This window comes from Undibacterium sp. Ji49W (assembly GCF_049340205.1).
In the GTDB taxonomy this organism is placed as follows: Bacteria; Pseudomonadota; Gammaproteobacteria; order Burkholderiales; family Burkholderiaceae_D; genus Undibacterium.
Genome location: NZ_JBMPOW010000005.1, coordinates 173,015 through 230,685 on the forward strand (window position 1 = coordinate 173,015; position 57,671 = coordinate 230,685).

Sequence of the window (57,671 nt, forward strand, 5' to 3'; positions counted from 1 at the left end):
GACGGAAATATTTACATTTGTAACTTCAAAATCAGGGCGGAATGAGGGCTGTATTTTTTACCCGGATTATTGTATTTGTAGAAATTTTTTAAAAAGATATTTCTATTATGTTTCGACCATTATTGGCATTGAACATGTGTTTCCAAGTACCGGACAGAGCAAAAAATGCCGCCGGATGACTGGAAAAATAAAAAGAAGTTAATCCAATGATGGCAGCAATAAAGAGGGAGTTGTGCGAAATTGGTGAGTTGAAGGATATTTCGTACCGCGTTTCGTCGATACAAAATACTTGGGAAAAACATATGTCTAAAAATAGTCTGGTATTTAAAAAGACACTGGTTGCCCGCGCGCTGATCCTGGCGTTTGGTGCTGGTGTAATGACAGTCGGTATCAACCCGGCTGTCATGGCGCAATCAAATACAACTGGTACGATCTCTGGTACGGTCGCTGTCAAGGCAAACACCAGCATTTCCATCGTCGGTGTCGATAATGGTGTGAAACGTAGCATTACGCCGGATGCATCTGGTACTTTTCGGGCGACTTCTGTCCCGGTCGGTAACTACAAGGTATCTTTGCTGGAGGGCACATCCGTCGTTGCTGTACAAGACCTTGAAGTTCGTATCGGCCAGGACAGTGAAGCAACTTTCGGTACGCAAGTGGTGCAGATTACCCAGCGAGCCAGGGCGATCGACGTCAAGACTTCCAATTCAGGCACCTCCTTTACCGCCAAAGAACTTGCCGTACTGCCTATCGCTCCCGCTGTGAGCAATATCGTGCAACTGGCTGGTGGTACGACACGTGGCGACAGCCGCTACGGTAATAACGCGGCCAGCTTCGGCGGTTCCAGCTCTTCCGAAAATGCCGCTTATATCAACGGTTTTCCAGTCACCAGCAGCCTGTATCAGATTGGTTATTCTTCCCTGCCTTTCGGTTCCATTGCTGAAGCCCAGGTAATTACCGGTGGTTACGGTGCTGAATTCGGTCGCTCTACCGGTGGTGTCATTAATATCACGACCAAGAGCGGTACCAATAACTGGGAAGCCGGTGCGGGCTTTACCTATGCGCCAAATTCCCTGCGCGCTACGGCCAAAAACATCATGTACCCGAACACTGGCGCTGCTGCCAACAAAGGCACTGACGGCACGATCTGGAACTACAAGGCTGGCGATGTCTTCACTGAAAAAATCTATAACGCCTATATCAGCGGTCCTATCATCAAGGACAAGCTGTTCATGTACATCGGTGCTGAACTGAACCAGACCGAGCGTCAGACAGCCCGTCTGGCCTCCAGCAACACCACCAACAATAAACTGGGCTGGCTGGATGAAAAATCCGAATTGCCACGTTTTATCGCCAAATTTGACTGGAATATTACTGACGATCACCGTCTGGAATATACCCACATCGGTGATGAATCCAAGGTCGATGACAAATACTTCGGATTTGACTACGCGACCAAGCAACGTGGCTATACCCAATATGGCGGCGCTGTATTCAAAAACTATGCGTCGGGCGTACTTGGCCTGAATGCGAATGGAGCAGCCTTGGCGGCAGCGCAGGGTTCGGATGTGGATATCCTGAAATACACGGGCTATCTCACCAATGACCTGACAGTGACTGCCTTGGTTGGTCAGGCAAAAACCGAACGTAAACAAGATCCGTTTGGCTATGTCCCTGGCCTGCGCCCGATCACGGCAGCGGAAGCCAACCGTGTACCTGGCATTAACTACACACCAACTGATCCACAGGGTTTCACTTCGGCCTTATTGCGTGACGGTGCCAACGATACCAACAAGGGCTATCGCCTGGATATTGAGTACAAGCTGAACAAGGAACACACGCTTCGCGCCGGTCTGGATTACAACAAGATTACTGCGGTAGCTGGTACGGTTGCTGCCGGTGGTGGTCAATGGATCTATCTGCGTGCGACCAATCCGAACGCGGTCTTGTCTGGTCATAACATCTCCCCGGCAGCGGGTGGCGGCTATGGTAAAGACGGTTACTACGTGCAGGAAAACATTGTTTCCGGCGGTTCCACACCTTCCGTCAAACAATCTGCACAGTACATTGAAGATCGCTATCAGGTGACCAAAGACGTATTGCTGACTTTCGGTCTGCGCAACGAATCCTTTTCCAACATGAATGGTAAAGGCGATGTTTTCGTTGAACAGAAGAGCATGATTGCACCACGTTTTTCTGCTGCATGGGACGTGAACGGTGATGGTTCCCTGAAAGTCTTCGGTACTGCCGGTCGTTATCACCTGCAATTACCTGCCAATCTGGCTGTGCGTTTTGCCGGTGTGTCCATCAACACTGACAAGTTCTACACCTACACCGGCGTGGATCCAAAAACTGGCGCACCTACCGGTTTGAATGCAATCAGTAACACCGTCTCTGCCAATAATGAATTTGGTAAAGAACTGACTCCCAATGAGCTGGCAGCCGTTGATCTGAAGTCGCATTATCAGGATGAAATCAATATCGGTTTTGAAAAGGCGCTAACACCAGAATTCAATGGCGGTATCAAATTTACTTATCGCAAATTGAAAAACACGATTGATGATTATTCCGATATTCGTCCTATCCTGAAAAAGCTGTCTGGTGCTGAACGCGCTTATCTGGAAGATGCAGGCTGGCATGGTGCCCTGTTCAATCCGGGTCAGGACAATACCTTCATCGTGCCTATCAATGCCACTGGTGGCCAGCGTGCTGTAACCATCACAGCGGCAGAAGCAGGTTTCCCGGAAGCTGCGAAACGTACTTACACGGCATTGGAATTCATGCTGGAACATCCGCTGCGTAACAGCTGGTACGGTAAGTTCAACTACACCTGGTCACGCAGTGAAGGTAATCAGGAAGGTCAGACCAAATCGGATAACGGTCAATCTGACGTAGGTTTCAGCTCCTTGTGGGATTTCCCTGAAACCATGATTAACGGCAGTGGTTTATTGCCAAATGATCGTACTCACCAGTTCAAGGCCTATGGTCTGTATGAGTTCACACCTGAATTTGCTGTCGGTGGGAATGTCCTGGTTGCTTCCGGCCGTCCGAAATCGCTGACTTGCAACATTCCTTCCTCCATGGATCAGGAAGGTCTGGGTCTGTTCCAGTACGGTTCCATCTTTTATCTGTGCCCAGCCAGTACCGGTATCGCAAATGGTCGTGGTGCCATGGGCAAACTGCCATGGGACAAACGTCTGGATTTGAACTTCATGTACAAACCACGTCAGGTCAAAGGCCTGTTGCTCAAGGTTGATGTCCTGAATGTATTCAATGCCCAGGTAGCGGATCGTATCGACGAAGGCTACAACACCAGCCGTGCCGGTGATGCCATCAGCCCTACCGCAGGTCAGGAAACCTCGTACACGGCGCCACGTTCTGTCCGTCTGTCTGTTCAGTACAATCACAAGTTCTGAGCATAGTTTGAGCACGCTTTAAAAACGAAATCCCCTGTCATTAAAAGCTGGCAGGGGATTTTGCATTTTTCATTGTGAAAAGCAGCGATTGGCGAGGGGGTGGCGAGCCATTTTCAGACATGACTTTGTTGTGCATTTACGACAAAAAATTGGTTTCAGAATCCCTGCTCTAGTGTGCTCTACAGCAATTGATTTGGTCCATTTTTTTGCTGCAAAGACGCTGCCGGACGATTTGAAAATGAATGCCAATGAGCGCAGGGAAGAGTATTTTCTTTCTTTTCGAAAACGCACTTATTAATAACATTTTTTATCAAGAAGATTGCGTTTTGGTTATGTGAAAATTCTGTCACAAATGAAATGCACTAAATTAAATAGATATATGTGCAAACGATGCTAAATCACCACAGATTTGATTGCGAAAAATCCCCGCTTTTGATCAAAGAAAATTCATCTGTGTGTTCCATTACAAATGGACACAATCAAAGCTTACCCGGCTCAAGGTCAGTCTTGACAGCAAACACCCCAAATGGTTCCATGAAAAAAGATGTTTTTTGATGAAAAAATTTACATAAGCAAAAATAAAAAAACAAATGTTTTACATATCCATGTGAAACATCAGGTTTTTACAATGCGGTCATTCAAAAAACATCAAAGATAGAAATGTAGCTGCGTTATGCAAATAGGGGGTCTCACTTACGAGGTGGGGCCTTGCAGGCGCAGCCTGACTTGTTAGATATACTTTTGGGGGATTAGTCATGGTAGAAAAAATGTTGGCCCGATCGGTACGCCTGATGTTCGTAGGCAGTGTCGCGGTCGGTGCAGGCCTGCTGGCACAACCGGCAATGTCACAAGACGCTGTACAAAAAGTAGAGATCACCGGTTCATCGATTAAACGGATTGCGCAAGAAGGTGCTTTGCCGGTACAGACACTGACGCGCAAAGACATAGAACAAAGTGGCTTGAACAATGTGGCCGATCTGGTTGCCGCTTTGCCAGCCATGCAAGGTTTCATTACCGCATCTGCCTCCGTCAACGGTGGTGGTGCAGGCCGTCAATCCGCCTCTATCCACGCAATTGGTACGGATTACACTCTGGTGCTGTTGAATGGTCGCCGCATGGCGCCTTATGGCACAGGTAGCGCAGTGAACCTGGGCAGTATCCCTCTGTCCGCCGTAGACCGCGTAGAAATTCTGACGGATGGTGCATCCACTCTGTACGGCTCTGATGCGATTGCCGGTGTGGTCAACTTCATCCTGAAAAAGAACCAGACTGACCTGAATGTGGAAGCAACGCTGACCAGCCCGCAACAAAGCGGCGGTCGTAGCAGTAATTTCTCGATTTCCAAAGGTTTTGGTGACCCGGCCAAGGATGGTTTTAACGTCTTGTTTGCATATAGCCATGATGAACAAAAGGCACTGGAAGCAACGCAGCGTGACTTTGCCAAATCCGGCGTTCATAAATTCGTCAAAGATGGCAAGATGTACGCTACCTGGCAGACCAGTATCAATTCCATTCCTGCGAATGCCGATATCTATGATTCCCTGGGCAATAACGCGACCTTCTCACCTGATCTGGTGAATAACAATAAATGTAATGGTCCAAACACATTCGCCCGTGGAGGTGTTTGCCGTTTTGATTATGCGTCCACTGTACAATTGATGCCAGAACTGAAGCGTGACAGCTTCTTTGCATCCGGCAACCTGAAAGTGGGCAAAGACACCACCTTGTTTGGTGAAGTGGTCTTGTCCAACTTCTCCAACACAGCGCGCTATGCAGCCCCGGCGCAACCTTTGACGACTTTCAGTACTGATCCGGTCACTGGCGTGAAAGTCATCAATCCGAACTACATCGGTGCTTACAACAAATCAGTCGTGCCCCTGCTGGCGGGACAGGGTATCAATCCTAACAATGTGACCGATGCCTTCTTCTATTACCGCGCCCTTGATGCAGGTGGCCGTGCGGATGAATATAAAACTGAGGCCCGTCATGTGGTACTCGGTCTGGAAAGCAGTTTTGAAGGCTGGGATTACAGCGCTAACTATACCCATTCCGAAAATACGGAAAAGGATAATGCTGTTTCCGGTTACATGAGCGCGAACCGCTTTGACGCATTGGTCAAATCTGGTGCTTACAATCCCTATATCATCAATGCGAATGCTAGTTCTATTCTGGCTCCCGCAGTATTGCAGGAAAATCTGAGCGTCACCAAATCCAAGATTGACGTGTTGAGCGCGCGCGCTTCCAAAGAATTGTTCGATATGGGCGGCGGCAAGGCACAGCTGGGCCTGGGCGCTGACACGACCAAGCAATCTTTTAACGACGCGCCTAGCGAACTCTCGCAAGGCCCTGGTCCTCAGCATCCTGCCTGGACGGACGTTATTATCGGTGGCGGTACAGGCTCGCAAGGTCTGGTCGCTTCACGCAAGAGCTGGGGTACCTTTGGTGAATTGCTGTTACCTGTGATCAAAAATCTGGATGTCACCGCAGCGTTGCGTTATGACAGCTATGACGCAGTGAAGAAAGACAATGTCAGCTATGACGTCAGCGGTAATGCATCGCAACCAGGTACGCAGGGCATTTCTGTTTCCAAGGCGACGTATAAATTGTCGGCCCGTTATCAGCCAGTGCAAAGCCTGATGCTGCGCGGTTCTTATGGCACCGGCTTCAAGGCCCCGACACTGAACGATATTTCCGACCCATTGAAAAATGATGGTTCATCGAACTTCTTCCCTTGCCCTATCACCAAGGCATCGGACCCGCGCTTTGCCTATTGCCGCGGTACGGCTGAATATGGTCTGTTGAAAAAAGGTAACCCAAGCACAGGTGCAGATGCACTGAAAGCCGAAGAATCCAAACAGGCAGCATTCGGTTTCCGCTTTGAACCAACCAGCAGCCTGTCTCTGGGCCTGGACTGGTGGGATGTAAAGTTGAAAAACCAGATCCAGAAATTGTCTCAGGATCTGATTTTCACGACACCTACACTGGCTGATCAGTACATCTCCCTGTACTACGATCCTATCCAGAAATCCAAAGTGCTGGTGGCAACACGCAGTCCTGTGAATCTGGCCAGCTCACGTTATTCCGGTCTGGACTGGGATGCCACCTTCAAGACAGCCCTGCCTATCGGCAAGCTGTCCATGAACTGGTCCGGTACATACATGCTGACGGCAGAAAAAGATGTACCTGGTGCCGCCAAGGAAAGCAGTATCGGTCGTTTCGATTCCTATGATGATGTGACCTTCCGCATCATTTCCAGACTCGTGACTTCCCTGAAAGTGTCTGATCAATACACCCACAGCATCACCATGAACTACCGTTCCGGCTACCACGACAAAGTGGCAACTGCTGATGACGGCTATGTGCGTGCTGTGAATTCAGACGGCAGTATCGGTGGTTATGTGGACATGACGCGTGATGTCAGCAACTACATGACTTTTGATTATCAACTGCAAGCCAAAGTAATCAAAAATCTGACTATTACAGGTGGTATCCGTAATCTGTTCAATGTCGATCCACCGTTCACTATCCGTAACACAGGTGGTGGTAATCAGGTTGGTTACGATGGTCGTTACACCGATCCACTTGGTCGTACTTTCTATGTCACGGCTGCATACAAGTATTAATAATTGATATGCCCCATAAAAACCCCGGTCAAAAAACCGGGGTTTTTTTTCGATTTTGCGTTCCCGAATTTTAGTGCGCCAACTCTATGATCTACATAAAAATAAGCCGGCAGATGCCATCTGCACCAAGGTCTATTTGCCAACAAAGCGTTGTTGCCATCGGGAAAACGTTTAAAGCGTGAACAAAATTTAGTCATAACACGCGCTGGACAGGAATAAGTTAGTCTGCATAAAAAATAAGCAATTTCTAATGCCTGCACAAATGAAAATACTTTCTTTCCATAACTATCAAAATCTTGCATTTTGGTGGAGCTCATCAGAGTAAATACCCCTTGCCAGTGGGCAAAATTCGAGTATATTTCTAACTTTAATCCCCGTATTCCCATAATTTAAAAGCTGATAACTCCAAAAACACCAGTTTCCATCGGTTTTTTGGGTTTCAAGCCGATCAAAGCTATTTTTCTTTTGATCTGGAAAATAAAGAGACAGAAATTGTTTGGAGAATGGGGACTAATAGAGCTTTATCGGGATTCTTCACTTCTTAAACCTTTTTAAAACCAGTCAAGCAAATGAATTTATCAAAAATGACAGTAAGTAAACGTCTGGGGCTGGGCTTTGCTCTGGTTTTAGCACTATTAATTGCGGTGACTGTCGTCGGCATTTCGAGGATGTCGCAGATTCAGGGCCGCCTTGAAAAGATCGTGAATGTCAGCAATGCCGAGACCCGTCTGGCGCTGGACATGCGTGCGATTGTGTATGACCGCATGGTATCGCTGCGTAACCTGACTTTGCTTAACGATGCAGCAGATATGGAACCGGAACTGGCCAAGATTGCCGACCAGACCAAGAAATATGCTGCTGCCGATGAAAAGCTGAGCAAGATGGCGCTGGATGAAGGCAATGTCACGGCAGAAAAGAAAACCCTGCTGACCAAACTCAAGGAAGCAGAAACCGCTGCCGCATCCCTGCCAGCCAAGGCCCAGGAACTGGGTATGGCCAACGATGCTGAAGTAGCGACCATTACCCTGATCAAGAAACTCCGCCCAGTTCAGAAAAAGTGGCTGGATACACTGGATGAACTGGTCACGCTGGAAGACAAGCTGAACGGACAAACGGCAGAAGAAGCCAAGTCCGCCTTCAAGGCTGCAACTACCTTGATGCTGGTACTGGGTGCATTGGCGCTGGCCGCCGGTATCGTGGCCGCCTGGGCGATCAGCCGCAGCCTGTTGAAACAACTTGGTGGTGAGCCTGATTATGCGGCAACCATCGCTGGCCAGATTGCTGCCGGTGACCTGAGCGGACAGATAGAACTGAAGTCTGGTGACCAGGACAGCCTGCTGTATGAAATGAAAAACATGCGCGACAGCCTGGTGAATATCGTGGCCCAGGTACGTACTGGCACTGACACCATCGCCACCGCATCCAGCGAAATCGCGACTGGTAACCTGGATCTGTCTTCACGCACTGAACAGCAGGCTGGCTCTCTGGAAAAAACCACGTCGTCCATGAAAGAACTGACGACGACAGTGAAACAGAATGCCGACAATGCGCGTGAAGCCAATCAACTGGCCGCATCGGCATCCGAAGTTGCGCGTCAGGGTGGTGTCGTGGTGGCACAGGTGGTTGACACCATGGGTTCCATCAACGAATCGTCCAAGAAAATCGTCGACATTATCAGCGTGATTGATGGTATCGCCTTCCAGACCAATATTCTGGCGCTGAACGCTGCGGTGGAAGCTGCACGTGCCGGTGAGCAGGGCCGTGGTTTCGCCGTGGTTGCAGCTGAAGTGCGTAATCTGGCACAACGCAGTGCCGCTGCTGCCAAAGAGATCAAGACCCTGATCGGCACATCGGTAGAAAAAGTGGAAATCGGTACCAAGCTGGTTGGGCAGGCTGGTGTGACGATAGACCAGGTTGTCTCCAGCGTGAAACATGTGACTGATATCATTGCCGAAATCAGTGCTGCCAGCCAGGAGCAAAGTGTCGGTATTGAACATGTGAACCATGCCATTATCGAAATGGATGGCGTCACTCAGCAAAATGCTGCTCTGGTTGAGCAAGCTGCTGCTGCCGCTCAAAGTTTGCAGGATCAGGCCTCTGAGTTGGCCAAAGTGGTCAGCGTGTTTAAATTGCAGGCAGGTGAACGCGTACAGCAACTGAGTGCAGCGCCTGCACCAACACCTGCACCTGTGCGTCGTGTTGAACCTGTCGCCATCAAACCCAAGGCCAGAAGCAGCCAGGTAAAATCTTTGCCTGCCGCCAAGGCACAGCCTAAAAAAGCAGCATCGGCAAGCAGAAGCGATGAGTGGGAAGAGTTCTGATCATTCTGTGATGCGTCCGGCCCGGCTGTGTTGACAGCCGGTTTGCCGACATCAGGTTTCAGGCCCTATGAATGACAGTTAACAATCCTTGACTTGTAATCTGCCAGAAATTTTTTATACTGACCAAAAGTGAATAAAAATATTTTTATGAAACCGCAAATATCCATCCTCGTTTCATCCCTGCTGCTGGCAATGAGCGCTTCCGTACTGGCGGCCGAAACTTCACCAGTCATGGATAGCAAATCCTGTGAACCACCAAAATACCCCAAAGCCGCTCTGATGAATGAAGAGACCGGCACAGTCACCATGGGTTTTCTGATCAGTACTGACGGTAAAGTCGTCGAATCAAAAGTGGACAAATCCAGCGGCTCCAAAAGTTTGGACAAAGCAGCATTGGGTGCGTTGAGCCAATGTAAATTCAAACCAGGTACCAAAGATGGCAAACCAGATCAATTGTGGGCCAAAGTTGATTTCGTCTGGAAGCTCGAGTAAACGTCGGGCGGTGACTACAGAAGCCGGGTCACCTGAGCAATAAATCAGAATATAAAACAGGAAGGGGACACAATTATGTGTCCCCTTCCTGTTTTTGGCTGAGCTATGAGCGTTTATTTCTGCCCTGATTGCAGACCACGGCGTATCAGCAAGGGTTCAATTTTTGGATCACGTCCACGGAAATTACGGAAAGATAACAGCGGATCAATGCTACCACCCTTGGACAGCAATTGTTGCCGGAACCAGTCGCCATTCTTGCGGCTAAGACCACCGTTTTCCTTGAACCATTCTACCGATTCGGCATCCAGCACCTCACTCCACAAATAGGCGTAATAGCCGGCTGAATAGCCACCACCAAAAATATGCGAGAAATACGTAGTGCGATAGCGTGGCGGTACCGGGGCAAAGTCCACACCAGCCTGTTTCAGCGCCTGCGCTTCAAAGGCCAGTGCATCGTTCGGAATTTGTGCTGGCGTCAATTGATGCCAGCGCTGGTCCAGCAGCGATGCCGCAATGTATTCAGTCGTGGTGAAGCCCTGGTTGAACTGATTGGCGGCACCGATCTTGTCAACCAGTGATTGCGGTATGACTTCGCCGTTCTGATAGTGTTTTGCATAGTTCTTCAAGACTTCCGGCCAGGTGGCCCACATTTCGTTGACCTGGGAGGGATACTCGACAAAATCACGCGGGACATTGGTGCCGGAAAAGCGCGGGTACTTCACTTTGGAAAACATGCCGTGCAGTGCATGACCAAATTCATGGAATGCAGTACGCACTTCATCAAAGGTCAGCAGGGTAGGTTGCCCCGCCGGTGGTTGTGGAATATTGAGATGATTGGCTATCACCGGGTGGGTGCCAAACAGACCGGATTGTTCTGTATAGGCATTCATCCATGCGCCACCGCGTTTGGTATCACGCGCATACATGTCGGCAATGAACAGCGCCAGGCTGCTGCCATCGGCATCCAGCACTTCATATACCTTGATGCTGGGGTGATACACCGGCAAGTCCTTGCGTTCCCTGAAGCTGATGCCATACAGTTTCGATGCTGCGTAGAACACGCCATTTTCCAGTACATTGTTCAACTCAAAATAGGGACGTAACTGGCTGTCGTCAAAACTGTATTTTGCCTTGCGCAACTGTTCGGTGTAGTAAGCCCAGTCCCATGCTTCCAGCTTGAAGCCGCCTTGCTGGGCATCGATCAGTTTTTGCAGTTCTGCTGCTTCCAGCCTGGCGTTGTTGACCGCTGCCGGAGCCAGTTCGCCCAGCATCTTGTTGACCGCGGTCGTCGTTTTTGCGGTTTCATCTTCCAGGCCATAGGCAGCATGGTTGGGGTAACCGAGCAGCGTGGCCCGTTCTGCCCGCAGACGGACGATCTTGAGAATGACATCGCGATTATCAAATTCGCCGCCATGGCTGCCGCGTGCGACCGATGCTTCATGCAGGCGCTGGCGCAGTGCACGGTTCGCCAGTACGGCTTCAAATGGCTGGCCGGTGGTGTTCATCAGCGGTATCACGTATTTGCCATTCAAACCGCGTGCCTTGGCGGCTTCGGCAGCGCTGGACAATTCACCGTCTGACAGGCCCTGCAAGTCAGCCTTGTTATCGACAATGATGGCACCGGCATTGCTTTCTTTCAGCGCGTTCTGGCTGAACTGTGTAGCCAGTGTCGCCAGTTGCGCATTCATGGCTTTCAATTTGGTCTTGTCTGCTTCTGCCAGTTTGGCACCGGCACGTACAAAGTCGGTGTAATACCTTTCCAGCAGGCGCAAGGATTCGGCATCCAGGTTCAGGCTGCTGCGTGCTTCATAGAGTTTGCTGACGCGTTTGAATAATTGCGTATTCAGAAAAATCTGGTCCTGATGGGCCGCCAGTTTGGGGGCCAGCTCGCGTGACAGGGTTTCCAGTACCGGATTGGTATTGGTGGAAGTCTGGTTGGTGAACACCGTGGATACGCGGTTCAGCATCTGCCCGGCGCGTTCCATCGCCACCACGGTATTGTCGAAAGTCGGTGCTGCACGGTTATTCGCGATACGAGTAATTTCGGCATTGTGCTGGCGCATACCTTCGGCAAAGGCCGGGGCATAATGTTCATTGCGGATTTTGTCGAAAGGCGGGTACTCATACATCAGGCTGCTGGCCGTGGCGAAAGGGTTATTCGCCAGGGTGCCGAGGGGCTTTTTGCTGCTGGTAGTGCTGGTCGTGCTGGCATTGGCCGCTGTTTCAGCTGTAGCAGAGTTCGCCGGACTGGATTGAATTGCCAGTGCAGAACTCAGCATGATGAGCATGAGGTGTTTGTTCATAAGGTTTCCGGTATGAGTGGATATGAAGTGACTGAGATGGATAATGACAGAGGAAAACAGTGTATCAGACCATCATGCCGGGAAATAATTCCACATCGCCCTAGAGATCTGGGTTGTCATTACAGGCGTTGCCAAGCTGCGTGGCCAGGTGTATGGCCAACGCAGAGTTCAGGCAGGGGAAGGAGTTTCAGCAAAGAACGAAGCGATTCGCCAGTTCAAGGATGAAAGCCGGCCGCAGATAGGCCATGAAAGTCAATGCCAGTACCATGGCCATCAAGGCAAGCCATAGTAGTTGCGGTATTTTTTTGCGGGGTATCATGATCTGGGCAGGGTGGAGATTTTCATCATGCAACTGCTGCCTGTTCACGCACGATAGGTTTTTCGCTGATAGGGAAATTCACCAGGGCGGCAAAAATACCCAGCGCCAGCACGATGCCCCAGACCATATCGTAGTTGCCGGTCTTTGTATAAATATAGCCACCCAGCCAGACACCCATGAAGCTGCCCACCTGGTGTGAGAAAAACACAAAGCCGGACAGCATGGACAGGTACTTCACCCCGAAAATACCGGCGATGATGCCATTCGTGAGTGGCACGGTCGACAGCCACAGCAAGCCCAGCGCGGCAGAAAAAGCGTAAATGGAATACGACGATAAAGGTGCCAGCAGGAACAGGCCGATCACCACCGTGCGCGACAGGTAAATCGTGGACAGCAGGTAAGGTTTGGAAAACATACCGCCCAGCTTGCCAGCGTAATACGAACCAAAGATATTGAACAGACCGATCAGGGCCAGCGCAAAGACCGCGACATTCGGGTCAAGTATGCCCTTGTCTTTCAGGTAAGCCGGCATGTGCACGCCGATAAACACTACCTGGAAGCCGCACACAAAATACCCTGCCAGCAGCAACAGGAAAGGTTTGTAGGCAAAGGCCTCGCGTATTGCCTGTGTGATGCTTTGCTGTGGCCCGCTGGCTTGTTCGAGAGCAGGTTCACGTAGTTTCCATGCCATAGGCAACATGATGATGACAACCAGCGCCGCCAGCATGTAAAACGCATTTTGCCAGCCGGTGTGTCCTATCAGTTGCTGTTCCACCGGCATCATGACAAATTGTCCGAAAGAACTGGCAGCAGATGAAATACCAAATGCCCATGAACGTTTTTCCAGCGGTGCGGTGCGACCTATGATGCCGCTGACGGCACCAAATGAAGTACAGGCCAGAGCCCCACCAATCAGCACGCCGGTACCCAGAATAAACACGGTAGGCTGATCTATCATGGCCATCCACAACAAGCCACCTGCATACAGGAAGGCACCGAGTATCACCATCTTCATGGTGCCGAAACGGTCGATGGCCATCCCTGCAAACGGGCCAAATACACCCCACATCAGATTCTGCATGGCCATTGCCATCGAATAGGTTTCCCTGGTCCAGCCATGCGCCTGCGATATAGGCTGCATCCACAGTCCAAAGCCATGTCTTACGCCCATGGCAAGCGTTAGTACGAAACCGCTGGCAATCAGCACGGTCTTGAGATCAGGGGCGCGTTGGGTCGTCATGGGGTAGAAGGTTTACGAATAAGTAAATACGTTCCAGTGTAGTCGAAACCCGGACATCATGTGGACTGCCGCAAAGACCATGACAGGGCTGTCATTCTGGCAATCAGTATAAGCCAGCAGGTGGCAGGATTTGTTTGTCCGAAAACGGCTAGAACAGTGCCGCACACTCGCGTATAAATACACCTGAACACAACAAGGCAATTTAACCGCATGGACGGGGATGGCGTGGCAGCGATGAAACCAGTAAAAAGCGCGATGGAGAAAATGGAGAAAGCGGCAACGGCTGCCATCCTGTTTCCGGAAGCAGGCGATAGCCCGACGCAGCAGCAATGCTATTACCGCGCCCTGGCTGCCAGGGATAGCCGCTTTGACGGCGTGTTTTTTACCGGCGTCAAAACCACCGGCATTTATTGCCGCCCAGTGTGCGGTGTCAAAACGCCGCGTGAATCCTCGTGCGAATTTTTTGGCAGCGCCGCTGCGGCAGAGGCCGCCGGTTTTCGCCCTTGCCTGCGTTGCCGGCCAGAACTGGCACCGTATGCCCTGCAACAGAATCTGGCGCATGCAGTGTGGCAAAGAATCGCTGACGGCGCATTGAATGAAAACGACCTGGAAAGTTTTTCGCAACAAGTCGGCTTGTCTTCACGGCAATTACGGCGCGTCATGTTGCAGGAATTTGGCGTTACACCAGTAGAACTGGCACAGACCCAGCGCCTGTTGTTTGCCAAAAAGCTGCTACAGGAAACCCGCCTGGGCATGGCCGAGATTGCCTTCGCTGCCGGTTTTGGCAGCGTCAGGCGGTTTAACGCCCTGTTTTCCGAACGCTATCATATGGCACCGGGTTCGATACGACGGGCGTCCGATCTCGGTGGCGAAGGTGTCAGCCTGCGTCTGGCTTATCGTCCACCCTATGCCTGGGACGCAGTGATTGCTTACCTTGCCGGTCGTGCCATGCCGGGGCTGGAAGCGGTAATAGTAGAAAAAGGGGGCAGGGCCTATGTCCGCAGCGTGCAGATAGATGGTATTAGCGGCTGGCTGAAGGTCGCCCATTTGCCCGACAAACAGCAACTGAGTCTGCAGGTAGCACCGGCGCTGGCGCCAGTGTTGATGCCCCTGATGGCCCGTGTCAGGCAACAGTTTGACCTGGAAGCCAATCCCGCCATCATACAAAGCCACCTGGAACACGATGCCATGCTGACAGCGCAGATACAGCGGACACCCGGTATGCGGGTGCCGGGCGCTTTTGACAGTTTTGAGCTGGCGATCCGTGCCGTACTGGGCCAGCAAGTCAGCGTGGCTGGCGCGACCACGGTAGCTGGGCGGCTGGTGACGCGTTTTGGTCAGGCGACAACAACGCCATTTGCGGCGATTACCCATCATTTCCCTTCGCCGCAGACCATTGTTGCGCTATCGATAGATCAATTGGCCGGCATAGGCATACCCGGCGCGCGCGCTGCGACGCTACAGCACATCGCCCAGTTCACGCTGGATGGTGGCCTGCAAAGACAATTGGCAGCCAGTTCGGATGACATGGTTGCCAGATTAAAGACCGTGCGCGGCATAGGTGAATGGACGGCGCAATACATTGCCATGCGGGCTTTGCGCTTTTCTGATGCCTTCCCCGCCGGTGATCTGGGTTTGCAAAAAGCAGCGGCGCAACTCAGCCAGCCACCGCAGACCCGGCTGACAGAAAAGCAATTGCTTGGCCGGTCTGAAGCCTGGGCACCCTGGCGGGCTTATGCTGCATTATTGCTTTGGCAATCTTTGGCGGCATCTTAAATATAACTGAGCAAAAAGGAGTGATGATGAAAACCGTACACTATATGAACGTGGACAGCCCGCTTGGCCCACTGTTGCTGGCTGCCAGCGAAAACGGTATCTGTGGCGTGTATTTTGAACACCACAAGCATTTCAAGGGAATCGCTGGCTGGCAATTAAACCCGCAACACCCTTTCTTATTACAGGCCAGCCAGCAGTTGCGGGATTATTTTGCAGGGCAGCGCCAGGATTTTGACTTGCCGCTGGATTTGTCGGCGGGCACTGCGTTTCAGCAAGCCGTGTGGGCAGGGCTGCGGCAAATCCCGTTTGGTATGACCACCAGCTATGGGCAACTGGCGCAACATATCCGGCAACCGGCGGCAGTGCGGGCAGTAGGGGCGGCGAATGGGCGTAACCCCATTTCCATCATTATCCCTTGTCATCGTGTTATCGCTGGTTCAGGTGCCCTGACGGGTTATGCCGGTGGGCTGGAAAACAAGAAAGCCTTGCTGATACTGGAAAAAAGCCAGGCCATGCAGGGCCAACCGGACGCTCAGCGTGGCCCAGCCCAGTCGGCGCTTGGTTTTGCATAGTACCTGCCGAGCGGATAGGTGAATGACAGCGTAAAGTGCAATTTAACTAATTTTGGTGCAATGCACAAAAAGTGCTTGACCTTTTGAATTCTGCGTGTAAAATCGTATTTGTTGCGGTGCACCATTCAAGAATTAACGGAAAGCGCTGCCGATTTTGATTCCACCTAATTCCATTTACCGGAGAATGTTATGACTACCAATACACCAGAACAATTTATCGCTGCTACCAAAGCTAACCTGGAAGCCCAATTCGCTTCCCTGACTTCCCTGAACAAGAAAGCCTTTGAAGGTCTGGAACAGTTGTTTGCCCTGAACGTCAATGCTGCCAAAGCCAGTTTCGAAGAAGGTACAGCTGCTGCCAAGCAATTGATCAGCGCCAAAGACCCACAAGAATTTTTCTCCCTGACTGCAGCGCAAGCACAGCCAAATGCAGAAAAAGCACTGGCTTATGGCCGTCACCTGGCAAGCATCACTACAGCAACTCAGCAAGAATTCACTAAAGCAGTTGAAGCGCACATCGCTGAAACAAACACTAAAGTGATTTCCCTGATCGACGAAGTCACTAAAAATGCACCAGCCGGTTCCGAACAAGCTGTGACAGCCCTGAAATCCGTTGTTGGCAACATCAACGCCGGTTACGAACAACTGTCTAAAACAACCAAGCAAGCTGTGCAGACTCTGGAAGAAAACCTGAGCAAAGCTACTCAGCAATTTACACAAGCGGCTGAAAAAGCAACTGCTAAAAAGAAGTAATTAGCAATTGATGTTTCAGACCCAATGCAAATTGGGTTGCAGTATAAAAATCCCCTGATGCTCGCATGAGGGGATTTTTTCATGTCTGTTTAAAACTTAACTGCTCAAAACTTAAGTTTGCGGCTGTGCTGGTTTGCCCATTAAGTAAATCAGGTAGAGCACGACGCAGGCAGCATCGAAAAAGGCGGCAGGACGCAAGCCCTGCAAGGCGGGTTCTGCCCAGTTGATTGCCAACATGACGACCAGCCCCAGCTTTTCTGTCGCTGCCGCCAGTAAAATTGCCCGGCGTGCCGCTACCTGTTTCACCGCATGGATGACCAGCGCGCCAACCACAAAAGCCATCAAACCCCAGTGACGTGCAAAGAACAGGCCGGTCACATCACCCACCTGCATGCCGGATGCCTGTAAAAACAGGGTAGGGGCCAGAAACTGCAAGCCCGCCAGCATGGTGACAGCGCCGCTGACATACAGTATTTTGCGTATGGTCTTTTCTTGCATGTACACCTCCTTTTTTATTCAAATTTGTGTGCGCTTATTTGTGTTTGTTTGTGCCTGTTGTTTTTGTAAGACCTCAGACCTTTACGCCTTGATGATACAAGAATCCTGGCCCCGGTAATTCCTGGCCCAGATCGGCACCGACTTCCGCAGTGATCAGTGTATTCAATCTGTTGTTCAAGTCCAGCAGCAAGTCTTTGTGTTGTTCCGGGTTGGCCGCCAGATTGGTGATTTCATTCGGGTCTGTCTGCGTATCGTAAAGCTCCAGTTGGTTGCGGGTGCTCAGGTTTTGCCAGTCACGTGGCTGGTGATGATCGGAGGGTTTGAAATAACGGGCAAATTTATAGCGGCCATCATGGATGCCGCGAAACAGTGCCGGGTTGTCCAGGCTGGGTAAGAATTGTCCGCTTTCAAAACCGATGAAGAGTGAACTCAGCCTGTTATAGGTCTTGCCGGTTTTTGCGCCCTTGCGGGTGAATTCCGGGTCCATATACAGGGGCACGCCATAGTTGAACAGGATGCCTTTCTTGTCCCGCTCCGTGCTTGCGCCTGCCGTGCTGATGGCAGCGCTGATATCTATTCCCTTCAGGTAAGGGTATTTTTCTGCCGTCGCACGGGCATCGACACCAGCCATACCCAGTATCGTGGGCACCAGGTCGATATGCGAACCCAACGCATTCGTCATCCTGCCGCCTGCCACATCCGGGTGGCGCACGATGAAGGGCAGGCGCATGTTTTCCTTGTACATGAAGGGGCCTTTCTGGCGTAATTTGTGTGCACCGGCCATTTCCCCGTGGTCCGAGGTATAGATGACGATGGTGTCCTTGTCCATGCCCAGGTTTTTCAAGGCCTGCAAGACCGTCATTGCATGGCTGTCGACATCACGCACGCAATTGAAGTAATAACTTTGATAGGCGCGCCAGGCAGCCTCGTCATCCGGATCCATGTGTCCGTACAGCCAGTTGCACATGTTCATGTAGGAAGTGGTAGCCCAGGGTTTGCCGTTTAACTGGTCCTGGTAATAGCTGTCCGGCAGGGGCAGGTCCCAGCTTTTGTCATAGACGCCACCGATTGGTGGTGTGGACAAGGGCGACAGCATATTGCGCTGTTGCCGGCTCGCTAGCTGTTTATCGCCGGTGCTGACATACATGACATCATGCGGATTGACGAAATTCACTGCCAGAAACCAGGGTTGTTTGTCGCGCATATTACGCATCTCGCGCCCCTTGCTAGCCAGCCATTGCACGGCATTACTGGCAATCTGGCCGTCATAACGATAGCCGGTCCAGGTCGAACCATGTGGGTCGCCATCGGCGTTATAGTCAGAAAAACCATAAGGCTCAAGCGCATTTTCTGTGGTCGGGTAAGGCCCATATACCAGGCCGGGGTCGGCGCGCAGATGACTCAAATGCCATTTGCCCTTGTAGGCAGTGTAATAGCCCTGTGCTCTTAACAAGTGCCCTAGGCTGGGCAAGCCATCCGCCAGTTGCGGGAAAGACGGTGGTGCATCGACATTTGCCGTCATCTGCGTGTGCTGGGTATGCTGACCAAAATACATATTCGAGCGCGATGGTGAGCATGGCGTAGTATTCGCATGGAAATTTGTCATGCCCGTGCCTTGTTCCAGCAGCATTTCATGTGCCGACAGCCCCAGGCCAGACGGCAGGTCTTGCCAGTGGCGTAGCTGGTCGTTCACGATCAGCAAGATATTCGGTCTGCGCTGGCGCAGGCCTCCGGCAGACATTGCACCAGGTATATTGGGTATGTTGCGCGGTCTCTGATGTTTGTCAGCCGCACCGCCTATTGCCGCTCCAAGACCCACGCTGGCCATCGCTGCCAGTACTTTTCTGCGACTGAGATTGCTTTCATGGTTTGCCATATTGCTTCCACCGGGCTTGTTGTCTGTGCTGATGCAAACCAGTGTGGGATACTTCAACGCATACGTCCAATGCATTATAATTATTATCTCAATGCTTTAAAGGTATGCTACGGTTTTGCATTTAATATGAACCTCAACAAGCTCAAACATGTAGTGGTGCTGGCAGAGCAAGGCAATTTTGCCCGGGCGGCAGACAAGCTCAACCTCAGCCAGCCGGCATTAAGCCGCAGCATTTCTGGTCTGGAAGATGAACTGGGCATGCGCCTGTTTGACCGTGATCAGGCAGGTGCCACCGTCACGGCTGCTGGCCGGCAACTGGTGACCCGTGCCCGCGATTTGCTGTATGCCGCAAATAATCTCAGGCAAGAGATGGCGCAACTGCGCGATTGTGAAAGCGGTCAGATTGTCTTTGGGGCCGGGCCTTTCCCGGCCAACAGTTTTCTGCCTGCGGTGCTGACAGAGCTGGCCATCGCCTATCCACGCATGCGTACGGTGCTGGAAGTGAACAACAGCGACACCCTGATGGAACACTTGCTGGCCGAGAAGCTGGAATTCTTCATCGCTGATACCCGCACGGTACATCCCAACAAGCACGTCAAGGTCAGGCACCTGACGCAACAGGCTGGCGGTCTGTATTGCCGTCGTGAGCACCCACTCGCAACGAAAACACTGTTGAACAAACATGATCTGCAAAGTGCCAGCTATGCCAGCGTATACCTGGCGGATATTTTCCTGCCATCTTTGCGCAAGGTGTTTGGCCTGGAAGCTGGCCAGGATTTGCCACTGGTGACCACCTGCGACAATGTTTATGTCTTGAAGCAGGTAGTCATGCATAGCGATGTCATTCTCTTGTGCACCCATGCAGCAGTGGTAAAAGAGCTGGAAGAAGGTGATCTGGCCGAGTTAAAAGTGGATGGCTGGCACGCCATTCATGCCGAAATTGGCGTGGTCAGCCTGGAACGGCGCAGCCTGTCGCCAATGGCGGACCTGGTACTGGCCAAAGTGGCAGCGCACGTATAAGTCAGGACTTACGCAAAACCGCCCCAGCTGCTTTGTAGCTCCTGGTCGTACTGCTCGTACTGCCTGCGTCGCTACGCCTTGCTGGGACAATTTTGCGTAAGTCCCGTAAGTGCTGTTGTTCTGATCCATATCAAGCTTCAGGCATGGTAAAACTACATCTTTTTACGGCTATAAGCTCAGACAGCGCCGAGCAATGGTAAGCTAGAGGATGTATTCTATATGCAGGATTAGCAGCATTTGTTTGACCATCCCAATGCCCTCAGAGGTAAAACCAGGAGAATTCATATGCAAGACGTGGTAATCGTAGCTGCAGGCCGTACTGCAGTAGGTAAATTTGGCGGCTCTTTGGCAAAAACGGCTGCTTCCGAACTGGGCGCCCATGTCATCAAGGCCTTGCTGGCAAAAACCGGCATCAGTGGCGATCTCATCAATGAAGTCATCCTCGGTCAGGTGTTGACTGCCGGTGTCGGCCAGAATGCCGCACGTCAGGCGGTCATCAAGGCTGGTTTGCCAGACATGGTGCCAGCCTTCACCATCAACAAGGTATGCGGTAGCGGTTTGAAGGCAACGCATCTGGCGGCGCAAGCCATCAAGGCGGGTGATGCAGACATCATCATCGCCGGTGGTCAGGAAAACATGAGCGCTTCCCCGCACGTATTGAACGGTTCCCGCGATGGTTTCCGCATGGGCGACGCCAAACTGGTCGACACCATGATCGTTGACGGCCTGTGGGATGTGTATAACCAGTACCACATGGGTATCACTGCCGAAAACGTCGCCAAAAAATTCGGCGTCACCCGTGAAGAGCAAGACCTGTTTGCCCAGGCTTCCCAAAACAAGGCAGAAGCTGCGCAAAAAGCTGGCAAGTTCAAGGATGAAATCATTCCTTTTGAACTGGTCAGCAAAAAAGGCACTACCGTTTTTGACAGCGACGAATTCATCAAACATGGCACCACGCTGGAATCACTGGCGTCCCTGCGCCCTGCCTTCGACAAAAATGGCACGGTCACTGCCGGTAATGCGTCTGGTCTGAACGACGGTGCAGCTGCCGTCATCATGATGTCCGCCAAAAAAGCGGAGGAACTCGGTTTGCCAGTGCTGGCACGCATCAAGGCTTATTCATCTGCCGGTATCGACCCGACTATCATGGGTATGGGCCCTGTGCCTGCGGCCAAGTTGTGCCTGAAAAAAGCCGGCTGGACGCATCAGGATCTGGACCTGATGGAAATCAATGAAGCCTTTGCTGCACAAGCGATTGGCGTCAACAAGGAAATGGGCTGGGATACCAGCAAGATCAACGTCAACGGCGGTGCGATTGCAATTGGTCACCCTATCGGCGCATCCGGTGCCCGCATCCTGGTCAGCCTGATCCATGAAATGATACGTCGCGATGCCAAAAAAGGCCTGGCGAGTTTGTGTATCGGTGGCGGTATGGGCGTGGCGCTTGCGATAGAGCGCTAAGCCAGACTGCACTGCTTTCACTTATGAACCCCGCTGTATGTATTCAGCGGGGTTTTTTATCGCCTGGTCAAAGCAAGACGGACATACTTTTTTGCTAGTCATGCATGACACGTGCTAGAGTCAGCCCGCTCCAGACCATGTCTGCCACGAACCGGGTTCATTGCAAATGAAAAAAGTCCTTTTCCCTTTAGCCTGCCTGTCCTTGTTAAGCTACGTAACACAGGCAGTTGCGGATGATACTGCCACGATCGCTGAACACATACGCCATGTAGAGAATGGCCTGCTGCCAAAAGCCGTGATCAAGGGTAAGCCTGTGCAGCCCATGCGTTTATCCGATCGGATGGAAGCACTCAAGGTACCAGGCATCAGTATTGCACTCATCAATCACGGCAAAATTGAATGGGCGCGTGGCTACGGCTATGCCGACCTGGCCAGCAAACGGCCAGTGACGGTCGAAACCCGGTTCCAGGCTGCATCTATCAGTAAACCGGTGACAGCCATGGCTGCATTGGCTCTGGTTGAACGCGGCACGCTGAGTCTGGATGCGGATGTCAATCAGCAACTGGTGTCATGGAAGCTGCCTGGCAATGCTTATACTGCCCAACAGGCAGTCACTCTGCGCGGGCTGTTAAGCCATACTGCCGGCGTGAATGTGCATGGTTTTCAGGGTTATGCATACAACCAAGACGTACCTACTTTGCTGCAAATTCTGGACGGTAAAAAGCCGGCCAATTCGGCTGCTGTGAGGGTGACTGCCTTGCCTGGCAGTGCCTGGAGTTATTCTGGTGGCGGGTATTCCATAGTCCAGCTATTGATGACGGATACCACGCATGAGAGCTTTCCCGCCTTGATGAAAAAAACCGTGCTCGACAAGCTGGGCATGGAACACAGCAGCTTTGAGTTACCTGGACAGTGGCAGGCAATGACGGCTTCTACCTATCTGGCAGATGGCAAGCCTGTGCCTGGCAACTGGCACCGATATCCTGAACTGGCAGCAGCAGGCTTGTGGACCACGCCATCAGATCTGGCACGCTTTGCCATCGAGATACGGCAAAGCAGTGCAGGCACATCGAATAAAGTACTGTCACAAGAAATGACCAGACAAATGCTGACGCGCAGCAAGCTCAGTGATTATGGTCTGGGCCTGTTTCTGGGGGCGCTCAGGGATGAGCATGAGAGCTTTGGTCACAGTGGTGGCAACATGGGTATTCGCACCATGATGACGGCCTTCAACAGCACTGGCCAGGGCGCAACCCTGATGACGAATAGCGACAATGGCGCAGAACTGATACAAGAAGTTTTGCGTGCCATCTCGGTAGAATATGGCTGGACCGACTACAGGGTCATAGAAAAAGTGGCTGTCGCCGGCGATGCCGGGGAATATAAAAAATTTGCCGGCGAATATACGGTAGCCAGTTTTCCTGTTGTCGTCACTGCGGATGGTGATCGTCTGCACATCAAGGCCGACCCCCTGGGTGCTTTCCAGCAAGAGTTGTTCCCGGATGTGAACGGTAACTACTTTATGTTGAACAATGACGTTACTGTACATTTTGAAAAAGATGCCAGCGGTATCGTCACCGGCATGACCGTTCACGGAGAAAATAAATCAAGCGGCAAGAAGATCAAATGACGGCAAATCGAAACCAGCTCTAGCGCAGGCCTTTGTAAAAAATCCCGGGCCAATGATTACTGACCATTGAGCCCGGGATTTTTTATGCAGATATCTGCATCAGGCATTCACCTTGCCCTGTCGCTGGATGAATAGAATGAACAGAATGAACAGAATTAACAGATACATCGCGCGGTGCTAGGAAATAAGACGCATATTAAAGGCACGTTCAATAAACCAGACGAGGGCGATGATGATGATCAGTCCTGACCCCGCTTGTACGACAGCACGCTGATACAGCCAGTGGCGGCGCAGCAGAAAAGCCAGCGGCAGAAATCCTGCAACGATGGTCAACTGGCCGATTTCCACACCCAGGTTAAAGCCGACCAAGGCCATGACCAGCGCCGATTGCGGCAAGCCCAGGTCAGCCAGTACACTGGCGAAACCAAAACCATGGATCAGGCCGAAACTGAATGCGACCAGCCAGCGCCGTCCCTGAAACAGCGGGAACAGATTATTCAGTGCCGCCAGGATGACTGATGCCGCAATGGCCGATTCCACCAGGCGCGATGGCAGTGCCAGCAGATTCAGCGCAGCCAGTGTCAGGGTAATTGAATGCGCAACTGTAAATGCAGTGACAATTTTCAAGACATCGATTGCTGCAACTTTAAAACTGCTGGCTGCTTCCCATTTGCCTGTCTGTAGTACCAGCACTGCGGGCAATAGCAGTGATAGTAAAAACAGGATGTGATCAAAACCAATCCAGATATGCCAGATGCCGTGGAAGATGTAGTCAGTAAACTGCTTCCACTTGTTCACTTCACTCATTACAAATTGCTGGCTGGCCGCATCTGGACTAAAAATGCCCGTCGTGGTGAGGCCATCCTTGTTGACCAGTCGCAGCAAGCCCTTGTGTTGTGGATCCAGATCAAAAAACAACTGGTACTGAACGGTGATTTTTTCAGCATTGCAGCTACTGTCGAACATCAGCACGGTGTAGGCACCGTCACTGTGCTGGTCTATCAATTGTTGTCTGGTCGTTAGTGTGCACGGTTTGTCACCGGCAGTAATTTTCAGGCGCGCCAGCGCATAGGCGGCGATATCAGCGTGCTTGTTGCGGACTTCATCCCAGGTCAACTCACCATTGCCGTCTTCATCCAGTCCTATCGCAAAATCCAGGTCACGCAGGGCGATATCCCATTGACCGTGTATGCCGGACTGATCGGCACGCAAGCTCAGGTAACTGTCGCTGGGTTTGTGGGCGTGGGCGGGCAGACAAAAAATACTGGACAGACCAAACAGCAATGCCAGCACCATGTTGTGCGCCAACTGCGCATGCAAGTGATGCCTCATGGTTTTACCCCCAGTCTGGCGAGCGTGGGTTTCAGGGTGATGTCTTCCAGCTTGTTTTGTCTGAGCCAGGTCAGTGCATCGCTAGCCGATTGCTGGTCCTTTGGGTTTTGTGCAGCGGCTTCCAGCAAGATGCGCAGATCAGCCGCTTCTTTCTGTATGGCCCAGTTCGACTGCGCCAGTTTCAATGCGATGGCCGGGCGCTTGTTCAACAGCAGTTCATAACGTGCCTGTTCACGCTGGTGCACGGTATCACCGCGCAGCATGGCAGCTTCGAAGCGTTGGTCCAGCAAATTGATTTGCCTGGCTGCTGCCGGGGACTGCTGTACCTGTAGCGCCAATGCATAACGCAATAAAAGTGCATCGATGCTGGTCCTGTTTTTTAACAGCGTCACGACTTCTGCCGGTCTTTGCTGATCAAGTAAAAAATCGGCATACGAACCCAGCAGATAGCTATCCGGCGATCCTGATCCTGACCCCAGCGTCAACGCCAATTGATACCAGGCCTCGGCAGTCTTGGCATCGCCCAGGCGGGCTGCCATTTCAGCCAGTAAGGTGGTCACCCAGATTTTTGTACCAGAATCGGTATCCGCATTTTTTTCATATTTTTTATACGCCGCGCTGAGTGCAGCGTAACTGTTGGCGGCTTCTCCATTCAGGCTACCGATATTGTGCAGGCAGGTCAGGGTAATCAATTCGGGTGCGAGTGGATACAGATGCATGCAACTGGCTTTGGCTTGGGCAAACTGGCCCTGTACCTGCAAGACGGTGGCGCGGGTCAGCCAGGCCTGGGCATTGCCCCTGTCCTGCTTAAGGACGCTATTCAGGTCTGCCAGTGCGGCTGGAAACTGGTGCGTGCTTTGCAATATGGTAGCGCGCAGCACCAATACAGGAATGGGGGGATTGGGGAGATTCCACCATGGTTTTAATGCCGCCTGGGCATATCCCAGGTAGCGCGGATCGCCGTCATTGCGGGCAGCATTGATATAGGCCTGCGCCAGTTCTGAAGCAATCGTGGGGTCCGCCGGTTTTTCTGCCAGACGCCTGCGCAATTCAGCAAAGGCGCGTTGGGCCGGGTCTGCGCGGCGCGGCAATTGTTCCAGCACCTGCTTGCCATTGCTGGGTATATAGGGCGTTGCCTGCGCAGCAAAGTGCGACAAGGCAAAACAGATAAAAACGGATGTCAGCAATAAGCGCATATACAGATACAGCATCGGTGAATATAGATCTGGAAAACCTGACATGATTTAACAGGCCTTTACCAGAGAGGGTAATGCGAGCCTGATGCTTTGTATTCAACTGCAAGAATACAAAACCCCAGGCCCGGTCTTCTACAGCAGACAAGCATCAATCAACTGATGCTTGCCGGTTCCGTTGTTTCTGGCGCGGTGACAGTCACAGAATCAATGGCCTGTGGTTCAGCCGTATCCGAACCTACGCCGATCAGGTTCAGTACATATTGCGTGAACGTATCGATCAGCGACGTGCCGGGTGTGGTGGTACCTGTGCCCGTATCCGTGCCCGACGTCGTAGAACCGGAACTGGAACTGCTGCCGCAGGCCGCCAGCATCAGCGTCAATGCCGCGCCGGCGATCAGGGTGAGATGTTTTGTTTTCATGATTTTTCCTTGAAAATGTTGTGCCTTGAATTACCGGATCACTTGTATTACTTGTATTACTTAGCGTTTCAGTGCACCGGCCAAAGGAGTTTTCAGGTAAGGGAAGGCATTATCAAAGAAGCTGCTGTCGAGATAAGCGCCATCGGTAAAATCGATAGTGCCGGCGGGTGCATCTGTCGGTACACAACCTATGCTCAACACGCACAACCTGCCCATCACCACGCGCAGGGCAATATCCACCACATCATCACCAGGACGGCGACCATTCGGGAAACCGGCACTGTCACCACCGATGACACCCAGGCGATTTTGTGTGGCGCTGACCGGGGTCGTGGTATTCAGGCGCAGCATTTCAGACGGTGTGACGGTTGCTGGCTGATTGACACCCTTGATACCGGTCAGGAAAGCCGCCACCAGATCATTGCGCGGGAAATTGGTCGGAGCCTTGACACCGGCACTGCCGAACAATACTTCGACCAGCGCTGGCAGGGTTGGGTTGGTTACATAGGTCAGGAACTGAGCGTCGCCGCTAGGTTTGCTGTGGTTGAACTGGTCTTTGTCTTTCAGACCGATCACGACTTCATTCACCAGTGGCATGCCCAGACGCGATACCTGGGTCCATGCGCCACCTTCTTTGGACGCCGCACCGGTGCTGCTAGGTGTCGGGTTGATGGCACGGCCCTGACGCAGGCTGGCGGTAGTCCAGCCGCCGATGACAGCTTCCTTGCCATTGGTCAGGCAGACCGTTGGCACTTCCATTTCTATGGAAGTGATGTTTTTCTGCGCCAGGTCGTCATGGCCTGATTTCTCTGCATTTGGGTCAAAGGCAGTGGCAGGTGCCTTGATATTGATCAAATCAAAGGTTTCCCCCAGATTGACGACGAAGGGATCTTTACGCTGGCCCACAAAAACTTTGCCTGGTGTAGCGCAACCCGGGATATTCACGGCAAATACATGCTTGGCTGCATACGATGCATAGTCAGGGATGGATTTATTACCGATATAGTCCACTGGCTTGTCAAAAACGGTAGAACCATTTGCTGCATTGGTCACAGCCTGGCGGGTGCCGGTACGACGGTCACCGGTAACCATGGTGACGGTATAGGTTTCACGCACATTCAGACCAGCCGGATTGACGCCGTCGATGGCACCGCCGTTGATGACCAGCGGTATGGATACTTTCTTGCCGCCAACCGTAAATTGGGCGTCATTATTGATGTTGTTGAAACGGAATTGGAAAGTCAGGTGTTCTTTGCCGTCACCGACGTTGTCGATGTGGATTTCATACAGCGCGTCCGGGTCCAGGGAGAAATAATTCGGGCCGCCATAGGCATCCTGCAATGGCGAGTAATTGGCAATCAGTGTGGTAAAGGCACTGCGATTGGCTTCATAGCTGCGGAACATATAAAAGTCGGCAGCGTCAACCTTGGGGTGGCGCGTAATAAACGGTGCTTCACGATGGCTGGATGCCTGTGCCGGCAGGGAAGTGATACCGCTCAAACTTCCTGCGGTGACCAGGGCGAGCAGGATTTTTTGATTGAATCTGGATGTTACTTGTCTCATGACCAACTCCTGAAGTGTAGGAAAAAGTGTCCGTGGCAAAGTTAAAAAACGTTACGGGCATTGTTCTTACGCAGGGGATTTGCTTTTGGATGCAATTTAATAAAAATAAATGATGGATTTTTTACGGCGAGAAAAATCTGTAGATTTTGCAGTTGCAACAAATTTGGTTATACTAGAACTCATTTCATCAATAGGGATGAGTGCGAGCAAGGCGATTCGGGATGCAGTGCAAGGCGTGACGCGCAGCTAAGGCTGATGCCTTAGCAAGCGGCGCAACGCTGCAATGCGCCCGAATCGCCAGCTCCCGAAGGGTTTGCCTCATAACGTGTGCTGGACTGCGTTGAACTCGTTGTCAATAGACCCGCTATTGACTGCCTCGTCCGCCTTGCCAGCCCACGTTATGAGGCAAACGCATCTCACCCCTATTGATGAAATGAGTTCTAATCTCCTCTTGGCGCTGCTGCTAGAGGTACAAATGCCCCCGAATCGCCGGAGGCGCACCTGTACTTCAAATTTTGGTAGCCGTCATGACTTCTCATATACGCTCTATTAGCCGTTTACAATCGGCCCTGCAAAGACAGGGTATCCATGTTGAACATGCCAATGGCATCTTTCAACTTCACAATGAACACGCTCAGGCTTCGGTTTTATTACCGGACTCGCTTCCTCTGGAGGAAAAGGCCGTCAAGCAATTGCTGGCTTTTGCCTCAGTCAGATCCCCGGATGCGAATCATGGGGTTTGCAAGGCTTGTGCGACGCCGGATTTTCATCCTGGCAGCATTGCGCCGGTCGGTTCTATCGTTGCCACTGATGCCGGTTTCGTGATTCCTGCCGCCATAGGTACGGACATCAACTGTGGCATGCGCCTGTTGACGACAGGTTTTAATCTGACGCAGGCCAGCCTGCATAAAGATGCGTTGATCCGTCAGTTGCAAAGGGTGTTGCTGGAAAATGCCAGGGATGTACCCGCACATGCCCAGGCATTTGCCGCGCTGTGTGATGCTGGTCCGGCAGCTTTTCTGGATAGCTTGCCAGATGGTGGTATTTGGGCTGCGGCAGATAGAGACAGGCTGCAGCAAGAGCTTACAGCCTGCATAGGCCAATCGCATGGTGCTGGCTGAACTGGTCAGGCAGCAGTTGCAAGCTGTGCTCGGCGGGGCCAGGTCGACACTGATCGTGGATGTACCGCACAACGTGATCTTGCGTGAACACGGTATGAACATACACAGAAAAGGTGCCACCCCGGCACGCGATGGCGACCTGGCGCTGATACCTGGTTCCATGGGTGGCGCCAGTTACCTGGTACACGGATTGGGCAATCCTGACTGGTTATGGTCGTGCAGTCATGGTGCAGGCAGGCGCGTGCGCCGGCAGGATGTACGACGCCTGCGTCACGACAACGCAGAGGCCAGTTGGCAATGCGTGACCCTGCGTGAGGAGCGGCGTATTGAAGAAGCACCGCAAGCCTATAAACCCATAGGCCCAGTGATAGAGGCGCAGGAAGACGCCGGGCTGATCAGGGCCGCAGTCAGACTCAGACCCTGGATTACGTTCAAGGCATAGACTCTGGGCGGGACAGCTTTTTTGAAGCGTTGTATTTAAAGACCTGCATTTAAATCTCAGTATTTAAAGGTCAGTATTTAAAGCTCAGTATTTAAAGCTCTATAAATCGCTGTCTGATTTCCCTGCGTAATGCCTGGAATTCTGCCGTGTCTTCCATGTTCCCGCGCCAGGCCAGGCCGCGTTCTATCAGGTCATAGTGATACTTGATGCGGGCACCGGAGGCCGGATGACCGGCCTGGTCATAGTCGCGCCCCAGTAGCCAGATGGTGTCGGCAATCGCTATGCAGGCATCAATGTCATGGCTGACGACGATGATGGTATTGAGTTCATCCAGCGTCGATATCTTGAGTATGGTGTCGCAGACCCTGGCCTTGGCCAGCGGGTCAAGGCCGGAAAAAGGCTCATCCATCAGCAGGAAGTGATCACTGCACAAGGTTTGCTGGGCGATGGCGATACGCTGACGCTGCCCGCCGGACAGGGCGGCAGGGTAGCAATGGGCCTTGTCTGCCAGACCAAATTCTTCAAGCAGGGTGATGGCCCTGGCCTTTGCCTGGGCATGATCAGCAATTTTGCGCCCGGCTGCCACCAGCAAATTGCCGAGTACGGTGCGATGCCCCAATAGCGGGTAGTGTTGCGCCACCACGCCAACTTCGCCGGGGGTGACCGGGGTTTTTTTGCCATTCAGGTAGACCCCGCCCGAGCTGGGTTTTTGCAAACCGGCGATGCAGCGGAACAATTGCGTCTTGCCTATGCCGGACGGGCCCAGCAGACAGACCACCTGGCCTTGCTCTACACCGTCGCGTGTCAGGTTATCGATATGCGCGCTGACATTGCTCAGCACTGGCTGCTCATGATCGACGCATAGTTGTTCTATACTCAGCAAGCGTTCACCCACCTGATAGGGCAGAGGCGCCGATGGGGTAGTTGATACTGTCGTGGCGGTATTCATGGTGCATTCTCGTTATGTGTGTAGTTGACGTAAGGGCAAAGCATCTGGCGCAATTGGGCCAGCAGATAATCTTGCGCCACTCCATAGAACAGGATGCTGATCTGTATGGCGAATACGCCACTCAATTGAAAGTAACGGTTCTGGTTCAAGAGCAGTGCGCCTATGCCGCCTTCCGATCGGGTCAGGCCCTCTACCATGGTCAGCAAGGTCCAGCCTATGGCGGCGTTTTGCCTGACCAGATCGAGCAAGGTATCGGCTTTGCCCAGTAGTACCAGTTCATAGGTGATGCGCCAGTTGCGCATGCCCAGGGTCTTGCAGTGATCGATGGCGTCCTGTGGTATGGCCTGCACTTCCGCCATCAGGGCGGTCACCATCATGACGCTGGTACCAAAGGTCAGCAGGGCCAGCTTCAATTCATAACCGTCACTGGTCAGTAGCATGAACAGATAACTGAGACCGGCAAAGCCAAGAAAGCGCAGTACCGATGCAAAACGCGCCAGCGGCAGGAAGATGGGGGCGGTACTGGCCGCAGCAATCAACAGGGCTATGCCGGTCGATATCAGCAGGGACAATAGCAAGACCTTGACGCTGGCCCACAGTTCCTGCAACAGGGCCTGTTCATTGAACAGTTTTATCCAGGCCAGACTGATTTCCGCTGGCGATGGTAATACTCTGGTGCTGTGCAGACTCCACAAGGTGAATGCAATCACCACTTGCACCAGCAGCAGGCTGCGCGCCGCATGGAAGGGTGAATACGGCAGGAAAATGTTTTTTATGCCTGGATGTAAACGTAAGGACATGATGATCAATTCAAGTGCTAAAACTTGTGACGAAATGAGTTCTAAAAAAGAGTTCTAAAAAAGAGTTCTAAAAAAAGTTTCAATTAAGCGGCGCAGTGAATATGTCACTGCGCCAACTTGTTACCGTGCTGCCGTATTCCTCGAATGTTCAGCCCCGGCAATATGCTTATTCATTGCTGGTCTTGATCAGCGCAACTTCCACCCGACGGTTGCGTGCACGACCTTCGGCGGTGCTGTTATCTGCCACAGGCTGGCTGTCACCAAAGGCACGTACCCGGATGCGTCCCTCCGGGAAGCCGGATGCTGCATTTGCCTGCAACCAGCTACGTACGGCATCTGCACGTTTCCTTGACAGGATCAGGTTGGCGTCCGGGCTACCGGCTTTATCGGTGTGGCCATTGATTTGTATCGCCAGGCCGGACACGGCGATCTGATTCAGCAAAGCTTCCAGTGTTTCAGTTGCTTCTGGTCTGAAGCTGGCCTTACCAGTTTCAAATTCAATCGCCCAGCCACGTTTGGCAAAAGTGGAAACAGCGGGTGCATTCTGATCAAAGCGCGGCGTATCTGCACGGGCCGTCAGGTTTTTGGCCGTGGCTGCCAAGGCTTGCAGATAGCTGGTGTTGACCACCTTGTCATAGCTTATGATTTCTGGCATGTCGGCTGGGTAGTACTGTTTTGCAATACCACCAAACACGTTGTAGACACGCTGGTACAAATTGTCATTGCCGTTCAGGCCAAACAGGAACAGGTTGTCCGCCAGGTTGCTGGAGGTCGAGCCACCCAGGCGTATGTCCAGGCCTTTACGGTCTTTCTCTACCACGCCCTTGTAGTACTTCATCCACCATTGCGCATTTTCTTCTTTGGCGACTTTGGCAACGACAGCGCTGGCCTTCAGCAATTCTGTGTCGTTGCTGCGGATGGCGTCGGTGGCTTCAAATGCGGCAGCCAGCATGTTTTTGACATATTCAGGGTTTTGCGCCATCCACTGGCGATTACCTATGATGGTGGCGGGCATTTGCCACATGTATTCACGGGTAGAAGCAACGGCCGCCAGACCACCGACTTCGCGCGCCACCTTGACGTCACCAGGCGTCCACGTCGCGGTACCATTCTGGCAAACCTTGCGGCGTTCACTGCTGGTTTTGCCATTACGTATTACCGGGCGGGTTTCGCAAGCACCCTGGTTGGCGGCGGCAATCAGCTTTTCATCCGACTCTGCAAAGGACGCGACGCCGACAAAATTCATGGCATCGGGGTCATAGGTCTTCACGTCCGGGTTGACCGGGATTTTATTGTCGGCCGCATATTTCATGCAGATATTCCAGTCACCATCGCGCAAGACAGCGCCGATCAGTGAACCACGTGCCTTCTGTGGATCAGTCGCGACTTCGGCAGGCAACATGCATTTGTCTTCGCCGCGTGAATAGCCAAGTGATCCTATCACTTCAATCTGCTGACCGAGTTTGCTCATGCTTTCCTGCGCAGCAGCGAAATAACCGGGGCCACCGTCACCCATAATGACGACAAAGGCAGCACCTTTTCCCGGGTAAGCCACACCTTTGGCGACTTCACCGGCAAAGATGGCCTGCTCGGCGATCATTTGCGCATAGTCGTCCTGACGTTCCAGTTGCAGGTGTATGCCGTGTTTGTCCATCAGGCTGCCGTGTGCGGTGGTGGCGTCGCCGTTGGCATAATGGATGGATGCTTCAGCATTCCATGGCAAGACCAGCATGCGTGCCTGGTAGGTGCTTGTGGATGGTGCCAGCGTAAAGGCGGCAGCAATGCCGTTCTCGCTTTGTGCATTGGCCTGGACGGGAATTTCCATTGCCGTTGGGATAGCTGTTTTTGCTGTCCAGAATTTCAGGCCATTGCTGCTTTTTACATAGGTATTCAAACCGTAGATGCCGGCACCGACAACGGTGGCTATCAGCAACAGACGGGGTAAAGGCTTAAGCATGTTTTTCTCCTTGTGTATGCTCGTGATACGTGTTTCGTGTTAAGTACTACTTCATTTGCGTCAGCCATTAGTGGCCGATGCTTGCCACATCATTTGTGGTCAAACCAATTCTTTTGTGTGCTGCCACCCGCTTGCGTATTGCCGGATGACGCAGGGCCGTCCGTGTTGACTGCTGCGACGGTTTTTCCGGCATAGCTGCCTTCTATGATCAGGCGCTTCTGGTCTGCGCCCAGCAGGATGGAATCACCACGTTTTTCCCATTCCTCTATCATCTTCATTGCGCTGGCTTCATACATGCCGTTCTGCAAATCGATGGTACTGACGAAGGAATCCGACATCCGTACAAAGTCTTCTATTTCGCCGATCTTCATTGCATAATCGTTGGCCAGGTATTCATTCGCCATATCAAACATCGCACGTGCATCGGGGTCGCCATTGATGATGCTGCGGGCCGATTTGATGGCGGAATACGCAGCATCCGTCATCTGCTTGCGACGCTGCTTGACATCAATTTCACGCCTGATGTCTTTGATCAGGAACTGTGAAATTTCCTGGTATTTCACCAGCACCGAATACAGCAACTGCATCTTGGTCAGCAAATCCTGGTAGGTGATATTGGCTTCCTGCATGCGACCTGCCTGGCGTGATTCTTCAGCAATCACGATGGTCTTGCCGGCCTTGCTGGCTTCCTTCACCATCATCAAAGACTTGTTGCGTATGTTTTCATTGCTGCGTATTTCTTCCTGGCAGGCGCGTATCATTCCGGCCAGGCTGGCGATGCGGCTATTCATGTTGACCAGCTTTTTCTCCAGTTCAGACACATAGGTATGCATGATGCCTATAGGGTCAATTTCGACGAACAGACGGGTGATTGCCCGCATCGCGTTCTGATACAGGTAAGAACCCAGACGCCAGAAACGTCTGTCGCTGACTACGTAAGCAAAGGCGATGGCGGTCACGCCCAGTACACCTGCGTATAAGGTGTTTTCAAGCAGCGTGATAATTTTTGGCAGGCATTCATACAAGAGATAGCCAGCTCCCGCTATCGCACTGACTGCAACGATCTGGCCGGTGACGCCTTCTGGCTTTTCCCAGAAGGATTTGGGTTTGAAACTGGAAGGGACTCCAGGAATATGGTCGCTCATGATTATTCTCTTTGCTTTCTTTTCAATTCTTTCTTTTCGGGTACGAAGTTATTGCTAACTGCCTCAGGCATTAGCGACTGAGGTGCCAAGGTGCTGACTGACTCGCAACTGATCGGCGTCCAGTCTGGCCTTGACGATGCCTGCTGCCTGCGCAAAGTCCTGCACGGTTTTTTCTATGGCTTTTTTTCTTATGTCGGCTTCGCGTTCCAGCTCGGCTGCACGTGACTGTTTACGTTCCAGGTCTTCCTGTACTTTGCTGATGCGTTGTTCGGCTTCAATGCGCAACTGTTCTATCTGTTGCCGGCCTTGGGTGATGGCACTACCCAGTGCCTTGACCTCTTGCAGGCGGGCATGAATTTCCGCTTCTTCAGCAGCATGCGACTGGCTGGAAAACCGGTTCTGTTCTGCTGTCAGCACATCGATATGGGTGGTGATAGCTTGCATCACCTGTTCCACCGTACGCTGCTGGGTTTTCCTGAGCACTGCAAAGGCAGAGCGATAGCGGGTTGCTTCATCCATAGGCAATTCAGCCAATGCAGTGATGGCTTCCGCCAGTGCGGAATAGGCGGTTGGCCTTTCCATCACCAGCGCAAGTAATTCCTTGCTCATTGCCGTTTCATCAGGATCGGCGACAGCTTGTTTTGTGACCCTGCCGGTCACCGGCGTGGCTGGATTTTCTGGCGTGGTTTCCTGATTAGCCGGGCCTGGTTGCCGATTGTTGCGTGCCGGTATATCGTCTTGCCAGACCAGGTCTTTTGCACCGTGCAGAAGGCGTGTCGCCAGGCTGGTTTTTGTCTCGTTCATTGCGTTCTCCATGACTGATTTGCGATGAAGACAGCTTAGCAACGAAGGCGTAAATGCTGCGTAACGAGTTTGAAAACGGGCGTAAACATAAAGTAAACATGACGTGGTAATTGATGCGGGAATTTACCGTTGCTGTTATCGTGCACAAGACGAACAATAAGCTGCACAATTAGCTGCACAATTCGCTGCACAAAAACGAACAATAAGACTGGCAAATTTGATGAACGCGAACACACATCCGGCCACGCCAGAACCTCAGGGAAAATTGCGTATTTACTTTGGTGCCGTGAACGGCGTCGGTAAAACCTATGCCATGCTTAACGCCGCTCGCCAGAAATTGGCACTGGGACGAAAAGTTCTGGTTCACCTGGCTGCAAGCCAGCCTGCTGATGTAATCACTTTACAGACAGAATTACAGTCATTGGCTGCTCCGGATTCCATGTTGTTGTGCCATGGAGAATTTGACCTGGCTGCCGCGCTCGATTTCAAGCCTGAACTTTTGCTCATTGATGAACTGGCACATTCGAATGTGGCTGGTGATAGTCATGTCATGCAGAACGCTACTCGCTGGCAAGACGTGCGCGATATGCTGGCTGCGGGTACGGATGTCTACACCACAGTCAATGTGCAGGATCTGGAAGGCTTGCACGGAGCTGTCATCGCCATTACCAAGGTGGCGCAGACACTGACGAAAACACCGACGCAAACTCTGACCCAAACCATACCGGACAGCGTATTCGATAATGCAGATGAAGTAATTTTGCTGGATGTACCCGTCGATGAACTGATCGCACGTTTTGAACATGGCAAGTTACGCCGCACAGGTGTCGATGTGACTGAGCCTCTGTATCGCAAAGGTCATCTGATGGCCTTGCGCAATCTGGCGATACGGCGCAATGCCGACCGTATCAAAGGGGAAGGGCAGGTGAGTAAACCCGAGCCTGTGACACGCAAGCGGCAGGGCGTCAGTCGTGTGGAATATTTCATGCCGGCGGCCAGAACACTGACGCGCCAGCCTTACCTGCGTGCCGCAGCGATCAGCCTGTTGACGGTGCTGGTAGTCTGGCCCTGGCAGTCGTATATAGAACCTGCCAACACCGCATTGATCCTGCTATTTTTTGTGATGGCCGTTGCGATGCGCATGGGGCGTGGTCCGGCGGTGCTGGCCAGTGTCTTGATGACGCTGTGTTTTGATTTCTTTTTTGTCGAGCCGCGTTTTTCTTTCTGGATCAATGACTGGCAATATGCACTGACAATGGGCTTGATCCTGCTGTTGGGTGGCATGGCTGCCAAGCTCATTTCGGATGTCAGCGCGCAGAGCCGGGTGGCCGAATACCGTGCCTTGCGCGCCAGTGCCATCAATGAATTTGCCCGTGCCCTGTCAGCCGCCTTGCAGACTGAGCAGATTAGCGATATCTGCCGCAATTTCATTGAAGATGCCTTCCAGGCCAGGGCCAGCCTGTTATTGCCGGACGCTGGCGGACGTTTGCAATATCCGGCGGAATTTGGACCGGAATATGGCAATGCCCTGAATATGAGTGCACTGGATATGCAATTGGCACAAGCCGCATTTGAACGTGCGGAATTGACCGGTCCCGGGACTGCTCATGAAGCAGCGGCCAGCATACTGTATCTGCCACTGGTGGCACCCATGCGTACACGGGGTGTCCTGGTGGTGCAGGCAAGCGACAGCAAATGGATGCACATCACTGAACAACGCAAGCATCTGGATACCTTTGCCACTCTGGTGGCGATTGCGCTGGAACGGGTGCACTATGTCGAAGTCGCGCAAGACGCACTGGTGACGATGGAGTCCGAACGCCTGCGCAATTCGCTGTTGTCTGCCTTGTCGCATGATTTGCGCACGCCGCTGACTTCGCTGGTCGGTTTGTCTGAAACCCTGACGCTGACCAAGCCAGACTTGAGCAGTCAGCAGCATGAGCTGGCTTTGGCCCTGCGTGATGAAGCCTTGCGCATGAACCGGCTGGTGAATAATTTGCTCGACATGGCCCGTATGGAAAGTGGTCAGGTACGCTTGAATTTGCAATGGCAAGCAATACAGGAAGTCGTAGGAAGTGCCGTGCGTGCCTGCAAGTTTTCATTGAGCAGGCATCAGCTACAGGTCTGTATGGGAAATGCCATTCCGCTGGTGCAGTATGATGCCCTGTTGCTGGAACGGGTATTGTGCAATCTGCTGGAAAATGCCGGCAAATACACACCGCCCGGCACTATGATCACTATCGCCGCCGAGTGTAGCGATGACATGTTGGTGGTTAGCGTATCGGACAATGGCCCGGGCCTGCCGGCAGGCAAGGAAGAAGCCATCTTTGAAAAATTTACCCGTGGTGAACGCGAATCGGCACAACCTGGCATGGGTCTCGGTTTGTCCATCTGCCGTGCGGTGATAGCAGCCCACGGTGGTAAGATATGTGCCCGACCGGCTAGCCAGGGCGGTGCCTGTTTCGAGTTCCGGTTGCCACTTGGCGACCTGCAAGATATAGGCGCGCTGGATGAGATGGAAATGGAATGAGTTCTAGTTCCTGTTTTAGGATGAAATACCCATGAGTGAACCTTGCAACATCGCCCTGCTGGTCGAAGATGAACCACAGATACGTCGCTTCGTCAGGATGTCGCTGGAAGCCGAGGGCTGGCAGGTGTTCATGGCCGAGACCATGATGCGTGGCCTGATCGATGCCGGTACGCGCAAGCCCAATCTGATCGTGCTTGATCTTGGCCTGCCCGACGGTGATGGCCTGGATTTCATTCGTGACATTCGTAAATGGTCACAGGTGCCAGTGATTGTGTTGTCGGCGCGCGATGATGAAAACATCAAGGTCAAAGCCCTTGATGCGGGTGCTGACGATTATCTGACCAAACCCTTTGGCGTGGCGGAACTGATGGCCAGGGTCAGGGTGGCAATGCGCCGTCAACGCCCCAGCGAAGGTGATGGCCTGATGCAGTTTGGCGATATCAAGATAGACTTGAAGGCCAAGCTGGTCAGCAAGGCCGGGCAGGTCGTACATTTGACCCCGACTGAATACCGCTTGCTGGCGGTACTGGCTGCCAATCCTGGCCGGGTGGTCAGCAATCCGCAGTTATTGCGTGAAGTGTGGGGGCCGTCGAATACAGAGAATGGCCATTACCTGCGGATTTTCATGGGGCGTCTACGGCAAAAACTGGAAGATGAACCGAATCTGCCGGTATATTTATTGACGGAGACGGCGGTCGGTTATCGCTTGCTGACGTCGGTTTAGCATAAAAAAATCCCCGTGCAATGGATCATGGCACGGGGTTTTTTTATGCACAGGCAGTTTAGTGAATGCCGTGCATTTTCTTTTTCATCCATTTGTCGAGCAACATCAGTACGACGCCTGCTGCGATCGGGATCAGTGTAAAGATCAGGAAGAAGATGGACATCGAATAATGCTTGGAGATGTCGTCGATATAACTGCCGCTGAAGCCTGCCAGTTTATTGGCAATGGCAGTGTTCAGGAACCAGACACCAAACATCAGGCCGAGCAGACGTGGCGGTGCCAGCTTGCTGATATACGACAGGCCGACTGGTGATACACAGAGTTCACCCATGGTATGGAAGAAGTAGGCAGCGATCAGGAAAATCATGCTGACACTCGCTGTTTTGGCACCGGCAGGGATGCTGGCAGAACCGTAAGACAGCGCTGCAAAACCCAGGCCCAGCAAGATCAGGCCAACCCCAAATTTGACCGGGCCGCTAGGGTTCCAGTATTTTTCCCACATCTTGGAAAACATCGGTGCCAGGATCACCAGGAAAAAAGAATTCAGTACACCAAACCAGGTCGCAGGTACGCTCGACTGGTCGAGTGCAAATTCACGACGCAGCATCCAGATCACCAGTGCCCAGATCAAGCCTATGCAAAGCAGCAGCAAGGCATTCGACAGCAGGTAGCGCTTTGCCGTGCCGGCAAACAGTTTCAGCAATAGCCAGGACAGGATGATGGTCGGAATGACGGTCATCAGGCTGTTGACGATTTTAAATGCCATGCCGCTGGTACCAACCAGTGCACGGTCGGTGTAGTCAGCTGCAAAAATCGTCATCGAGCCACCGGCCTGCTCAAACGCAAACCAGAAAAAGATGGTGAAAAAAGAGAATACGCAAATGGCTACCAGACGGTCAGACACGATGTGGGGTGCGGCTTCTTCTGCCACCACAGCATCTACTTTTTGTTGTGACTTGGCCAGACCGATATCACCAAAGATGCCCTGGCCAAAATAGAACTGGATCGCACCCAGTATCATGAAGGCACCGGCCAGACCAAAGCCCATGGGCCAGGATATTTTTTCACCGATGTAACCGCACAACAGGATACCGAAGAAAGCACCGGAGTTGACGCCCATGTAGAACAGGGTGTAACCACCATCACGGCCACCTTCATTGTCCTTGGTATACAACTGACCAACGATGGCAGAGATATTTGGTTTGAACAAACCGGTGCCGGCGACTACCAGACCCAGGCCGGTGTAGAAGGTTGCCGGTGTATCAAACAGCAGGCAGGCATGACCGGCGGCAATGATGAAACCACCCAGCACGACAGAGCGACGGCTGCCCAGTAACTGATCGGCGATATAACCACCCAGGATAGGGGTCAGGTACACCAGGCCGGTGTACCAGCCATACAGGGCGGTGGCATCCGCACGGCTCCAGCCCCAGCCGCCCTTGTCGACGGTGGTGACCAGAAACAGTACCAGCAGGGCGCGCATGCCGTAATAAGAAAACCGTTCCCACATTTCTGTGAAGAACAGCACAAACAGGCTATCCGGATGTCCCAGAATAGTGTGTGCGGCTGGCGTTTGAATTTTGTTCAAAGTGCTCTCCAGTGTTTATTTTGTATTAAAAGTAATTTATGTCGCAAAATTTTTTTCATTGTGTATCATTAAATGATATGAATTGATTCAATTCGGCGCGTAGCTTACCACGACAAAAAGGCCAAATAAAAAGACATATGTCGCACCGCAGCAAAAATTACTGCACAAACATTGTGCAGATATCGTCGTCTGAATATGGCATGATGCATCGTATTTCACTTACATTTGCTTACAGCTGCTTGCAGAATTGGTATTAAAAGAATAATAAATATGTGCTTTGTTGCTGCCTTTTGTCTGGGGCGTAACGAGAGTCAATGGTCGAAATGTGCCGCTGTCTTGATACTGTGTACTTGTGCCGAAACCGACCTGCGCGCTGTGTAGTGTGGTTTTGAATCCTGTTACTAAAGCATGAATTGAACCCGGTCTGAGCAGTTTGCAACAGATTTGATGGAATCCGTCCAGGAACAAAGAAACTCAAGGAGAGAACGATGAAGTGGAAAAACCTGATTGCCGCCGGCAGCCTGTGGTGCGGTGTAGTGGGTATGACGGGTATTGCACAGGCGGTAACAGTAGAGCAGGTGAAAACCTTCACGCTGCCCAATGGCATGAAGTTCCTGGTATTGGAGAACACCACCATTCCCAATGCGAATATGTATACCTACTGGAAAGTTGGTTCCCGCAATGAAGTAGCGGGCATCACTGGCCTGTCGCATTTTTTTGAACACATGATGTTCAACGGTTCCAAAAAATTTGGTCCCAAGCAGTTTGACCGCACCATGGAAGCAAACGGTGGTGCCAATAATGCGTATACCAGCAATGATGTGACGGTCTACCAGGACTGGTTTCCTGCCGTGTCGCTGCCGACCATCTTTGATCTGGAAAGTGATCGTATCGCCAATCTGAGCATTGATCCCAAGATGGTGGAAAGCGAACGCGGCGTGGTCTTGTCGGAACGCAGCACCGGGCTGGAAAATTCCAATCTGCGCGCCTTGTGGGGTGAAGTGTATGCCTCGGCTTTTCGCGCCCATCCGTATTCGGTTCCGACGATAGGTCATGAATCCGATATCAAGGCATGGACCCAGGATGATCTGCAAAAGTATTTCAATGTGTATTACTCGCCGAATAATGCCGTGGCTGTCATCGTCGGTGACGTCAAGGCCGACGAAGTAAAGCGTCTGGCTGAACAGTATTTTGCCAATGTACCAAAGCGTGCCTTGCCACCAGCAGTACGTACTGTGGAGCCGGAACAAAAAGGCGAGCGACGCGTGTTTGTGCGCAAGGAATCGGCCACTGCGGCCAACCTGATGATTTCTTACAAAGTGCCAGCCACCAACCACCCTGATTACTATGCACTGAATGTGATCTCCAGCATTCTGACAGACGGCAACACCTCGCGCCTGTATCAGGCACTGGTGGACAAGCGTCTGGCGACACAGGTCGGTTCGGACCAGGGCAAGGCGCTCGATCCTGGCCTGTTCAATTTCTTTGCTGTGGCTGCCAACAAGGTGCCGGCAGCGAAGGTGGAAGAAGCCTTGCTGGCAGAAATAGACCGTCTGATCAAAGATGGCATCAGCGAAGAAGAATTGCAGAAAGTGAAAAACCAGAAGCTGCTGAATTTTTACCGCACGCAAGAAACCATCAATGGCAAAGCCGCGCAACTGGGTGAGTACGAAGTATTTTTCGGTGACTACAAAAAATTATTTGATGCGCCCGAGGCTTATCGCAAGCTGACTGTGGCAGATATCAAAACTGTCGCCGCGAAATATTTCAAAAAATCACAACGTACTGTCGGTGTACTTGCCGCAGTGGAGGAATAAGAAGATGATCAGCAAAAAAATTCTTGCATGCAGTCTGGCCAGCGCCAGTCTCGGCTTGTGTGTTACCAGCAGCAATGCCGCCGATTTTCGTCTGCCTGCGTTTGAAACTGCCAAACTGTCGAATGGTCTGACTATTTATCTGATGGAGCGCCACGACGTACCTCTGATCGCCATGCGGGCCGTGGTCAAGGCCGGTGCAGTCAATGATGGCAGCCAGTCCGGCTTATCCAACCTGACCGGTGAAACACTGCTGCTGGGCAGCAGCAAATATGACAAAAAAACGCTGGACCAGAGTTTTGATTTTCGGGGTGGCAAGATCTCCAGTACCACCAGTGCCGAAGCGACGGCGCTGACGGCAGAATTTGCCAGGGACGATGCCGCTACCTTGATGCCCATCATCGCCGATGCCTTGCAGCATCCCGGCTTCAACGAAGAAGAATTTGGCAAATTGCGTGCACGTACTGTCGATGGCTTGAAGCAGGCCAAGGAAAGTCCGCGCAATGTGGTGCAAAATTACTACCGCAGCATGCTGTTTGGTAATGCAGCGTATGCCAATCCGGTGGCGGGTTCGGTCAACAGCGTGACAGCCTTGCAGACCCAGGATGCGCGCAGTTTTCATAAAAATTATTATCGTCCAGATAATGCTGCCCTGATCGTGGTGGGTGACTTCAAGCCTGCTGCCATGCGTGCGCAGCTGGAAACACTGTTTGGCAAATGGCAGTCGGCAGGAACTTTGCCGGCAACCGCAGCCAAGGGCAAAGTACAGGCTGACAAGGCCAGGGTCTGGCTGGTGAACAAGTCTGATGCGGCTGAAACCACCTTCCTGTTTGGCGGTGCCGGTATCGCCCGCAATGATCCGGACTATGTGCCTTTGCAGGTCATCAACACCATACTTGGTGGTCGTTTTACGTCATGGCTGAATGATGAGTTACGTGTCAATTCTGGGCTGACCTATGGTGCCAGCAGCAGTTTTTTCACACTGACGGATACCGGTACTTTTGCCGTATCGAGCTTTACCGCTACCCCCAAAACCGAAGCGGCACTGGCATTGGCGACCAAAACCTATCAGCGCCTGTGGGACAAGGGTATCGATGCTGCCACCCTGGAATCTGCCAAGGCCTATGTCAAGGGGCAATTCCCGCCGCGCTTTGAAACCAACCTGCAACTGGCCGGTTTGTTAAGTGATATGTATGTTTCTAAAGTCGGTCGTGAACAGATTGATAATTTCACGCGGGATGTTGATGGTCTGAACCCGGAAAAAGCAAAACAATTAGTGGACAAACATTTTCCACGCGATAAACTGCAAATCTTACTGATAGGCAAAGCAGAAAGCATACGCAGCATCGCTGCCAGCTATGGTGAAGTCAGTGAGCTGGATATTACGGCGAATGGTTTTGCCCCTGTCGCCAAATGAGTTGTAGTCGTTATTTGCAATAGAACCATGTTTTAAAACCAGTAAATAAAAACCGCCCCTGTGTAAGGGGCGGTCGTTTTTTTAACAGCCAATAACATGTCTTCATGTTAAGCCTGTAGTATCAAAATCAGAGACCAGGACCGTTTTCTATGTTTCGTTTCAAACCCTTGTTTTTCCTTGCCACACTTAGCCTGGTGGCAGCTTCTTCCAGTCAGGTAGTTGCCGCTACTGCCAATGAATCAGGATATCAGTTACCGCCGCCAGAATTGCAGGCCGTGGTGGATGCGCCCAGGGGGCCGGTTTTCCGCCTCGGACCGCAGCGCAAGACGGCTTTGTTGCTGAACCTGCCGGGCCTGCCCAGTATTGCCGATGTGTCCCAGCCAGAATTGAAGCTGGCTGGCCTGCGTATCAATCCACGTACCCGTGCAGCCAGCCATTTTGATTTTGGCAATGGCATGAGCCTGCTGGATGTCACCACCGGCAAGCTGCGTGAAGTCACTGGCCTGCCGGCCAAGGTCAAGATTGCAGAAACTGCCTGGTCGCCAGATGAACACTGGCTGGCTTTCAGCATATGGGTAGATAACGGTGTGGAACTGTGGCTCATGGATGTCAGGACGGCGGCAGTGCGTCGCCTGATGGCAGACAAGCTTAATGCGATCACAGGACCGGGGTTCTCCTGGATAGAAGGCTCGGACAAATTGCTGGTCAGGCTCCTGCCTTTGCATCAGAAAGAACTGGCAGCCTCCAGCTTTGTTCCAAGCGGGCCGAATACGCAAGAAAGCAAGGGTGGCAAGGCCAGCCAGAACCGTACTTATCCCGACATGCTGAAGACCCCGCGTGACAGCGATGTGCTGGACTGGCAATTGCAGACGCAACTTGGTTTTGTCAATGTCAGGGGCGAGCTGCATCGCATAGGCAATGCCATGACGCTGATTAAATCCCTGGCTTCGCCGGATGGCAAACTGATTTTGACCACGCAATTGCGTCGTCCGTATTCGACCATGTTGCCTATGGATCGCTTTGGCCAATTGATAGAAATTTGGGACAACCAGGGCAAGAAAGTAAAAACAATCGCAGAACGCCCGATGCGTGAGCGCTTGCCAACCGGAATGGATGCCGTGCAGGCAGGGCCACGCGATTTTGGCTGGCGCCACGACAAACCTGCCACCCTGTATTGGCTGGAAGCACAAGCCGGCGGTGATCCGGAAGTGAATAGCAAGGTGCACGATGCCCTGTTCCAGCAGGCAGCACCTTTCGATGGACAGGCCCAGAAAATCATGGACCTGGCCTGGCGCTTTGGCAGTGTGCAATGGGGCAACGATAACCTGGCACTGGTCACCGAAAACTGGGCGAAGACCAAGGATACCCGCACCTGGCGTGTACAGCCAGGCGTAGCCGACAGCAAGCCGGAACTCTTGTTCAGCCGTAAATACGAAGATCAGTATGCCAACCCCGGCGCGCCCGTGATGACGCAAAATGCCATGGGTCGCCAGGTATTGCGTACCACGCCGGACGGCAAGGCCATCTTCCTGACGGGCACGGGTGCCAGCCCTGAAGGTGATCGACCTTTCCTGGATAAATTTGATCTTGCCAGCAAACAGGCGAACCGTCTGTGGCGTTCGCAAGCACCGTATTATGAAGAAGTGCTGGGTTTGCTGAATGACAAGGGTAGCAGTTTTGTCACCAGCCGCGAAGCGAATGAAGAAAGGCCGAATTTCTACCTGCATGACCTGAGCAGCAATGCCGCACCGCGTGCGCTGACCCAGTTCCCGCACCCCATGCCACAGTTCAAGGGCGTGAAGCGGCAGCAAATCCGTTACGAACGTGAAGACGGTGTTGACCTGACGGCCACCCTTTACCTGCCACCTGGCTATGATCCGAAACGTGACGGCCCGCGCCCCATGATCATGTGGGCATACCCGCGTGAATTCAAAACGGCAGAGGCTGCCAGCCAGGTCATCGGTTCACCCTACAAGTTCAACCGCATTTCCTACAATGGCCCACATGCCATGCTGGCACGCGGTTATACCGTGCTGGATGGCCCAACCATGCCCATCATCGGTGAAGGCAAGAAAGAGCCGAATGATACCTACCTGGAACAGTTGAAGATGGATGCCGAGGCAGCGGTGGACGAAGTGGTGCGCCTGGGTGTGGCAGACCGTAACCGCATTGCCATCGGTGGTCATAGTTATGGTGCCTTCATGACGGCCAACCTGCTGGCGCATACCCGTCTGTTCCGTGCCGGTATTGCCCGCTCGGGTGCGTATAACCGCAGCCTGACACCGTTTGGTTTCCAGTCCGAAGACCGGAATTACTGGAAGGCCAACAAGGTCTACCAGGACATGTCGCCATTCAATTTTGCTAACCAGTTCAAGGACCCCATCCTCTTCATCCACGGCGAGCAGGATAATAATCCGGGTACTTTCCCCATGCAGAGTGAACGCATGTACCAGGCCATACAGGGGCTGGGTGGCGTCACCCGTTTGTCCATGCTGCCGAATGAAAGCCATAGCTACCGCGCCCGTGAATCCATACTCCACATGTTGTGGGAACAGGATCGCTGGCTGGAAACCTATGTCAAGAATGCCAAGCCGGACAGCAGCAGGGATTAATGAGCAACATTGAGCGGCAACATTGAGTGACAGTATTAAGCCGCAGACGTCTCAAATGTTAAAAAAGGCAGCAGATTCGCAAGATCTGCTGCCTTTTGCACATGAACTTAATGTTTTGCATTAATATGCAGACATACTATTTACACGGTTTCCCATGCTTAAAGCCGTCATTCTCGACGCTAACGCCGTCGCCCGCAATTTACTCGCCTCTGTCCTGGTGAACGGTGGTCACGAGGTGGTGGGAGACGCCAACCTCAGCCCGGCCAGTCTGGCACGCATCATCAAACTCAAACCCCAGGTCATCTGTGTTGATGTCGGTGAAGCTGATACCGAGGGCCTGGCACTGCTGGACAAGCTGCGCGCCGATTTGCCCAAAACCCTGTTGTTTCTGGTGTCGTCCAAAATCGATGCAGCCACCTTGCAGGCAGCCCAGCAACGCGGCGTACATGGCTTTATCGTCAAACCTTTCAATTCGGTCGCAGTCCTGACGTCCATACGCAATACCATATTGCGCATTGCCAAACAGCAAAGACCTGCCGTAGCTGAGGGAGAGGCGGAAGGCCAGGGCGAAACCGACGGCGGCTGAGCTCTCCCTGTTGAGTTTGTTCTCACTTGGTTTATGCCCACTTAGTTTATCCCCATAAAATCAGGTTTCATCCCTTGTCCGTGGGTTTTATCGCATCATTTCTATTCCAGGTTTCCCGGTTCTAGACTAAGCAAAACTTGATCGGGGAATAGCGATGTCTTTTTCTAATACCATGTCCAAACAATTGCATACTTCAGAACAACTGCTGCCATCCGAAGTGACGGCACGCAGCGAAACCTGGCTGACCCGTGCCCGCAATTATCCGGTGTTTTCTCGCACCTGGTTCCGTTACCGCGCCCAGGCATGGATAGGTTTTTTTGCCATTATTGATCTGCTGGTCCTGGTGATTGGCTGGTTGGCGGACGCAAATATGCGCAAGACCCTGGCGGTCTTCATCCCCCTTACCCTGGGCAGTACTGCCCTGCACCTGCTGGGGCCAGCCATGGCGGTCTGGGTCAGGAGCCGGGCATATACGGGCAAGAAGGAAGTCATCGCCCTGCTGTCAGCCTTGTTGCTGGGGGCGGCATGTAGTTATGGTGTGCTTTCTGGCGTCAACTATGCAACCCAATACCTGGTGCAGGGCAGTCCAGGTGTGGAATTGGCGGTCATTGGTTCTGTCAGTACCAGACAAAAAAATACAAAGGATGCAACGGGCCGGCCAGCTGCTGTCACCGCGCAGGCGAGTGTTGCCGAAACTGCTGAGCGACCTGCGGATAGCAAGGAAATCGACAGCAAATTGGAACACACCCCAACGCTGAAATTGATTTTGCAGGGATTTTCCCTGCTCGTATCCAGCAGTCTGATCTTTTACACCGGTGGTGCCGTGGATTTCTGGTATTTTTTCCGCCAGAAAAAACGCATGCTGGAAGTCATGCGTCAGCAAGAACTACAGCAGGCACAAGATGCACGTCGTGAGGCAGAACTGCGCCTGTCGGTACTGGCGGCACAGGTAGAACCACATTTTCTGTTCAATACCCTGGCGGGGGTGCGTTCGGCTATCCTGACGGAGCCGCAACGTGCCACGGCGATTGTCGATCATCTGGTCGATTACCTGCGTGCAACCATACCGCAAATGCGTAATGACGGTAGTTCCGCCCAGGCCAGGCTGAAACAGCAACTGGAAGCTGCCAGTGCCTATCTGGGTTTGATGCACGCGCGCATTCCCCGTCTTAGTTACAGTGTGAACAGCGAGGTGAACGATGCCGCCCTGCCACCGCTGATGCTGATTTCATTGGTGGAGAACGCCGTCAAGCATGGAGTGGAACCAAAGATAGGTCCGGTACATATCGCCGTTCATGCCAGACGCATGGAAAAAGAAGGTACACCCATGCTGGAATTGACGGTGGAGGATGACGGTGTCGGCTTTGCCGGTAGCAGTTCCGGGTCTGGCATAGGGCTGGCGAATATCCATGAACGCCTGGCCTCCATGTATGGCGAGCGCGCCAGCCTGGTATTGAAAGCCAGGGCAGAAGGTGGTGTTGCAGCGACCATCCTGTTACCTCTTGAAGCTTGATTTAAATTTAGGAAGTGATTTCATGACCACAGCCATCATCGCCGATGACGAAGATTTGCCCCGCAAGGAATTGCGCCGCATGTTGACCAAAGTATGGCCAGAACTTGAAATACTGGCTGAATGCGAACACGGTGCCGAAGCCCTGGAAGCCATACACCATGAAGCACCCGATATCGCTTTCCTGGATATCCGCATGCCCGGCATGACCGGGCTGGATGTGGCGCATGCGGTCAAGGGGCGCTGTCATGCGGTGTTCACCACGGCCTATGACAGCCACGCCATTGATGCCTTTGCTGCCGGTGCGGTGGATTATCTCCTGAAGCCGATATCCGAAATCCGCCTGCAAGAAGCCGTAGCGCGCCTGAAAGAACGCATCGCCAGCAAGCAGCCGGTGACTGACGTCAGCCAGTTGATGTCAGAACTGGACAAGCGCCTGCGCAGCAACACCGTTGAACGCATACGCTGGATCAGTGCCAGCGTGGGCGATACCATCAAGATGTTCCCGGTAGAAAAAATCCTGTTCTTCAGTTCGGATGAAAAATACACCAGAGTGGTCTGTGCCGACGATGAAGCCCATGTGCGCAAGCCGTTGAAGGAATTGATGGACGGCCTGGACCCGGACATTTTCTGGCAAATTCACCGTGGCGTCGTAGTACGCGCCGATGCGATTACCCGCGCCCACAGAGATGAATTGGGAAAATATACGGTAGAAATCCGTGGCTCGCAAGAAAAGCTCAAGGTCAGTCAGGCGTATGCATGGCGCTTTAAACCAATGTAAATTAGCCTGTGAATTTGGTCTTTGGGTTTGCAAAAATCCCACAACCGGCAAGGAATGGCTTGGCTTTTTCGAGCAAGCAGATTTATGATGGCGCTGGCGTTGAAACCAGCGTCATCATTTTAAATAAAAAGATTTGGATTGATCCAGACAATTTTTCTTCCGCAGTTTCTGCTTCAGAATATCCTCAGTCATCCATGATTGAGCGAGCCTGTACTAATCCATAATAACAATAACAGGAATCTCAAATGCAACAAAAAAATACACTGATCGATATCGGTGCCAACCTCGCACATCATCGTTTTCATGCCGACCTGGATGCCGTCATTGACAGGGCCAGGCAGGCCGGTGTGGAACACATTATCGTCACAGGTACCTCGGAACGTGCAAGCCGTGACGCCCATGCGCTGACACAAACTTATGCCGGCTACCTGAGCAGTACAGCAGGTGTGCATCCGCATGAAGCCAAGAACTGGAACGCCGGTTGCGCCAAAACCATAGAACAACTGGCGGGCAGGCAAGGCGTGGTTGCCATTGGTGAATGTGGGCTTGACTATAACCGCATGTTTTCGACCGAAGCGCAGCAATTGCTCTGCTTTGAAGCGCAATTGCAATTGGCCGTGCGTGTGCAGAAACCAGTGTTCCTGCATGAGCGTGAAGCGCATGATGCGTTTTTTGCGCTGTTGAAACAATACCGCTCACAACTGAAGGGTGCCGTGGTGCACTGCTTTATCGGCAACACGGCAGAAATCCGTGAATACCTGGATCTGGATTGCCACATCGGCGTGACCGGCTGGGTCTGCGATGAACGTCGTGGTGATGATTTGCGTCAGGCGCTCAAGTTCTTGCCGAAAGAAAAGCTGATGATAGAAACGGACGCCCCATTCCTGTTGCCACGTAACTTGCCCGTGAAACCGCAAGAGGGACGGAATGAACCCATGTACTTGCCGGTCGTACTCGAAGCCGTGGCCAGCATTTTTGGCATATCAGCTACGGCACTGGCCCAGCAGGTGCGTCTGAATACCGGGCAGTTTTTTAATCTGCCGTTGGCGGCTTAAAACGCCGTGGCGCTTATGAGGGTTTGCCGGCGTCTTCTACAATGTCTATCGTCACGGCTGGTGCGACGGACGGGCTAGTGGTCCGTAAACTGCGTGACCAGCGCAACAGGCCGATGGCATAGCTAATGTAATAAGCAGCCAGCATGCCAAACAGGAACAGGGTCAGGTGGCTGCCATAAAAATCACCTGGCGGCGCGCTGAAAGACTGTGTCGTGAAATACAGCGCCCCCATGCGCCAGGCAATGCGGCCCAGCAGCAGGACTGACAGGGCAATGCCCAGGTGTGCATTCGGCGTATAGAATTTGCCTGCCGGACTGTTTTCAAATTTGGTCAGACGGTGGCCATAGATGCCCAGGCCGGTACCAACAGCCAGGCCACCCAGCATGATCAGCACGCTACCTTCATGACGCATGGCACCGAACATGACCAGAGCGATCAGCAAGGGGAAAATGCATACCGTGATCAGTGCACGTATGCCGGAATATTTTTGCCTGCCCACCATGCGCCGGATACGCGACACGATACGCCACAGAATAAAAGCGCCAACGGCAACGCCGATCAGCATGGATGAAGGATTGGCAGTGGTCATGGTGGATTTTCTGTCGCGCTTGCAAATGGAAGGTGAAAGGAGAGTGAAAGAATCGAGCTTGAAAGTCTAACATGTTGGTAAATTTGCCTGTACCAGAATGTATCAGGCCAGCGAAAGTACCGCTGGCCTGAAAGGCATTTGCAATGACGAGAGTTATTGCAAGAGATCTACCGCATCATATGAATATCCCGGGCTCAGGTAAGTGGTACCGCTGGAGCCACTGATGGCAGTCAGTGTCAAAGTATTCTCACCCACCACAAATGCAGAGGCAGGGATATTGAAGGTATACATCGTGTTATTGCCACGATAGCTGCCGACGGTCAGGGTACGGCTGGATGGCTGGGTTGATGCAGCAGGGTTGGCAGATACCCAGGCATTCATCTGCGCCTTCGGACGGCCACCCGCATAGGCAGTGGTAATGCCTGCCCGCAGTGTATGGTCGGCAATCTGGCTGGCTGTCAGGTTGAACTTGATGGTGTAAGTGCCATTCACTGCTTTCCACTGATAGGCCGGGAAGTTCGCAGCAGCAGTAGAACTGCCAACCACAAAGGTACCTGGTACCCACGAACTCATGCGCACGTCCGATGGATGCATGGTAGTGACTTTATCGCCATTCAGGAACTCGGCAGGTGAACCATCCCAGTCACCGATGCGCCATATTGCAGCACTGCTGCTGGGGTCGCCGGTAATGGTAATGGCCCCTGCGGTGTACGTACTGCCAGCACTGACAGTGACGCTACGGTTATCCACCGCCAGCTCATTTTTATAGATCTTCATGGTATAGGTGCCAGGGATCATGTTCGGGCTGCTGAACGAACCATCGCTGGCATTTGCCGTGGCCCAGTACTGCGCTGTTGCATTTGAAAAGCCTACCGTATAGCCATAGTTGGTATCGCGGCCATTGATGGCTGTGCCAGCAACCGCACCGCGGGATGACGCAGGCACGTAACCCGTCATACCCATGTTGGCAAACCAGGACGTATCCAGTGCGCCTGGAGGAGTACCACCCGTGAATACCAGCGTATAGGTATTCAGTATGCCGGGGCGATATGCTTCGGTCTGGTTTTCTCCATAGTTGACGATATAGGTGATTTCCTGGTTGGTGGACGTGATCTGGTTCAGCAGGCTGCGGAAGAACGGGCCGCCGGAACCACCTTCATTATTGTCCCTGACCATCCACAGGCCGACGCTGCTGCTGGTACCGCCTATGTAAGACCAGTCTTTCAAGCGCATGTTTGAATAATGCTTGGACCGTGTCTCGCCATTGGCCATGCCGAAGATATCGCTGGATTCGATGGCGCCGGTGGTGTTGCGCAGATCCGATGGCCCCGGGCCGTTGGGCAGCACGCCGACCGGCACGCGTACGATATACCGTACCAGATTGAGCGTGTCGGGTTCGCTGGTGAAGTAGGTGCCCATGTAGATATGCGGGCTGCCATTCTTTGCCAGGTAATAATGGGTCAGATTGCCAGCCTGTACCGTGATGCGGATGTAGTCGGTATTGATGACATCGGCATTTACCGTGACAGCAGAAATACCTGTGTACAGATAATCAAAGCCGCTATTTACCTGTGAGCCACGGGACTGGTCCTGGTATTGCACGCCGTTATAGATCAGCGATGCAATGTCGCCAGCCGACTGGGTGCTGACACCATTGTCCAGACGGCGGATTTTGAACACCAGTCCGGCACCGGTATCCACGGTGTAGAAGTTGGTGTCCGAAGTCAGGCCAAAGCTGCTGGCCGGTGGTGCCTGCACAGGCGGAACCGCCGCTGTCAGCGTGCTTCCTGTTTGTGCGCTTTTGCTACCGTCGCTGCCGCCACAGCCTGCCAGCAGGCCCAGCAATATGCAGCTTAGCCAGAAGCTGCGTAATTTTCCTGTTTTCAATTTTGTCTCCTGTTTTTAATTGGATGAATCTTGTTGTGATTTCTTGTGCTTATTTGTGCTTATTTGTGATTGGGTCCCTGTGTCGCTGTGCAGTTTTCTCCTTTACTTGTGATTGATATGACTTTTGCGACACACCATGCATCGCATGTTGAAGCGCAAATCCTGATAAAGCCTGTGATCGTGCGGTGCGTGGTGTTGCTACCAGTCTTTTCTTGGTCAGTTTTTTTGTGCTCATTTTGGTGCTCATTTTTATGATCAAGCACACACAAGAAAGGCGTTATAAAAAAAACGGATGCAAGCAGCCACCAGGCATCAGCAAGATGTCTGGTAATCTGAAACGTCGGTACAGCCTGATACGATTAGTCTGTCGCAGGCGATCATCATGATCACCTTCAGACTCTGTATTGCGTTGCTGGAAAGCAGTTTTGCTTGTGGCGAGATAGCTGGGGCGATAATGCTTGCGGCGCTACTGCACAAGTCTTTTGTAATGAATTCAGTATTATTTTCTGTGTTCTATGTGTCAATTCAATACGGCAACAGAAGAGGCAAATATTGCAATAAATCATTTTTTTGAGCGATGCAAATTACTCGCATATTCTGCTGCGTTGCACCAGGTTTCCTGCCATGTCCGAAAGCTGCCAGCAGCTTTCTTCACAGTTTGTTAAGCTGCTTGCCTGATTGTTATGGAGTAGCTTATGCGCAGTGCTGATTTATTACGTTTGATTTCCCTGGCGGCTATCTGGGGCGCGTCTTTCCTGTTCATGCGGGTGTTGGCTCCCGTGGTCGGTGTATTGTGGAGTGCCGAAGTCAGGGTTGGCCTGGCCGGTGCTGCTTTGCTGACCATGATGGTGATTACCGGCAGGGCGATGAATTTCCGTAGCAACTGGAAATCTTTCCTGATACTGGGAACGATCAATTCTGCCCTGCCTTTTGCGCTGTATTCATATGCGGCGCTCAGTATTCCCGCCGGGTATTCGGCGATCGTGAATGCCACCAGTCCTTTGTGGGGTGCACTGATGGGTGCTGCGTTTTTAGGCGAACAACTGACCCTGCGCAAGATGGCGGGCATGGCGATAGGGGTGCTTGGTGTCGCCTTCCTGGTGCGGCTGGGGCCAGTGGAATTCAATAGCAAGCTGGTGCTGGCAGTCATGGCCTGTGTCGGGGCGACACTTTGTTATTCCATCGTCGGCATTTATACAAAGAAAAAACTCAGCGGTATGACCGCCATGCAAATGGCCACTGGTTCACAGGTAGGGGCGGCATTTGTCTTATTGCCTTTCCTGCCACTGGCACCGGTCAGGGGTGAGATCACGACAACGATAATCATGGTGGCTATTGCGTTGGCGCTTTTGTGCAGCGCGGTTGCCTACCTGATTTATTTCCGCCTGATGGCGGACCTGGGGCCGACCAAGGCGCTGACGGTGACTTTCCTGATACCGCTGTTTGCCTTGCTGTGGGGTTATCTGTTTTTGCAGGAAAGCATCACGCTCAATACAGCGATAGGTTGTGCGGGCGTGGTACTGGCAACCTGGCTGGTGGTGTTCCAGCCAGCAAAAAAGCTACAGTAAAGTTTCATCCTGATTGGAAATGCCGGTCATGCCTGCCAGAGGCATGACCGGCATTTTTTATTGATCCAGCGCTGGCAAGACTTTCACATGCAGGGCGCTAGGCTGGCTGCTGCTGTGATACACCTTGTGCGTGGCCTTGATGAAGTCGCTGTCTTTGGCTTCATAAATATTCGGCACAAAGCTTTGTGGGTTACGGTCTATGAACGGGAACCAGCTGGACTGTACCTGCACCATGATGCGGTGCCCGCGCTGGAAGGTGTGGAACACATCATTGATACCAAACTTCACCTTGGTGACCTGGTTTGGTACCAGCGGTTTTGCGGTCTCGAAACCATCACGGAAACGGGCACGGAAAGGCTCACCGCGGACCAGGGTTTGCTGATTGCCACGATTGGTCTGTGGATCGGTTTCCAGGTTGGGCGGGTTGACGTCGATGAGCTTGACCACAAAGTCGGCATCCGTGCCAGTCACGCTGACGAATAAATCAGCCGCGAGAGGCCCTGCCAGGGTCACGTCTTTTTCCAGCACTTCACTTTGCCAGGTCAGTACATCCGGGCGACGGGTAGCGAAACGCTGGTCGGCGGCCACGTATTGTTTACTCCAGCTCGTGCCTATCTCGGTGGTATAGGGCACCGGTTTGGCAGGGTCACTGATGTATTCGTCAAACTGTGCATCCTGATTGGCAGGGGCCTTGAAGCTGAGTTTGCCATCGGCCTGGAAATACAGTGCCTGGTCTTTGCTTTCTTTCGGTGGCCACTGCTCAAACCCGCGCCAGCGATTGGCACCGGTTTCAAACATCCAGGCTTCGGGCAATGCCGGTTTGTCGCCGGTTTTCAGGTAGTGTTTGAAAAATGCCAGTTCTATGGGTTGATAGGTTTCCACAGTGCGGTAACCAAAATTCGCATCACCCACTTTGTCACCATCACTGCGGAACCAGCCGCCATGCGTCCAGGGGCCGATCACCAGCGTGTTTTGTATGCCGGGATTCTGTTTTTCTATGGACTTGTAGGTGTTCAGCGGGCCATACAGATCTTCGGTGTCATACCAGCCGCCCACGGTCAGCACGGCTGCCTTGATGTTTTTCAGATGCGGCAAAATATTCCTGCTTTGCCAGAACTGGTCATAGTTGGGATGAGCCGTGATCTCATTCCAGAACGGGATGCCATTTTTAAAGTGGCGGGTATTTGCATTCGCGATCGAACCCAGATCAAGGAAGAACTGATAGCCGTCCGGCGTGCCAAAGTTGAAATTCTTCCAGCCTGTGCTGCCTACAGGTTGTGGTCGTGGCTGACCGAAGCTGTAGAAAAAGCCAAATGCCATTTGCAGGTTGAAGGCACCATTTCTATGCATGTCGTCACCCCGGAACCAGTCCGCAATCGGGGCCTGTGGTGACACTGCCTTCAGGGCCGGGTGGCTGTCTATGGCACCTGCCGAGGTGTAGAAACCAGGATAAGAATTGCCCCATTGCCCAACCTTGCCATTATTGTTGGGCAAATGCTTGATCATCCATTCTATGCTGTCGTAGGTATCTGAACTTTCATCGATATCGCTCACAGCTTTTTTCTGGTCTATGTGCGGACGCATATTGACGAATTCACCTTCCGACATATAAGTGCCGCGTACATCCTGGAAGGCAAAGATGAAGCCGTCTTTTTCATACTCGGCTGTCGGACCCATCTGGGTCTTGTACTGGTCTGCGCCGTAGGGGGCGACCGAATACGGGGTGCGGTTCAGCAGGATGGGATAGCGTTTGTTGTTATTGGCATCATTCGGTACATACACGACGGTGAACAGCAGCTTGCCGTCGCGCATGGGGATACGGTATTCAAACTTGGCGTAATTCTTGCGGATATAGTCCGCTCGCTGTTTGATCTGGTCTGCTTTGTCGTCGGCCAGATTGGCTGCGGTTGTCAGACTGGCGACACTGATGCCACTGGTGGCAGCAGTCGTGGCGGCCACTACAGGTGCAGCCATGCTAGCCAGCACGGCACTTAGGAATAGCGGGACAAGCGCATGCTTGGGCCGCATGCGCTGCAAATCAGACTTGATCATGGTTTTCCCTGGAATTATAAGATTATGAGTAGCTTGGTGCGTTTTTACGCGAACAAGTTCCCTATTCAATGGCTAATCAATGGCTAACAGACCTTAATTGTCCGCATTGGGATCGTAATCTGGCAGGGGAGGCTCAATTTCTGAAATCTGGTTGGCACCCAGGGCACGGGCAGTCACCAGGGCAGAGCCGACCCGTTTCAGCATGCTTTCGGCTGTGTCCTTGTGGGCATTGGTTGTCAGACCGGTAGAAAAACTGACTTTCAGCCCCGGTGCAATGCTTTCCCAATCCACTTGTTCAATACGCAGCTTCAGGCGGGCTATGGCTTTGCGGCTGGCTTCCAGCCAGGTGGTCGGCATGACGATGGCAAATTCATTGGCAGCGACGCGGCCAAAAGAATCCAGGGTGCGCAACATGGTCAGTGCTTCTTTGGATACCCTCTGCAATACCAGCTTTGCCACGGCCTGACCATGCTGCTCCAGTATCTGTTCCAGTCCGTCAATGGCGATGGATGCCAGCGTGAAGGTGTGTCCGGTGCGGAAAGAGCGGGCCAGTTCGTTTTCCAGCATACCCATCAATGAACGGCGATTCAATGCGCCTGTCAGGTGGTCATGCCTGGCCATGCTGTCGAGCTGCGTCAATACCGTTTCCAGCGCAGGCAACAAGTCGGTTTGCTGCTTCTCAGTACGGATTTGCTTGATCAATTGATCCAGTTGCTGTCGTGCATTCAATAAAATTTGCGTATTATCCGGCGGCATGTCCTCTCCAGCGATGATGGTTAGCGCCAGGCGCTACAATCGCACTTTACCATTGACCACCGTATTTCTGCCAAGAATGTTGCCCTCAAATCAAGTCTCCCCCTGCCAGCGTGTCGAAAGCAGACAATTCCCCGGCATGGACTTATGGATCAAGCGTGATGACCTGTTGCATCCCCAGGTGTCGGGCAACAAATTCCGCAAGCTCAAATATCCGTTGCTGGCGGTGCAGGGCAGGGCTGTGCACATTGTGTCAATGGGGGGCATCTGGTCAAATCATTTGCATGCGCTGGCACATGCCTGCGCCATGGCCGGTATGCCCGGTATGACCGGTGTGACTGCGACAGCCCTGATACGAGGGGCAGACGGCATGCAAAGCGCCATGTTGGACGATATCCGCGAGTTGGGCATGCAGGTAAAATTTGTCACGCGTGAAGCGTACCGGCAGTTGCGTAGTGAGCCAGATGCCTGGCGAGCTCATCTGACTATGCCCGAACAAGAAACCCTGTGGCTGCCAGAAGGTGGCAGCAGCGCGCAAGCCTTGCGTGGTGTGGCCGAACTGGTAACAGAGTTGCCTTTCGTTCCCACCCACACGGTTCTGGCCTGTGGCACAGGCGCGACCCTGGCAGGTGTGCTGGCAGGCCTGGCCGGTCGTTCACAGGTCATAGGCGTGGCTGCCATCAGCAATGGCGGATATCTGAAAGATGAGATTGCCCGCCTGCTGAGTGAGGCAGGCTATCCCGACCACCAGAATTATCGTCTGTTGACAGATTTTCATCTGGGCGGTTATGCCCGTGTCACGCCAGAACTGATGGAGTTTTGTACTGATTTCGAAAACGAAACCGGCATCCCGTTGGAGCCTGTGTATACCGGGAAAATGCTGTTTGCACTGCGCCAGTTGTGGCATGATCGCTGTCTGGCGGCAGATGCGCGCGTGCTTGCAATACATACTGGTGGCTTGCAAGGACGGCGTGGATTTGCCTCAATACCGGCATAATACAGGCATGAATGTTTGAAGAAAAAATAATAATGAGACAACAACGGGGACAATATTGGCCAGCCCGTGCCAAACCTGATCGCAAATGCCATCTGTGTCTGGCTGGCACACTGCTGTTTTTCTGTTTGGGCGGCCTGTCTGTTGCCAGTTCTGCGACCGATGTCCAGTTGCGTGTAGCCG

45 protein-coding genes (1 of these 45 cut by a window edge) are annotated in these 57,671 nt (G+C 52.5%); 25 read left to right on the forward strand and 20 right to left on the reverse strand.

Annotated features, from left to right (window positions below; genetic code table 11):
• Nucleotides 1-302: 302 nt before the first annotated feature.
• Nucleotides 303-3,416: a TonB-dependent receptor gene (locus ACO0LK_RS07995; RefSeq protein ID WP_422973883.1), complete on the forward strand. Its 3,114-nt coding sequence runs from the start codon at nucleotides 303-305 to the stop codon at nucleotides 3,414-3,416.
• A gap of 767 nt (nucleotides 3,417-4,183) precedes the next feature.
• A complete protein-coding gene (locus ACO0LK_RS08000; protein ID WP_422973885.1) occupies nucleotides 4,184-7,039 on the forward strand; it encodes a TonB-dependent receptor domain-containing protein in 2,856 nt (951 codons plus the stop codon).
• Here ACO0LK_RS08000 and ACO0LK_RS08005 read toward each other — a convergent pair.
• Nucleotides 7,036-7,356 carry a hypothetical protein gene (locus tag ACO0LK_RS08005; RefSeq protein WP_422973887.1) on the reverse strand — a complete coding sequence of 107 codons (321 nt, stop codon included), beginning with the start codon at nucleotides 7,354-7,356 and terminating at the stop codon, nucleotides 7,036-7,038. The two genes, ACO0LK_RS08000 and ACO0LK_RS08005, sit on opposite strands and share 4 nt — an antisense overlap.
• A 267-nt stretch (nucleotides 7,357-7,623) precedes the next feature.
• On the opposite strand from ACO0LK_RS08005, the gene ACO0LK_RS08010 reads away from it, so the two are divergent.
• Both ACO0LK_RS08010 and ACO0LK_RS08015 read left to right on the forward strand, forming a co-directional pair.
• Entirely contained in the window at nucleotides 7,624-9,360 is a 1,737-nt protein-coding gene (locus ACO0LK_RS08010) for a methyl-accepting chemotaxis protein (RefSeq protein ID WP_422973889.1), read from the forward strand.
• Between the two features lie 192 nt (nucleotides 9,361-9,552).
• Nucleotides 9,553-9,852, forward strand: coding sequence for an energy transducer TonB (locus ACO0LK_RS08015; protein ID WP_422974139.1), 300 nt, complete (start codon nucleotides 9,553-9,555; stop codon nucleotides 9,850-9,852).
• A gap of 113 nt (nucleotides 9,853-9,965) precedes the next feature.
• Here ACO0LK_RS08015 and ACO0LK_RS08020 read toward each other — a convergent pair whose 3' ends face one another.
• From ACO0LK_RS08020 to ACO0LK_RS08030, 3 genes are all read right to left on the reverse strand, one after another.
• Nucleotides 9,966-12,155, reverse strand: coding sequence for a M3 family metallopeptidase (locus tag ACO0LK_RS08020; protein ID WP_422973891.1), 2,190 nt, complete (start codon nucleotides 12,153-12,155; stop codon nucleotides 9,966-9,968).
• A gap of 187 nt (nucleotides 12,156-12,342) precedes the next feature.
• Entirely contained in the window at nucleotides 12,343-12,474 is a 132-nt protein-coding gene (locus tag ACO0LK_RS08025) for a hypothetical protein (RefSeq protein WP_422973893.1), read from the reverse strand.
• A 25-nt stretch (nucleotides 12,475-12,499) separates the two neighbouring features.
• Nucleotides 12,500-13,714 (reverse strand): MFS transporter, encoded by a 1,215-nt coding sequence (locus tag ACO0LK_RS08030; RefSeq protein WP_422973895.1) that lies wholly within the window; start codon nucleotides 13,712-13,714, stop codon nucleotides 12,500-12,502.
• Nucleotides 13,715-13,948: 234 nt separating this feature from the next.
• On the opposite strand from ACO0LK_RS08030, the gene ACO0LK_RS08035 reads away from it, so the two are divergent.
• From ACO0LK_RS08035 to ACO0LK_RS08045, 3 genes are all read left to right on the forward strand, one after another.
• The gene (locus tag ACO0LK_RS08035) at nucleotides 13,949-15,490 is read left to right on the forward strand and encodes an AlkA N-terminal domain-containing protein (RefSeq protein WP_422973897.1); all 1,542 of its coding nucleotides are present in this window, start codon (nucleotides 13,949-13,951) and stop codon (nucleotides 15,488-15,490) included.
• A 26-nt stretch (nucleotides 15,491-15,516) separates the two neighbouring features.
• Complete coding sequence (locus ACO0LK_RS08040; protein ID WP_422973899.1) at nucleotides 15,517-16,062, forward strand: methylated-DNA--[protein]-cysteine S-methyltransferase; 546 nt, start codon at nucleotides 15,517-15,519, stop codon at nucleotides 16,060-16,062.
• A gap of 189 nt (nucleotides 16,063-16,251) precedes the next feature.
• The gene (locus ACO0LK_RS08045) at nucleotides 16,252-16,815 is read left to right on the forward strand and encodes a phasin family protein (protein ID WP_422973901.1); all 564 of its coding nucleotides are present in this window, start codon (nucleotides 16,252-16,254) and stop codon (nucleotides 16,813-16,815) included.
• A gap of 111 nt (nucleotides 16,816-16,926) precedes the next feature.
• Here the strand turns inward: ACO0LK_RS08045 and ACO0LK_RS08050 are convergent, their stop codons facing one another.
• Both ACO0LK_RS08050 and ACO0LK_RS08055 read right to left on the reverse strand, forming a co-directional pair.
• Nucleotides 16,927-17,313: a hypothetical protein gene (locus ACO0LK_RS08050; RefSeq protein WP_422973903.1), complete on the reverse strand. Its 387-nt coding sequence runs from the start codon at nucleotides 17,311-17,313 to the stop codon at nucleotides 16,927-16,929.
• A gap of 73 nt (nucleotides 17,314-17,386) precedes the next feature.
• Nucleotides 17,387-19,189: a sulfatase-like hydrolase/transferase gene (locus tag ACO0LK_RS08055; RefSeq protein WP_422973905.1), complete on the reverse strand. Its 1,803-nt coding sequence runs from the start codon at nucleotides 19,187-19,189 to the stop codon at nucleotides 17,387-17,389.
• A gap of 126 nt (nucleotides 19,190-19,315) precedes the next feature.
• Here ACO0LK_RS08055 and ACO0LK_RS08060 point away from each other — a divergent pair, with 126 nt between their 5' ends.
• The 3 genes from ACO0LK_RS08060 to ACO0LK_RS08070 all read left to right on the forward strand — a co-directional run bounded on the left by ACO0LK_RS08060 (nucleotide 19,316) and on the right by ACO0LK_RS08070 (nucleotide 23,300).
• Nucleotides 19,316-20,209 (forward strand): LysR family transcriptional regulator, encoded by an 894-nt coding sequence (locus ACO0LK_RS08060; RefSeq protein ID WP_422973907.1) that lies wholly within the window; start codon nucleotides 19,316-19,318, stop codon nucleotides 20,207-20,209.
• A gap of 285 nt (nucleotides 20,210-20,494) precedes the next feature.
• Nucleotides 20,495-21,670, forward strand: a complete 1,176-nt coding sequence (locus ACO0LK_RS08065; protein ID WP_422973909.1) for an acetyl-CoA C-acetyltransferase — start codon at nucleotides 20,495-20,497, stop codon at nucleotides 21,668-21,670.
• Between the two features lie 166 nt (nucleotides 21,671-21,836).
• Complete coding sequence (locus tag ACO0LK_RS08070) at nucleotides 21,837-23,300, forward strand: serine hydrolase (RefSeq protein ID WP_422973911.1); 1,464 nt, start codon at nucleotides 21,837-21,839, stop codon at nucleotides 23,298-23,300.
• Nucleotides 23,301-23,477: 177 nt separating this feature from the next.
• Here ACO0LK_RS08070 and ACO0LK_RS08075 read toward each other — a convergent pair whose 3' ends face one another.
• The 4 genes from ACO0LK_RS08075 to ACO0LK_RS08090 all read right to left on the reverse strand — a co-directional run bounded on the left by ACO0LK_RS08075 (nucleotide 23,478) and on the right by ACO0LK_RS08090 (nucleotide 27,810).
• Nucleotides 23,478-24,632, reverse strand: a complete 1,155-nt coding sequence (locus ACO0LK_RS08075) for a HupE/UreJ family protein (RefSeq protein ID WP_422973913.1) — start codon at nucleotides 24,630-24,632, stop codon at nucleotides 23,478-23,480.
• Nucleotides 24,629-25,873, reverse strand: coding sequence for a hypothetical protein (locus tag ACO0LK_RS08080; protein WP_422973915.1), 1,245 nt, complete (start codon nucleotides 25,871-25,873; stop codon nucleotides 24,629-24,631). The genes ACO0LK_RS08075 and ACO0LK_RS08080 overlap by 4 nt, the downstream gene beginning before the upstream one ends.
• Before the next feature lie 107 nt (nucleotides 25,874-25,980).
• Entirely contained in the window at nucleotides 25,981-26,247 is a 267-nt protein-coding gene (locus ACO0LK_RS08085; protein WP_422973917.1) for a hypothetical protein, read from the reverse strand.
• 60 nt (nucleotides 26,248-26,307) lie between these two features.
• Nucleotides 26,308-27,810, reverse strand: a complete 1,503-nt coding sequence (locus tag ACO0LK_RS08090; RefSeq protein ID WP_422973919.1) for a DUF4331 domain-containing protein — start codon at nucleotides 27,808-27,810, stop codon at nucleotides 26,308-26,310.
• A gap of 527 nt (nucleotides 27,811-28,337) precedes the next feature.
• Between ACO0LK_RS08090 and ACO0LK_RS08095 the strand changes: the two genes are divergently transcribed.
• Nucleotides 28,338-28,931 carry an RtcB family protein gene (locus tag ACO0LK_RS08095; protein ID WP_422973921.1) on the forward strand — a complete coding sequence of 198 codons (594 nt, stop codon included), beginning with the start codon at nucleotides 28,338-28,340 and terminating at the stop codon, nucleotides 28,929-28,931.
• Nucleotides 28,918-29,373, forward strand: coding sequence for an RtcB family protein (locus ACO0LK_RS08100; RefSeq protein WP_422973923.1), 456 nt, complete (start codon nucleotides 28,918-28,920; stop codon nucleotides 29,371-29,373). Before ACO0LK_RS08095 ends, ACO0LK_RS08100 begins: the two co-directional genes overlap by 14 nt.
• 91 nt (nucleotides 29,374-29,464) lie before the next feature.
• Here ACO0LK_RS08100 and ACO0LK_RS08105 read toward each other — a convergent pair whose 3' ends face one another.
• From ACO0LK_RS08105 to ACO0LK_RS08125, 5 genes are all read right to left on the reverse strand, one after another.
• A complete protein-coding gene (locus tag ACO0LK_RS08105; RefSeq protein ID WP_422973925.1) occupies nucleotides 29,465-30,322 on the reverse strand; it encodes an ABC transporter ATP-binding protein in 858 nt (285 codons plus the stop codon).
• Nucleotides 30,319-31,122 (reverse strand): ABC transporter permease, encoded by an 804-nt coding sequence (locus ACO0LK_RS08110; protein WP_422973927.1) that lies wholly within the window; start codon nucleotides 31,120-31,122, stop codon nucleotides 30,319-30,321. The genes ACO0LK_RS08105 and ACO0LK_RS08110 overlap by 4 nt, the downstream gene beginning before the upstream one ends.
• A gap of 166 nt (nucleotides 31,123-31,288) precedes the next feature.
• Nucleotides 31,289-33,079, reverse strand: coding sequence for an OmpA family protein (locus ACO0LK_RS08115; protein ID WP_422973929.1), 1,791 nt, complete (start codon nucleotides 33,077-33,079; stop codon nucleotides 31,289-31,291).
• Between the two features lie 89 nt (nucleotides 33,080-33,168).
• On the reverse strand, nucleotides 33,169-34,224 hold the full coding sequence (locus ACO0LK_RS08120; RefSeq protein ID WP_422973931.1) for a hypothetical protein: 1,056 nt from the start codon (nucleotides 34,222-34,224) through the stop codon (nucleotides 33,169-33,171).
• Nucleotides 34,225-34,287: 63 nt separating this feature from the next.
• A complete protein-coding gene (locus ACO0LK_RS08125) occupies nucleotides 34,288-35,028 on the reverse strand; it encodes a hypothetical protein (RefSeq protein ID WP_422973933.1) in 741 nt (246 codons plus the stop codon).
• A 220-nt stretch (nucleotides 35,029-35,248) separates the two neighbouring features.
• Between ACO0LK_RS08125 and ACO0LK_RS08130 the strand changes: the two genes are divergently transcribed.
• Together ACO0LK_RS08130 and kdpE are read left to right on the forward strand one after the other, a co-directional pair.
• Nucleotides 35,249-37,558 (forward strand): ATP-binding protein, encoded by a 2,310-nt coding sequence (locus tag ACO0LK_RS08130; RefSeq protein WP_422973935.1) that lies wholly within the window; start codon nucleotides 35,249-35,251, stop codon nucleotides 37,556-37,558.
• Nucleotides 37,559-37,589: 31 nt separating this feature from the next.
• On the forward strand, nucleotides 37,590-38,282 hold the full coding sequence (gene kdpE / locus ACO0LK_RS08135) for a two-component system response regulator KdpE (RefSeq protein ID WP_422973937.1): 693 nt from the start codon (nucleotides 37,590-37,592) through the stop codon (nucleotides 38,280-38,282).
• Between the two features lie 58 nt (nucleotides 38,283-38,340).
• On the opposite strand, the gene ACO0LK_RS08140 is transcribed toward kdpE, so the two are convergent.
• Entirely contained in the window at nucleotides 38,341-39,870 is a 1,530-nt protein-coding gene (locus ACO0LK_RS08140; RefSeq protein ID WP_422973939.1) for a peptide MFS transporter, read from the reverse strand.
• A 488-nt stretch (nucleotides 39,871-40,358) separates the two neighbouring features.
• Here ACO0LK_RS08140 and ACO0LK_RS08145 point away from each other — a divergent pair, with 488 nt between their 5' ends.
• The 8 genes from ACO0LK_RS08145 (at nucleotide 40,359) to ACO0LK_RS08180 (ending at nucleotide 49,645) form a co-directional block, all read left to right on the forward strand.
• Nucleotides 40,359-41,687 (forward strand): M16 family metallopeptidase, encoded by a 1,329-nt coding sequence (locus ACO0LK_RS08145; protein ID WP_422973941.1) that lies wholly within the window; start codon nucleotides 40,359-40,361, stop codon nucleotides 41,685-41,687.
• Between the two features lie 4 nt (nucleotides 41,688-41,691).
• Nucleotides 41,692-43,101, forward strand: coding sequence for a M16 family metallopeptidase (locus ACO0LK_RS08150; RefSeq protein ID WP_422973943.1), 1,410 nt, complete (start codon nucleotides 41,692-41,694; stop codon nucleotides 43,099-43,101).
• Between the two features lie 149 nt (nucleotides 43,102-43,250).
• Nucleotides 43,251-45,713 (forward strand): prolyl oligopeptidase family serine peptidase, encoded by a 2,463-nt coding sequence (locus tag ACO0LK_RS08155; protein ID WP_422973945.1) that lies wholly within the window; start codon nucleotides 43,251-43,253, stop codon nucleotides 45,711-45,713.
• A 154-nt stretch (nucleotides 45,714-45,867) separates the two neighbouring features.
• Entirely contained in the window at nucleotides 45,868-46,299 is a 432-nt protein-coding gene (locus tag ACO0LK_RS08160; RefSeq protein WP_422973947.1) for an ANTAR domain-containing response regulator, read from the forward strand.
• Nucleotides 46,300-46,453: 154 nt separating this feature from the next.
• On the forward strand, nucleotides 46,454-47,812 hold the full coding sequence (locus ACO0LK_RS08165; protein WP_422973949.1) for a sensor histidine kinase: 1,359 nt from the start codon (nucleotides 46,454-46,456) through the stop codon (nucleotides 47,810-47,812).
• 22 nt (nucleotides 47,813-47,834) lie between these two features.
• Nucleotides 47,835-48,590 (forward strand): LytR/AlgR family response regulator transcription factor, encoded by a 756-nt coding sequence (locus ACO0LK_RS08170; RefSeq protein WP_186945906.1) that lies wholly within the window; start codon nucleotides 47,835-47,837, stop codon nucleotides 48,588-48,590.
• A gap of 8 nt (nucleotides 48,591-48,598) precedes the next feature.
• Nucleotides 48,599-48,814 (forward strand): hypothetical protein, encoded by a 216-nt coding sequence (locus ACO0LK_RS08175; protein WP_422973952.1) that lies wholly within the window; start codon nucleotides 48,599-48,601, stop codon nucleotides 48,812-48,814.
• Nucleotides 48,815-48,835: 21 nt separating this feature from the next.
• The gene (locus tag ACO0LK_RS08180) at nucleotides 48,836-49,645 is read left to right on the forward strand and encodes a TatD family hydrolase (RefSeq protein WP_422973954.1); all 810 of its coding nucleotides are present in this window, start codon (nucleotides 48,836-48,838) and stop codon (nucleotides 49,643-49,645) included.
• A gap of 13 nt (nucleotides 49,646-49,658) precedes the next feature.
• On the opposite strand, the gene ACO0LK_RS08185 is transcribed toward ACO0LK_RS08180, so the two are convergent.
• Nucleotides 49,659-50,234, reverse strand: a complete 576-nt coding sequence (locus ACO0LK_RS08185) for a hypothetical protein (RefSeq protein ID WP_422973956.1) — start codon at nucleotides 50,232-50,234, stop codon at nucleotides 49,659-49,661.
• Nucleotides 50,235-50,387: 153 nt separating this feature from the next.
• The gene (locus tag ACO0LK_RS08190) at nucleotides 50,388-52,121 is read right to left on the reverse strand and encodes a rhamnogalacturonan lyase B N-terminal domain-containing protein (RefSeq protein WP_422973958.1); all 1,734 of its coding nucleotides are present in this window, start codon (nucleotides 52,119-52,121) and stop codon (nucleotides 50,388-50,390) included.
• Between the two features lie 695 nt (nucleotides 52,122-52,816).
• Between ACO0LK_RS08190 and ACO0LK_RS08195 the strand changes: the two genes are divergently transcribed.
• The gene (locus ACO0LK_RS08195) at nucleotides 52,817-53,689 is read left to right on the forward strand and encodes a DMT family transporter (protein WP_422973960.1); all 873 of its coding nucleotides are present in this window, start codon (nucleotides 52,817-52,819) and stop codon (nucleotides 53,687-53,689) included.
• 57 nt (nucleotides 53,690-53,746) lie between these two features.
• Here the strand turns inward: ACO0LK_RS08195 and ACO0LK_RS08200 are convergent, their stop codons facing one another.
• Nucleotides 53,747-55,741 (reverse strand): CocE/NonD family hydrolase, encoded by a 1,995-nt coding sequence (locus ACO0LK_RS08200; RefSeq protein WP_422973962.1) that lies wholly within the window; start codon nucleotides 55,739-55,741, stop codon nucleotides 53,747-53,749.
• Nucleotides 55,742-55,834: 93 nt separating this feature from the next.
• A complete protein-coding gene (locus ACO0LK_RS08205) occupies nucleotides 55,835-56,497 on the reverse strand; it encodes a GGDEF domain-containing protein (RefSeq protein WP_422973964.1) in 663 nt (220 codons plus the stop codon).
• Between the two features lie 76 nt (nucleotides 56,498-56,573).
• Here ACO0LK_RS08205 and ACO0LK_RS08210 point away from each other — a divergent pair, with 76 nt between their 5' ends.
• Together ACO0LK_RS08210 and ACO0LK_RS08215 are read left to right on the forward strand one after the other, a co-directional pair.
• A complete protein-coding gene (locus ACO0LK_RS08210) occupies nucleotides 56,574-57,491 on the forward strand; it encodes a 1-aminocyclopropane-1-carboxylate deaminase/D-cysteine desulfhydrase (RefSeq protein WP_422973966.1) in 918 nt (305 codons plus the stop codon).
• Between the two features lie 32 nt (nucleotides 57,492-57,523).
• Nucleotides 57,524-57,671 carry the start of a substrate-binding periplasmic protein gene (locus ACO0LK_RS08215; RefSeq protein WP_422973968.1) on the forward strand. The gene runs 674 nt beyond the window's last position, so the window shows 148 of its 822 coding nt (coding positions 1-148); it begins with the start codon at nucleotides 57,524-57,526; its stop codon lies off the right edge, out of view.

What these genes read in the sequence shown, in the direction of transcription:
- ACO0LK_RS08150 (WP_422973943.1), top strand. Translation starts at nt 41,692, where the DNA reads ATGATCAGCAAAAAAATTCTTGCATGCAGTCTGGCCAGCGCCAGTCTC.
- ACO0LK_RS08015 (WP_422974139.1), top strand. Translation starts at nt 9,553, where the DNA reads ATGAGCGCTTCCGTACTGGCGGCCGAAACTTCACCAGTCATGGATAGC.
- ACO0LK_RS08075 (WP_422973913.1), bottom strand. Translation starts at nt 24,632, where the DNA reads ATGAGGCATCACTTGCATGCGCAGTTGGCGCACAACATGGTGCTGGCA.
- ACO0LK_RS08025 (WP_422973893.1), bottom strand. Translation starts at nt 12,474, where the DNA reads ATGATACCCCGCAAAAAAATACCGCAACTACTATGGCTTGCCTTGATG.
- ACO0LK_RS08115 (WP_422973929.1), bottom strand. Translation starts at nt 33,079, where the DNA reads ATGCTTAAGCCTTTACCCCGTCTGTTGCTGATAGCCACCGTTGTCGGT.
- ACO0LK_RS08125 (WP_422973933.1), bottom strand. Translation starts at nt 35,028, where the DNA reads ATGAACGAGACAAAAACCAGCCTGGCGACACGCCTTCTGCACGGTGCA.
- ACO0LK_RS08195 (WP_422973960.1), top strand. Translation starts at nt 52,817, where the DNA reads ATGCGCAGTGCTGATTTATTACGTTTGATTTCCCTGGCGGCTATCTGG.
- ACO0LK_RS08070 (WP_422973911.1), top strand. Translation starts at nt 21,837, where the DNA reads ATGAAAAAAGTCCTTTTCCCTTTAGCCTGCCTGTCCTTGTTAAGCTAC.
- ACO0LK_RS08120 (WP_422973931.1), bottom strand. Translation starts at nt 34,224, where the DNA reads ATGAGCGACCATATTCCTGGAGTCCCTTCCAGTTTCAAACCCAAATCC.
- ACO0LK_RS08090 (WP_422973919.1), bottom strand. Translation starts at nt 27,810, where the DNA reads ATGAGACAAGTAACATCCAGATTCAATCAAAAAATCCTGCTCGCCCTG.
- ACO0LK_RS08185 (WP_422973956.1), bottom strand. Translation starts at nt 50,234, where the DNA reads ATGACCACTGCCAATCCTTCATCCATGCTGATCGGCGTTGCCGTTGGC.
- ACO0LK_RS08030 (WP_422973895.1), bottom strand. Translation starts at nt 13,714, where the DNA reads ATGACGACCCAACGCGCCCCTGATCTCAAGACCGTGCTGATTGCCAGC.
- ACO0LK_RS08200 (WP_422973962.1), bottom strand. Translation starts at nt 55,741, where the DNA reads ATGATCAAGTCTGATTTGCAGCGCATGCGGCCCAAGCATGCGCTTGTC.
- ACO0LK_RS08010 (WP_422973889.1), top strand. Translation starts at nt 7,624, where the DNA reads ATGACAGTAAGTAAACGTCTGGGGCTGGGCTTTGCTCTGGTTTTAGCA.
- ACO0LK_RS08040 (WP_422973899.1), top strand. Translation starts at nt 15,517, where the DNA reads ATGAAAACCGTACACTATATGAACGTGGACAGCCCGCTTGGCCCACTG.
- ACO0LK_RS08170 (WP_186945906.1), top strand. Translation starts at nt 47,835, where the DNA reads ATGACCACAGCCATCATCGCCGATGACGAAGATTTGCCCCGCAAGGAA.
- ACO0LK_RS08210 (WP_422973966.1), top strand. Translation starts at nt 56,574, where the DNA reads ATGTTGCCCTCAAATCAAGTCTCCCCCTGCCAGCGTGTCGAAAGCAGA.
- ACO0LK_RS08055 (WP_422973905.1), bottom strand. Translation starts at nt 19,189, where the DNA reads ATGGCAAACCATGAAAGCAATCTCAGTCGCAGAAAAGTACTGGCAGCG.
- ACO0LK_RS08005 (WP_422973887.1), bottom strand. Translation starts at nt 7,356, where the DNA reads ATGAGCTCCACCAAAATGCAAGATTTTGATAGTTATGGAAAGAAAGTA.
- ACO0LK_RS08160 (WP_422973947.1), top strand. Translation starts at nt 45,868, where the DNA reads ATGCTTAAAGCCGTCATTCTCGACGCTAACGCCGTCGCCCGCAATTTA.
- ACO0LK_RS08045 (WP_422973901.1), top strand. Translation starts at nt 16,252, where the DNA reads ATGACTACCAATACACCAGAACAATTTATCGCTGCTACCAAAGCTAAC.
- ACO0LK_RS08145 (WP_422973941.1), top strand. Translation starts at nt 40,359, where the DNA reads ATGAAGTGGAAAAACCTGATTGCCGCCGGCAGCCTGTGGTGCGGTGTA.
- ACO0LK_RS08105 (WP_422973925.1), bottom strand. Translation starts at nt 30,322, where the DNA reads ATGAATACCGCCACGACAGTATCAACTACCCCATCGGCGCCTCTGCCC.
- ACO0LK_RS08165 (WP_422973949.1), top strand. Translation starts at nt 46,454, where the DNA reads ATGTCTTTTTCTAATACCATGTCCAAACAATTGCATACTTCAGAACAA.
- ACO0LK_RS08020 (WP_422973891.1), bottom strand. Translation starts at nt 12,155, where the DNA reads ATGAACAAACACCTCATGCTCATCATGCTGAGTTCTGCACTGGCAATT.
- ACO0LK_RS08050 (WP_422973903.1), bottom strand. Translation starts at nt 17,313, where the DNA reads ATGCAAGAAAAGACCATACGCAAAATACTGTATGTCAGCGGCGCTGTC.
- ACO0LK_RS08180 (WP_422973954.1), top strand. Translation starts at nt 48,836, where the DNA reads ATGCAACAAAAAAATACACTGATCGATATCGGTGCCAACCTCGCACAT.
- ACO0LK_RS08130 (WP_422973935.1), top strand. Translation starts at nt 35,249, where the DNA reads ATGAACGCGAACACACATCCGGCCACGCCAGAACCTCAGGGAAAATTG.
- ACO0LK_RS08035 (WP_422973897.1), top strand. Translation starts at nt 13,949, where the DNA reads ATGAAACCAGTAAAAAGCGCGATGGAGAAAATGGAGAAAGCGGCAACG.
- ACO0LK_RS08080 (WP_422973915.1), bottom strand. Translation starts at nt 25,873, where the DNA reads ATGTCAGGTTTTCCAGATCTATATTCACCGATGCTGTATCTGTATATG.
- ACO0LK_RS08110 (WP_422973927.1), bottom strand. Translation starts at nt 31,122, where the DNA reads ATGTCCTTACGTTTACATCCAGGCATAAAAAACATTTTCCTGCCGTAT.
- ACO0LK_RS08205 (WP_422973964.1), bottom strand. Translation starts at nt 56,497, where the DNA reads ATGCCGCCGGATAATACGCAAATTTTATTGAATGCACGACAGCAACTG.
- ACO0LK_RS08060 (WP_422973907.1), top strand. Translation starts at nt 19,316, where the DNA reads ATGAACCTCAACAAGCTCAAACATGTAGTGGTGCTGGCAGAGCAAGGC.
- ACO0LK_RS08065 (WP_422973909.1), top strand. Translation starts at nt 20,495, where the DNA reads ATGCAAGACGTGGTAATCGTAGCTGCAGGCCGTACTGCAGTAGGTAAA.
- ACO0LK_RS07995 (WP_422973883.1), top strand. Translation starts at nt 303, where the DNA reads ATGTCTAAAAATAGTCTGGTATTTAAAAAGACACTGGTTGCCCGCGCG.
- ACO0LK_RS08000 (WP_422973885.1), top strand. Translation starts at nt 4,184, where the DNA reads ATGTTGGCCCGATCGGTACGCCTGATGTTCGTAGGCAGTGTCGCGGTC.
- kdpE (WP_422973937.1), top strand. Translation starts at nt 37,590, where the DNA reads ATGAGTGAACCTTGCAACATCGCCCTGCTGGTCGAAGATGAACCACAG.
- ACO0LK_RS08100 (WP_422973923.1), top strand. Translation starts at nt 28,918, where the DNA reads ATGGTGCTGGCTGAACTGGTCAGGCAGCAGTTGCAAGCTGTGCTCGGC.
- ACO0LK_RS08095 (WP_422973921.1), top strand. Translation starts at nt 28,338, where the DNA reads ATGACTTCTCATATACGCTCTATTAGCCGTTTACAATCGGCCCTGCAA.
- ACO0LK_RS08155 (WP_422973945.1), top strand. Translation starts at nt 43,251, where the DNA reads ATGTTTCGTTTCAAACCCTTGTTTTTCCTTGCCACACTTAGCCTGGTG.
- ACO0LK_RS08085 (WP_422973917.1), bottom strand. Translation starts at nt 26,247, where the DNA reads ATGAAAACAAAACATCTCACCCTGATCGCCGGCGCGGCATTGACGCTG.